This window comes from Paenibacillus mendelii, from assembly GCF_024498075.1.
Classification (GTDB): domain Bacteria; phylum Bacillota; class Bacilli; order Paenibacillales; family Paenibacillaceae; genus Paenibacillus_Z; species Paenibacillus_Z mendelii.
Map to the genome: position 1 here is coordinate 513725 of NZ_JANHOF010000002.1, position 57671 is coordinate 571395.

The window sequence follows — 57671 nt, forward strand, 5'->3', positions numbered from 1 at the left end:
ATATCCTTTCATGCAAAAACCCACCCTTGGAATTAATGCCCAAGGGTGGGTTTCATACATAAGCCTTCGTTCTCGTCATTCATCATGGTCCATGTCTTATGAAATGTCCGGCGGGATAAGAAGATCCTCGTTATTCCTGCATAAGCCTTCCTTAATCGGCGTAACGATAATAGTAATGATTCAAATAATGATGGGAAATCGGCATTTCACTCGCTTCTTCGCAATCCGGGCAAAGAATCGAGGAGGATTGGCCGGATGGAGCGGACTTCAGCCCCCCGCCGCATGAGAAACAGATTTCTTGAATGGGCTCTGTGTTTGATTTGCCTTGACTTGATTCCATACAATCCCCTCCGGTAATGTTATATAACAGTTTTGATATCGTTGAGGTTATTATATAGCAGATCCATAATCTGTTTCAATACTGTTTTACAAAAAAACTGTTGTTATATAACATATGCCCAGGAATAAAATGGACACCGTTGCTCCAGCTCCCAGCAGCCATAACAAGAACAGCAAGCCGACTCCCATCTCGGATGGAAATCGGCTTGCTGTAGAACAAGATCTATTGAAAAGGGCTAGCCCTTTCGATTTCAAGAAGAGGCAGCTACACGTTCTTTACCGAAGAACAACGCTATTTCTCTGCTGACGCTTTCCGTCGAATCCGAGCCATGGATAATATTGCTCGCCACATTCAACGCCATGTCGCCGCGGATCGAGCCTGGCAAGGCCTCAACCGGATTCGTAGCGCCGATTAACGCCCGCGCATTCTTGATGGCCTCATCGCCTTCCCAGATCATGGCGAAGACCTGTCCGGAAGTAATGTAATCGACCAGCTCACCGAAGAAGGGCTTATTCTTCAGATGGCCATAATGAAGCTCAGCCGTCTCATTGGATATCTGCATCAATTGGGCACTTGTCAGTCGTAGTCCTTTGCGCTCGAACCGAGCGACTATTTCACCAATAAGTCCTCTTTCCACGCCGTCTGGTTTAATCATGATAAACGTTTGCTCCAACGCATTCCACTCCTATTCCATGTGAGTAAGGGTTTCTGGTAAGGACGTGCTTAGCTGCTGCCCCCTCTCAAACTACGTGATTACATTTAATATACTACTTATTGAATAGGATGCAACGTATAGAAGTGTACATCCTATTAACGATTATATTTTCGTTCATTAGACTGCTTCATGAGGCCGGATATACAGCTATGCTTTACCAATAAAAAAAATATCCGGTTTGTTTATTTTTTTTAGAGGAATGTTTCATCAAATGGCGAAGTATACAGAGAACAGCTGTAAATTGTTAGAAACAAGGAGGATTCGACAATGACAAAAATGAAAGTAGCCATCATTGGATGCGGGACGATTGCCAAGAGCGCACACATTCCAGCATACCTGAAAAATCCAAATGCGGAAATCAAATATTTCTGCGACATCAATCCCGAAGCAGCCGATAAGGCCGTTCAGGAATTCGGCTGCGGCCAGGCGGTCGTCAATTACCGCGATATCTTAAACGATCCCGAGATTGAAGCCGTATCGATCTGCACGCCGAATGATGGTCACGCTTCCATAGCGATCGATTTTCTAAGAGCGGGCAAGAATGTCCTGTGCGAGAAGCCTGCGGCAAGAACCTATGCCGAGGCGTTAGAAATGCAGAAGGCGCAGAATGAAACCGGCAAGGTATTGAATATCGGCGTCGTCAACCGCTTCAATAAAGGCGTTAACATTATTAAAAGCATGATTGCAAACGGCGAGCTCGGCGAGCTGTATCATGTCTATGCCAGCTTCCGTGCCCAGCGGTCCATCCCAGGGCTAGGCGGCGCGTTCACCACGAAATCCATTGCCGGCGGCGGCGTTCTGATCGACTGGGGCGTCCACTTCCTGGATATCGTGATGTACTGCTCCGGTGACCCGACTCCGAAAACCGTGTCCGGCCAGGCTTATTGCAAGCTCGGCAAGGATATGGAGAACTACTCCTACTTGAATATGTGGGCGGGTCCGCCGAACTACGCCGGAACCTACGATGTCGACGATTTCGTAACCGCGATGATCCGTACCGAAGGACCGAGCATTACCTTAAACGGCGCATGGGCGCAGAACATCGGCGTCGATGAGATGTACATCGATTTCTTGGGCGATAAGGCCGGGATTCGCTTACAGTACGGTTCCGACTTCAAATTGTACAGTGCTCAGAACGGCGCTCTGCTGGAGACCATCCCGAAATTCAATATGGGCGAGCACTTTCAGAATGAAATTGACGGCTTCCTGGCATGTATCAAGAGCGGGGAGAAGCTGCCTTCTCACATCGATACGGTCATTGTCACGGCGAAGATTCTTCAAGGAATCTATGATTCGTCCGAGAATGGTAAAGAAATTACTTTCGAATAGGCTCCGGGAGCGTGAACAATATGAAGAAGATCGGTTTTATCGATTATTTTCTCGATGAATGGCATGCGGAGAAGTATCCCGAATGGATTGAGAGCGCATCTGGCGGTGCGATGAAAGTCGCCTATGCTTATGGCATGAAGGATTCGGACACGGGGCTGAGCAATGCGCAGTGGTGCGCCAATAAGGGGATTGAGCTGCTCTCGTCAATCGAGGAGGTCGTGGAGAAGAGCGATTACCTGATCGTCCTGTCGCCGGATTATCCCGAGTTTCACGAAGAGCTGGCCCTGCTGCCGCTGCAATCGGGGAAGCCAACCTATGTAGACAAAACATTCGCACCTGACCGTGCCACGGCGCTGCTGCTGTTCGATACGGCACAGAAGCACGGGACACCGATGTACTCGAGCTCCGCGCTTCGGTTCGCAGCTGAATATGCCGCTGCTCCGCGGCAGGGGATCGAAACGATCTGCAGTATAGGACCAGGAAGATTCGACAACTATTCGATTCATCAGATCGAACCGATCATTGCCTTGATGGGCAGTGACGTGCAGCGGGTGATGTATATCGGAACGCCGAATTCACCCGCACTGCTCATCGGGTTTGCCGATGGACGGCAGGCGACGATCAACCATTTTGGCGGCGGCTGTCCGTTTAGCCTGACCCTCAACTACGATTCGGGCGATTCGTCCATTCTACGGCCGGAGTCTGACTTCTTCGGACTCTTCATTAAACAGCTGGTCACCTTCTTCGAGACGGGTGAAGCAACTGTGGACCCTGCAGAGACCATTGCCATTATTACGATCATTGAGTACGGCTTCAAAGCCGCTCAATCGCCTTATCATTGGGTCGAGCTGCCATCCTAATCTAGATCACTCAAGCTGCTTACTAATAAGGGGACCCTCGGCGATTGCCGCCGGGGTCCTCCTCTTATTGTGCTATCTTGCTGCGCTGCCTCTCTACGCCTTCCTTGTAGGTTTCGACAAGGGCTCATTGCGTTATCTCACGGATATACGTTTCCGTAATATTGCGAGGCCTTGTAATTGCACTCCCGATCACGACGAATTGTGCGCCCAGCTTCAACGCCTCATTCACTTGGGAAGGGGCTGTAATCAATTGTCTCACTGCCCTTCACTCCCGCGATGACATTCTATTTCTCAATCACATGAAAATCGATGAATCTATCTTTTAATAGTCCCATCATAAGACCAGAAGTAATCTCCGCGACGGTCCATCCCGACTCAATCGCCCAAGGCCCCCAGCCCAGATCGGCCGGAGATCCATACACCTCCTGCAGCTCCACATCGAACGCCCTGGCCCAAGCGCCATCTATATACGGATTCCCGCTATGCAGCTGTGCCGCGACCATGAATGACGCCAGTTCTTCCCACAGCTTCAGGAAATAGTCGTCCCGGGTTACAAAATAAGCTTGAATAAAGCCCATTGGCAGCCAGTTATTCGAGTATAGCAGATCGATGACCGGGTCGCCGTTCTGCCCGATCAACGAGCTTTCCCCTTGCCCCATCTCATGTCTCATCTCGGCTTGATAGCCTTCATCCCATTCCAGATAAGCACCGGAAGCATGCTTATACCGTTGTAAATCCTTCGTGACACGGTACAGCCATTCCTTATGCTCCGCCGCGCCCGTTACTCCGTACAGCCAGCTTAAAGGCAAAATCAATCGGCAATACTCTTGTGTTTCACTTTGCTCCCTAGTGGTATGCGGATAGACCGACATCATCGTCTCCAAGCCTCGGAGACTCGTGTCGAGAAAGGATTCGATCCCCGTCAGCTTATACGCTAACAGGAGCGCGGCATAATAATAAGCGTTATAGTGAGCAGATGGCAGATTTCCGGGTTCATTACGCAGCTTATTCATTTGCTCGGGATTCAAATGAATATGATCCGTGCGGAATACTCTCGTTCCGTCGGTCCCTGTTGTACGAACCAAGAATTGCAAAGCGGCTATCACATCGTCCAAGCGATCCCGTGAATTCGTGTATAAGCATTGTAACAGCTGCGGGATGACTGCACGGGCAACATCATCCTGGTAACAGATGCCCCATGCTTCTTCCGTCCAACGCATCATTCCGTAGCATTCATCACGATCTTTATACATATAATTCTCGAATATATAATGATGCAGGTTATTGGAAACCGTTAGATTCCGTTCATCGCCGCTGAGCATATACTGCAAAAAATAAGATAGCGCAACTTCTCCGATGCAATCTACTCTTCGCACATGACTGATCCGTTGACTTCCGTCCGAATAGATTTCGGTTCCGATTCCTTCTAATACCCCTGTCTTGCCTTCATCATATACGATGCCCGAACGTTCAAACCAGTTCATTGCCCGGGCCGTGCAGCGCTGAATTTGCTGATTGAAGCCCTCCTCCTTATTCCACGTTCCGCTCGAGTAAGTGAATGGGATATCCTTCAATTCGACTTCCGCATCCCATAACCAGCCTATAATAAAGGAAACGATATGCACGATTCTAGCCTTCGGCGCAAATCTGGCTTGTATGAAGGGGGTCAATCGAAATGAACAGATCAATAGATTCTTCGGGTCATCAAACCATAGTGCACGATCGGATATCGATTGGTAGAATTCCTCCTTCACCTCGATATTGTCATGCGCATGGACTGCCGAATATTGCAAAATTGGTTTATTATGCGTACATGCAATCCCATGCGGCCGAAGACGCATGCCGCATTGGTCATCTATCAGCATGCCGGCCGATAACCCATTGATTTGATGGGGATCCGCACAATAAACAAGCCGCTGGAACCGGGTAGTAGCAGGGGGTTCAAAATAGACATGGCCTATACTGGCCACATATTCGGCAAATACCCTTTTCCCTTTTTTGATTTGCGCTTCTATGCGAAGACGCTCCGGTGCCAAGAACAGCATCGGTTTGTCCGCGGTCCCGCCAAGAATAGCAATGGCATCGAACGGATCCAGATCAACATGCACTAATTCTGCTTTCTTGATCACGAACGTATTCGGATCCCTAGCTAGCATGATCTGCAGCAAATCGCTATTGTCCTCTGTAACCACAACCACTTTCTTGTTCAACCTCAACGCCTCCATTCGGATATTGATCATTTTGCAGCCGCTGCCAGCTGGTTCTGCTTCGTGACAGATCAATCAACTCATATAAATTGAAATCTCATAGAGCGTGTAAATTCTAGTTGGATTGTCGAATGTAGGGTATGGGCAGGTAGACTTTCTCTTAAATGTTGTGTTTCATTACGTGGATGACAACTGAGGAGGGTATTATTTCTTAAATCTAATCTATCATTATTAGAGGATAAGTTCAATATTTACACTATAAATGGAGAATATATCTTTTATTGTATGGCGTAGAAAATCAGTTCTCTTTCTAACTTATAGAACCAGCTTTAGTTACACGCGCAAAGGTATTAGATCTATTTATTTGGGGGCTGGTCTGGATCGGTTAGAATAGAAGGCTTACATACGCGGATGGGGACCGCTAGCGTATTTGACGTTAGCGGTCCTTTTTTACGTTGGGGGATTAATATAAGCGTTTAACCAGTTGGTTTGCAGCCATAACATCCTTCATGCAATGAATAACCCTATCCTGATCCTCTTCTGTCAGACCGGATCCGGACGGGAGACATATGCCATATTGGAAGGCATACTCCGAGAAGCTTAAACTCACATGATGCGGATAATAACTTGCTTGTCCGAACAGCGGCTGAATATGGAGCGGCTTCCAAACCGGACGGGCTTCTATGTTTTCTTTGGCCAACGCAAGCAGTAGATCATTGACGCTGCTCCCCGCTTCCGCCGGATTAATCGTCATGACCGTGAGCCAACGATTTGAGCGTGTATCCGCTAGCTCAGGCATAAACTGAATGCCTGGCAGCTCCGACAAGTGCTCATAATAGCGGTTAAACACAGCTCTTCTTGCATTCACTCGATCATCCAGTACCTGAAGCTGGGCTCTTCCTACCCCCGCCAATAGATTGCTCATGCGATAATTATAGCCGAGCTCGCTGTGCTGGTAATGAGGTGCCGGGTCTCTGGCTTGTGTGGCGAGAAACTGTGCTTTGCGCAGCGCTTCGACGTCGTTGGATACAAGCATGCCTCCACCGGAGGTCGTAATAATTTTGTTGCCATTGAATGAATAAATGCCGAATCTGCCGAACGTCCCGCTCGCTTGCCCTTTATAGGTAGACCCAAGCGATTCCGCGGCATCCTCGATAACGGGAATATCATAACGGTCGCATACCGCCATAATTTCGTTCATCCGTGCGCTCTGCCCGTACAGGTTCACGACAATCACCGCTTTAGGCAGGGTCCGATCCCGATCCGCCTCTTCCAAGGCCCTTGTCAGCGCCTCAGGAGACATATTCCAGGATTCCGGTTCCGAATCAATAAACACAGGGGCAGCTCCTACATAAACAATCGGATTAGCGCTCGCAACGAAAGTCAGACTCGAACAAAATACACGATCTCCCGGCTTCACATCCAATAATCGCAAGGCCAAATGAATAGCAGCCGTCCCGGAAGATACGGCCGCAGCGCCTTTGACTCCGGCATAGGCCGCAAGCTCATGCTCGAATGCATCCACATTCGGACCGAGCGGAGCAATCCAGTTCGTGTCGAACGCATCACGAATATAGTCTTGTTCTCGTCCACTCATATGTGGAGGAGATAGGTATATTTTCTTTTTGCTATCGATTTCCATACAGGTCTCCCTCAGGCCAATTGATTTGGTTTATACTTGTCTCTATACATTCGAATGTAAGTATTCGGTTCTTGATCTCTTCAATTACTTCCTTCACTTCCAAATGAGCGGCATTCTCGCCCTTATTGTGAATCTCTAGTAATATCGTTAACAGCTGTGACTGGGTAAGTTCCTTAGGAGGATTCACCATCTTTCACACCCCCAAAGATGGCGCAACTAAAAAACCTCGCGGCCCATTGGCCTGCGAGGTCGTTACCATTTCTTTATACCCTTCTGGATTACGAAGCTGCCACTGCCAGGAATCTTCACACATCTCTTCGATATCCCGAACGGCCTTCCAGCCGAGTTCATGCTGTGCTTTAGAGGGATCCGCGTAGCAAGTTGCAATGTCACCCGGTCTCCTATCTACAACGGTATATGGAATTGTTCTCCCCGAGACTTTCTCGAATGCTCGAACAACATCCAGTACACTGTAGCCTTTACCCGTACCCAGATTGTAGATATCCAAGCCCGGTGCCGATAGGCACTTCTCCAGTGCCCGCAGATGACCCTGCGCAAGATCGGCAACATGAATATAATCTCTAACCCCGGTACCATCACTGGTCGGATAATCATTGCCGTAAACGGTCAGTTGATCTCTTCTTCCAATGGCTACTTGCGTAATAAACGGCATGAGATTATTAGGAATACCACTTGGATCCTCACCGATTCGTCCGCTCTTATGCGCACCGATCGGATTGAAATAACGAAGTATAGAAATCCCCCACGCAGGATTGGAAGCATACAGGTCCTGTAACACCTGCTCGATCATCTGCTTGGTCCGACCGTATGGGTTGGTTGCCCCAACCGGGAACTTCTCCGTAATGGGTACGCTCTCCGGCAAGCCGTAAACCGTGGCGGATGAGCTAAATACGAAGCGATGGACGCCATATTTGCTCATTGTCTCGCAGAGATGGAATGTACTTGTCATATTACTATAATAATAATGCATTGGTGAGCTGACCGATTCACCGACAGCCTTAAGTCCAGCCAGATGAATGACGGCCTGAATCGTATGATTCGAAAAAACGCGATCCAGTTCGTCAAGATTCAATAAATCGATGGCATACACCGGGAACTCCTTGCCTGTTATTTCACTCACTCTTCTTAGTGCTTCCGGTGAGCTGTTTGAGAAATTATCCAAGACGGCTATGTCATATCCCGCTTGAAGCAGTTCCACACAAGTATGACTTCCGATATATCCGGCACCACCAGTTACAAGAATGGTCATTGCTCCACCCCCTCCATCTTTCGGGATAATTTGGATCCGATCGGCAGCTTCTTGATGAGAGCTGCAATCAATCGGCTTATATATTTGAATTCATCTGATTTATAGAAAACCGCTATATATACGGCATTGATGACGAATAAACAAACGATGCTTTTCCATACGATAGAGAAAAACCCATCCATCCGAATAAATCCGGTCATATACTGAGCGGCGAAGTATGTCCCTATGCCTACTGCCGTATAAGCTCCGTAACGGAGGAAATAATGCCCTAAGGGCTGTTGAAAAACTTTACGATAAACTAGAAGCGGTGTCAGCCAGTAAGGAACAACTAGTGCGCTTATGAGAGATCCAACAAACACACCTGTGATACCCATATAATGGACTAATACAAGAGATAGCGTTACACTTACCGCCGCTTGACATAAAGGGGCGAATCGATCTTCATAAAAAATGCCCGCCGTCGTCTTAACCGTCGTAATTGAATTTCTCATCCCTCTCTCGTAAAACAGCAGCATTAATACGAATAGAACGCTGCCTTCCATCAGAAACTTCGAGCCTAGCCAAACCGTAATGAAGGGCTGGATGATGATAGCCAAGAAAATTGTAAATAAGGAGTACAACCAGAAATTCATCAGCATTGTAACTTTGTATACTTGATACACCTTAGCGCTGCTTTCCTTGGCAACCAAATTGCCAACACTGTGGTACATATTATTAAAAATTTGGTTCAGAAAGGTCCTGCTGATATCGATTAGCATCTTATAATTGGAATACAGTCCAACGGCCGCTAGACTGACGAAGGCTGAAATAATGAGACTATCTGCACCAAGAACGAAATAGGCACCGATATTTTGCAGTACGATCGCCTTTATATTCTTGAACAGGTTCGCCTTCGTTTCCGCATCCAGCTTGCCTGTCGGCTTGTTTTTCAAGAAAGGGTACATCCTGTTCACAATGGTATTCAGGATCATGGAGGTCGTAATCGTAATAATGCTGTCCATGACAAGGTATAGAATATAATTTTGTGTATAAGTCAGGACGGCGATTTTCAAGCTGGTGGATACAATCTGCGAAACGGAATACACACTCGTTACCACATAGCCCTTTTGACTTACATTCAAGAAAGACTGTTTATATTGAAAGAAATAGGGTATGACGGTATTGAATAAGAATATCAAATAGATCATGTAGACGTCTTTCACGCTGGTATCTTTTACAAAGTGGTCTAGAAACGGTAGAAGTGTCAGTCCTAGAAGGAGTACAACAAGAGCAATGCCAAGATAGGCATTACGGTACAGCTTCATCAGCCGATTTATTTTTTCTTGATCATTCTCTGCCACAGGCTTATACAGATTGTATATGATGCTTGACCCTATGCCCGCTTCAGCCAACGATAGCATGGCTAATAGGCTGGTAAAAAGTCCATTGACCCCCAAATATTCAATCCCCAAGGTACTTATGAACACACTTCTTGATATGAAGCTTAGTGCCGTAATGATGAGCTGATTGCCTAGACCTGCAGATATGTTGATGAGCGAGCTTTTTACTCTCATTGGATCCCTCTTTTGAAGCAAGATGCACTCATTTTCCTCGTGTGCCATTCTTCTTGCGCACGTTATATTGTTGAATCATCCTGACACTAAAGCCTTGTGTGAATGGAAGGATGCCAAACTGGTTGGAATACACGCCGATATCTTTAGTATCACCTTGGGAAAAGTCGACAGCCCCGTTCCTTCTGGTCACCCTCATCAAATAATGCACAGCATGCTCTGCGCTTGCCGAGCAGTCAACCGTTAATTCAGGAATGGATGCTGCTTGAAGCATGAACCAGCCTAACGTTGCCGTTGCGGATGAATCGGTAATCGACTCCTTGCGCGTAACGGTCCAGTTCCAATTACCGCTGGGCTGTTGAAACTGGATGGCAGCATGAGCAAACCTGCTCACGCAGTTATTAAGCTCCTCTTTATACTGATGTCCCGAAGGCAGTTCATTCCACGCATCAATGAGTCCAATCGCATACCATCCGAGCCCTCTGCCCCAGCCGTATAGGCCAAGCGGCACATCACTGTCGATCTGATAGGCATGGCAAGGAATACCGTAATTCGGCAGCATTCCGTGTTGTTCATACGTCTGAATTTGCTTAACAGATAGGTCTATACAAGCATCTACCTGATAACGAAGTCCATAGGTGATTAGGAAAGGGCAAATAAAACCAACCGTATCTACATATCGATAGTCTTTCATGGACTTGCGATATTCTACAGTTCCATCCTCGCCGATATGCTCCTTAATCATGGCCCATATATAATCAAGCGCTTCTTTGTAACGGTCTGTGTCCACAAAGGATAACTTCATGACAGCATAAGCAAGAATTGCCCCATCCACATGCTTGGGCTTCTCTCGCCATTGACCCTTACGATCGAACGTTGCTTCCAAGTATTTCGTGACCGCTAATTCGACGCCCTTATCTTCGTGTTGCTTCAAATATTCGGATATCCCCAGCAGCAATGCCGCTTCCTGCCAATGCTGAATGGAAGAACGCGAGTAATTGCCGCGCAGCATATCAATAACGATCAGTCTCGTTTGGTCAGTTAGCTTGATCGTCGGTGTATGATTCAACCACTTTACCGCCAATCCGGTTATCGATTCTCCCCATTCATCCGTATTACGCATGCGTCCGATATGGATTCTGCCGAACCAGTCTTTCCACATCGGGATCATATCAATGATTAAGATAACGGCGACAATTGCGAGAAGCGTCAGTAGTGCGATTTGGATCAGGATACAATCACGTCCTAGCTAATGAATTGATAGAGTTTGTCTATCTCGGATTCCGTCCCCAAATATTCCTTAGATAGATGGCGCTCGAACGAATCCCTTAATTCTTTGTCATTGATTAATCGTTTGATGCCTTCGTATATGGATGCTGGATCTTGCTGGACGATCAGCCCATTCTTCTCGTTGCGGATCTGTGCATGGATGACATTGAAGTCGGTCGACACGATCGGCCTCTGTAATATCTTCGCTTCCGTGATCGTTAAGCAATGACCCTCGAATAACGAGGTTTGCACATAGATATCACATTGCCTTATATACGGATATGGATTGTCTTTAACCCCCGTCAGAATAAAGGAAGCTTCCAGATTACGTGCTTGGATAAGACCCTCCAGCTTCCTCCGTTCATCGCCTTCCCCTACCACATACCACTTGATATCGTAGCCCTCTTCGATCAACATCGCACAAGCCTCTACGGCCATTTCGAACCCCTTCTGATAGTGCAGCCTTCCCACAGAAACGATTGAAATCCCTTTATGCCTTAAGTCTACCTTCTTTTGGGACAGCCTCTTAATGACGTCGGGAGATACGATGTTATACATCAATTGAATCTTTGTTTCGAACATCGGGAATCGATCCTTGAGTACTTTGACACACCCGTCAGAAACCGTCACAATATGATCCAGCCGCTCGAAATAGCTTCTATCGATGGCAGGGTCCATACCGAGCTGATCGTAATCGTTATGTATAAATCCGATTTTTTTAGCAGCAGTTACTTTTTCGATGCAATAATAGATCGGGTTTTTCTCCAAATAGCCGATTGCTGCGTCATACTGCTTCGGCAAACTTGGCAGCGCCCTGGACATATACTTCCAAACCCTTTGTTCACAGCGCACTCTGTTCTTCTCGCTTCTGAATATGAATGCCGCGCATGTCCGGGCGATGGCTATATCAATCCTGCCCTTGAGAATACAATCTTTGATCGCCGCCTTAATGGGCATATCAAAGTATCTGTAAGCTGGAGGTTCTTCCAAGACGTTAACTTGTTTCGGAATATCCGCGAGAAAGATGCCCTCCCGGCGGAATAATAATAAATCGACATTATAACCGGAATAATCAATTGTATTTAATAAAGCGATAAGCGCCTTTTCCGCGCCGCCGCAATTCAAATTATTCATTACAAATAGCAGATTTTTCTTCATACCATCCATCCACCTATGCAAATAGACTGTTCAGCTTCGTAATTTCTTCTTCCGTTCCGAGCTTCGAGCGCGATAAGTTTCCAACAAAGCGGCCTCTCAGCGTATCATCCGTTATCAGCTTCTCAATCCCGTCAGCAATCGCACACGGATCCATCCCGACAATCAACCCGTTCTCTTCGTGCTGGATCTGGTCCTTAGCTGTGCTGAAGTTGGTTACCACGATCGGCTTCTTCATAATTTTGGCTTCATCGATTGCAATGGATTTCCCTTCGTATCTAGAGGGTTGAACATACAAATCGGCTTGCTTGAGAAACGGATACGGGTTCGATTTCAAACCAAGCAAGTGGAATTGATGCTCCACCCCATATTTCCGTATAAGCTCCGTTAAGGCCTCTCTCAGTTCCCCCTCACCGATGACATACCACTTCACCTTGCATCCACGTTCTACGAGAATGCTGCAGGCTTCAATTGCCCATTCGAACCCCTTCTGATCATGCAGTCTGCCAATGGAAAGGATGACCTGTTCGCCGTTCTTGCGTGAATATAGGTCCTCATCCTCTTCCTCCGCCATCTTATAGATCATATCGGGTGACACAATGTTGTACACGACATGGATCTTCTTTCGTTGATCTGGAAATCGGGCCCGCAAGATTTCCGCACATTCATCGGATACGGTAACAATGTGGTTTAATTGCTCGAAATATAGGCGATCGATGGCTGGATCCATACCAAACTGATCATAATCAATATGAACCCAGCCGATTTTCTTAGCTGCATCCACCTTATCTACACACAGATAAGTGGAGGTGTTCTCTAGAAAGCCAATAGCAACATCGTAATGTGCGTCTAGTTTCTCCAGAGCGCGCGATAGATGCTTCCAGCTGTGCTGTTCATTAATCGGAATACTTCTTGCTCTTCGCACATTAAAGGCATACATGAGTCTGTTGAATACTAAAGATAATTTCCTCTCCCTCAACAGCTTCAGTACCGATGAAACGAATGGCAGGGTAAACCATTTATAGGTTTGCTGCGAAGGCAGTACTCGGACCTCAGGCGGCAAATATTCCATAAAAATCCCATCGTGATTAAACAAGAAGAGATCGACTTGATATTCGTTATAATCCAGTTGGGATAATAAATTAACCAAGCTCTTCTCTCCGCCTCCGGCAGATAAACTTGGCATAATAAACAGCAGTCGCTTTTTCATCACGCACCTCGAATTAATGGACAAGTTCTTGTAAATAATCAACGGCTTTATAAGATAGCTTCTTAATTCCGGGGATGGACTGCTGCATTTTTCGTTTTAAATCGTTCTCTTCCCGCACCATTTCATCGAATTTCTTCTTCAGTATCACCGAATCCGATATTTCACCGATATTCAGAACCAGCTTCTCTTCCCCGAAAATATCTTTGGCGATCCCTTTGGACTTTACGCTGTAACCGAGCACCATCGTAGGTACAAAGTTGGAATACGCTGCAATTGTCGCATGTGTCCGGGCTCCGATAAAAAACCGCATTCTGGCGATATAACCCTTATATTGAATGGCGTTCAAGTTGTCCGGAAGGAGGATGACTCTACCCGTATGACGAAATTCCTCATAATACTTATGCAGCACTTCGTAGTCGTTGTTTCCATCCTGGGTGACATGCGGCGTGAGCGCAATGGTCATATTCGTCGTTTGCAAAATGTGATGCAGCAGATCTCTTGCCGCTTCTTCGGACTGTTTGTTTCGCTTCCATATGAGGGGGCTGTAATTGAATCCAACCGTGTTGCCCTCCTGCCAGCCATCAGGCAGCGGCAGCTCCTCCTTTATCATTGTAAAAGCAGAATCTGCACACAATTTAACATTCGTTAATCCTTTACTCCGCAATAACTCGTAGGAGAGCGTCTCTCGCGTAAGTATAAGGTCGAAGAGCTTTAAATCGGCTAGCTTTCTCTCGGACAAATCCTCTTCTCCGATTGAGCATCCCCATAAGACAAGCTTCTTCCCTTGGGCCTTCACCCGTCTGTCAATCTCGTACCAACCCGGCTGTTCCCCGTAACAGTAATTATCTCCGCCAATGGACAGACAGACATCCATATCTTTAATGTGCTTGATCGTATTGTCTTCAATTTTTCCTAAAGCATAGGATTCATCACGGAACAACTTCACCTGCAGCGACGAAATGAACCAGTCATATGAATATTTGGCAATGTTTCTTTTGGACGCATCAAACACACCATCTAGCTTGGTGATAACTTTATCCGTTGCCGGTTTCTCCGAAGCTAAGTAAACTTTCGCTCCCGTAACCCGTTCCTTAATGATCTCAGTTGATGCACGAACGATGGCTTCACATCCCCGATTTAAGCTTCCTCCGTGCGCAAACATCAAAATTTTCATCTCTGCCATCCTCCTGTTTTACTTGCTTCTCAATCGACTATAGGCAGCCGCACAATACAGGCCTGGTGTAAACCGCCTTTTTATCATGAAGAACATAAATCGGTGGTAGTTCCCTAATGTTCCATAAACCTCTTTGTAGTAAATCGGTAATGCGTTCCTTACATGGGGATTGTTAATCATCCGCTTGACATACTTATATCTTTCGAAGAAACTGACGTCCGCAGTAGGTTTAAAGTACATATAACTAAAAGACATCACACTATTCATAAGCTTGATTGAACGCAGATTACTAATGTCAGAAGAGTCGATTTGCATCGCATCCATCTCAGGATTTTCTCGTTTATAGGCTTCGAGAGCCCGGCCAAAATAATCTTTCGACATGATATCTCTCGTCGCGCTGCCCGCTACTTCTCTATAATGGTAGCCGGTGTAGTTTATATACTTCATCGTATTTGCTAGACTAAATAACCTTATATTAAACCGTTCATCCTCGCCCAACGCTACCCCTTCAGGAAACTTCAGACCGCTGCTTTGAATAATGGCATTACGGAATAACTTATTGCAGACAGAATTCAAGCTTTCTTCCTTCATGAAATGGGCCATAATTTCTTGCTCAATAAATGCCCGATTCAATTGGATACCTGTCGGAAACGGATAGGAGACTGTAACCTTATGCCCTTCCATCTCACTCTCGTAATTCGAAACCACCACATCACAATCATCTTGCTTCGCCGCGCGATACAACACTTCGTACATGTCCGGCTCGACGGTATCGTCCGCATCGACAAAACCGACATATTCGCCAGACGCTTCTGCTAGCCCCGTGTTCCTTGCCGTACTGACACCTTGATTCGCTTGATTGATCAGCCTGATCCGAGCATCCGCCTGCATATAGGTCTCAATGATGGAATGGCTTTGATCCTTGGAACCATCGTTGATGAATATAAATTCACAGTCCTGCAGCGTTTGATTCAAAAGGGATTCGATGCAGGGTGCGAGGTACTTCTCCGCATTAAACACAGGGACGACGACACTCACTTTAAGACTCATACGCCATGTTCTCCTTATATCTAGCCTTGTACCTAGTAACCGTGTCTTCTCGTTTTTCTCCATGCCCACAGGAAAGGACGCAATGGGAAGTAAAGCACATGCAGCGATTTCGGCAAGGGGAGCGTCTGGGTATCCATCGGATACGGAAACAAACAGCTTAATAAGAACAACGCCTTTTGCTGCATGGACATAAGAGCAAACAAGTGCTTCTTGTGATAATTCGCTACCTCAACAGGCAGCGGTTCACTGTGTAAATTGATCATCTGTCCAATGTAGAACATCGCGTCATGGGCCAGCTTTCTTGAACGGCTTCCTTCTGTTAACTCCTTCATCGAATCGCTAAGCGGTGTGTGCAGCAGCTCTGAGGTTAAGTACAAGGCCTGACCGGCTGTATGGAGAAAGTGATTGTTCTGCAGCAGTCTCTTAAACAGATCCATGTCAAGTTCTTGCTGCGAAATCTGGTTAATATCCAGCAGCCAGCGCAGTCTGGACCAACCATGACGCGCCCCGTGAGAGACCAGGAACAGAAACAAGTCCTCGCGCCCCAGAAGATGAACGGGATCCGTCGATATTGTACTCAGCCTCCTGCGTTCCCATAATTCGTTGAACGCCGGTTCCTTCGAAGGACCGGGGTTCAAGCGCCAATGGATTTCCAGCTTAACCCGCTTGGCAGGATGGTAGTAGGCAACGTGATGATGCCTCCACTTCCAGTCATTCAAGACCGACAGCAAATTATCTTCCTTCACGTAACCTATTCCCTCGAGAACCATCTGGACTCGATCTAAGTCATCGAGATGGACAAGAACATCCAGATCAGAGGACGTGCGATGTGAAAGACTGCCGTAGAGATCTACCGCAACTACAGGACCCTTGAGCATAATGGAACGTATTCCTCTTCCATTCAATTGTTTACTAACATCCGTCATTTCGCCGCTTAGCTGCAGCATGTGCAACGTATTTTTCCGGTATTCATGAGTGATCGATTGCATGACATATGGCGGTATGCCTGTTAAGGAAAGCTGTTTGATTCTATGGTTTAGGAACGGGACGAGGCGGTGATGTCTCGATAGTTGAAGAAAATGATCCCAGTTCACATCGGCATGCTGCTCCAGATCAGCTTGAATTTCTTTCTCCGAATAATCGGATCTCATGAAGGAAAGCAGTAGCTTAAGCTCACTGGGAAGGAGCTCCAAATCTATACCATCGTGTCTCATCCAAATCTCCTTCATATTCGTTTTCTCTTATTTCAATGTGCTAGAATACTAGTATCCCAATCATCTTGGTTCAGAAAGGGCGTTTCCCATGGAAGAAATCGTCATTATTGGTTCTGGCGGTCATGCCAAAGTCGTAATCGATTGCGTAGAACAATCCAAACAGCATATGATCATCGGTTTAATCGACGAGCATAAACCGCCCGGAACGCATGTATACGGCTACGAAGTTCTTGGCGGTCTGGATACGCTGCGGGCAAGCAGCGGCATTGTCGCAATCGGAGATAACTGGATCCGTTCGTTAATGGTAGACCGTATTATGCAGCTCAACCCGCAGTTTCGGTTTATGACAAGCGTTCATCCTTCTGCGTCAATTGCACGAGGTGTCACCATAGGAGAGGGAACCGTCGTTATGGCTGGCGCTATTATTAATAGCGATACCGAGATTGGCAAGCATTGCATCTTGAACACGAAGTCATCCGTGGACCATGACAGCAGGATCGGAGATTTTGCCGCGCTTGCCCCGAATGCGACGACAGGCGGTCAAGTCCGCATGGGTCAGTATTCCGTCCTGTCACTGGGAGCACAAGTCATCCATGCCATCGAAATCGGTGAGCATTCGGTCATCGGAGCAGGTTCAACCGTACTCACATCCATTGCTTCCAATGCCGTGGCCTACGGAACGCCGGCCAAAGTCGTTCGAACACGCGAGCGCGGCGAACGTTACCTATAGCTCACTCATGCATCACGATGATGTTCGCTCCCCCGAAAGAGCGGCATCGTCGCATGGTTGGCATTGTTAATACCCACCGGTCGTATCACGCGCATGAACGTTAACATCATAATTTTGCAATCAAGCCAAAGGCTGTGATTCTCGACATACCAAACATCAAGCTGAAGCTTTTCTTCCCAAGTAATCGCATTTCTTCCGTTCACTTGCGACCAGCCGGTTATACCAGGCCGTACATCATGACGCTTGGCCTGCTCTTCCGAATACAGGGGAAGATAGTCCATTAATAGCGGTCTTGGACCGACCAAGCTTAGCTCGCCTTTGATGACGTTGAAAAGCTGCGGAAACTCATCCAGACTATATTTTCGCAGGAAAATTCCAAAGCCCGTCAATCGAAGATTATCCGATAACAGGACCCCGTTATTATCCTTGGCATCCGTCATGGTGCGAAACTTATACAAGACGAATGGTTTCCCGTTAAGTCCGGGACGCTGCTGCCTGAAGAATACGGGTTTACCGATTTTGATTCGAACTAGAATGGCCGTAAGCAGAATGAAGGGAGACAGCACGGTTAGCAGAAGGGTTGCGGCGCACAGATCAATTAGCCTTTTCATAGTACGCCTCTTCTCCTTCTATTAACTGATAGAATCTAGCCAGCTCATGTTGATATCGGCTGCCGGAGAGTTGAATACGTCTCGTTAAGCCTTCGCGGAGCTCCTTGCTTGCGATGAGCCGCATGATGCCTTCGGCAATCCCTTCAGCACTGACAGGTACGATAATTCCGGTTTCTCCGTCAATAACTTGGTGGCGAAACGAAGGTATATCGGTAACAACAAGCGGACGGCACAAGGCCAGTGCTTCTTCTACCGCAATGCAATGGGCTTCCGTCTTGGATGGCTGTATGTAGATGTCGCAGCCGTTCATATAGGGGTATGGATTCGCTTGTTCGCCAAGCAGAAGAAACCGCTCTTCCAGCTGAAGCTCTTTTGCACGCATCGTAAGTTCGCTTCGCAATGCGCCATCACCAACAATTTGCCAGCGGATATTGGCGCCCTGATTGACCAATAGGGCGCATGCCTCAAGGGCAAGCATGACCCCTTTCTCGTCTCCCAGGCGGGCAACCGTTGTCAATGTAATCCCCAAGAAACGATAATCTTCAACCTTCTCATTAGCCAAGCGGCGAATAGCGTCCACCGAAACCCGGTTTCGGATCACCCGCATCTTCGAGGCATACTCCGGAAAATAACTCTCCAGAGACAGCTTAGCCGAATCGGCCACCGTTACGATGTAATCGCACTTCGCGAAGCTCTTGCGTTCCATTCTCGGACATGGCCAGCCCTGCTGCTCACTATAGCCATAGTCCATATGATTATAGAGAATTTTCTTCCGGGCATTGACCTTCTCGGCCACATAATAATTGCAATGGAAGTCTAGATAGCTTATGGCCGCATCATACGGACTGCTGAGGGAGCGAAGTGCATGACGGTAGATCGCCCACCTGACTCCGACGCCTTTCCCCTCCGACAGAGCGGCGAGAGCCGAAGCCAATATTCTTCCCGCAAGCAGACGGAAACGGCCTTTTCTCAAGAGAATAGGAACCGCCTTTGACAATGGCACGGTAAAGGTATCGAATAATGGCGGAAGTATATTTACGCTCGGCGGCACTTGTTCGAACAACGCTCCACTATGATCGAACAAGAGCAGATCCACCTCGTATTTCTCATAGTCCAGCTCCGAGAGCAGGGTCAGAAGGCTTTTCTCAGCACCTCCTGTATGGAGGTATTGGGTGACAAATAACAACCGCTTCTTCAACGTCAACTTCCTTTCTTATCCTCTCATCCTAACTGCGTTCCGCAGTTTAGAGATCATCTTCGGACCTACGACCCGGCTCAGCATCCGCTTTACTTCACTACGATAACGAATATGAGCCGGCAGCCACGACTTTGCGAAGTGATGGATGGCATAGCTTTCATTCGTGATATAATTCGCACCGTTGATATAATCATAGGGACAGAAGGTTGTTCGCGGATAGAACACGACGCCGTTACTGAGCTCCTGGTATTGTCCGTTCGGGATTAAGCCGGTTGCTATGCAATGATTCGTAATGATACTCGTATTCGTTGTCATATCGAGCGATCCGTCTGCTCGGACGAAGTCAAGATCATCATAGTGCCGAAGCAGCTCCTCGATCCATATATGGCCCTTGGCAGATGCCATCAACCCAGTGGGCACATGCTTGTCGTCTTCAAAACCGGAGAATGCTTCATGATGAAGAAAGGCATCAAGCGGCTTTAGCACTTCCACATCCGTATCCATGTAAATCCCGCCATGATGATAGAGGGCATACAGTCGTACATAATCACTGACGAAAGCATATTTTCGCGATTCATAGGCCTGCTGCACATACCGGTTGGAATGAATGTCGAAATTATCCTCGTTCCACTCCATGAATTGATAGTCGCCCAAATAGCGCTGCCAGCTCTTCATACATTTCTTAATTTTGGGTGATTTCTCCCCACGGCCGAACCATACGAAATGGATGATTCGCGGAATTTTACTTGAATGATTCACTTAACCTCCCCTTTCTGTCTTGCTCCATGTTTCTACTTCTTCTCATTATCAGGTTATCTAACAATTTTTTGACCTTTATTCTCATTGGTTCTTCGTAAAAATGATACATCAAAACACTCAATAGAATTGTTACTGAAAAGCAGATCAGAATGAGCAGGTATGTATTAATATTTGGCTTCCACAAGAAGAAAATGTAACTTAAAACGAGATTATGAATCATATAAAATGAGAAGCTTACTTTCCCTAAATAAACTAAAATACGATTGGACAACAATGTTGAAATTGCCCCTCTTTGAAAAGAAAAAACATATATAAGAATACTCCAAATGGGAATAAAAAGTATTCCATATCTGATGTTCTGTGACATAGCCGGAGCGATTATGACTACTGCAACAAGTAAACCAACAGAACACAATTCAAATACACTAAACAGAAATGGTGAAATTCTTTTGACTATGGTCCTGGACTGCAGAAAAATAAACCCAAGTAGAACACCAGCCATAAATTCAAATAGTCTGGTTACGGGGAAGAAATAAGCAAACCACAACACAAAACTGCCTTTATCCGGTAATAGGGAGAAGGATATGACTAAGGTAAGCCAGACAACACACAAGACTACTACTTTGGTTTTTATTTTCTTAAAATATTTCAAAGCTATAAAAACAAGAATAGGAAACATGGCATAAAAAAAGAGCTCATCGGATAAGCTCCACGACACACCATTAAATGAAACATTACCAAATGGGATAAAGCTATGTATTAACAATAGATTTGTAGCTGCCTGAATTATATACAGAGCCGTATCGTGTTTGAGCGGAATAAAAAAGTAATAAGGTATAGCTAAAAAAAATGTAAATACATGTACTGGATATATTTTCGCAATTCTGGACGAATAGAATTTTTTCATTTCGATATTATTGAAGCTTCTCATCTTAACACTATAGGTGTACGTAAGAATAAAGCCTGAAAGGATAAAAAAGAAGCTTACTCCTACATATCCTAGTTGAAATGCTGATCCTATCTCTACATGATGAATAAATACCAGTAAAGCTGCTAAAAATCGAAAGGAGGTTAACGGATTCAGCATAGACTTCCATTCTCCAATACTAATTATTTTATAAAGTTGCTGCCGTATTGTGTGCCAAATATAATGACACATTCATAGAAGTAAAAAATGAAATAGCAAACCAAAATGCCATAATACATGAGCTTTTGATCTTTTTCCCTAAATACCTTGATAACCCATGAAAGCAAGATAAGCTGATATAGCCCAAAATAAATAGAGAATCTGGCAAAAATCCAGTTCTGAGTGGAGATAATCATGAATACGCAATTGATTAAGTTCAAGTTTACTATGTAGTCTATATTAGGGAATAGCACCCTAAGTTTATCCCGTCCCAGGAAAGCAATAACTAGCGGGATTAGAGCCACAACCACACGAAGGATATTTGCTCCGCCTTCCGAGAAGTTCTGATACTGGCCGTATTGGCTATCTCCTATAACAGAGAATAAAGCGCCCATAAATTGATTAAAACCAATAACAATTACTACTGCTACGGCCACCAATAGGACCGTTTGTTTGGTCCATGCCTTTTTTCTAACTACGAAATAGATCGGAAGTAAAATCAGAGCGCTCTTGTGTATCGTTGAGGCTAGCAGAACAATCAGAACGTATTTCTTCCAGTCGCCGTTAAGCAAATATTTCGTGCTCGTAAAAATAATGGCTGCTGCAAGATACTGCCTTATCCCGTTCATAGATGTTAGATACATACCGCTCGTTATATAAATGAATATACTAAGTTCCACAATCCTAGAGTACCTGTATATAACTGCGACAATTAATACGTTTGTTATCAGTGCAGTCACAAAGATCATGATCTGAGGGTCTCTACTAATGCTCTGTAAAATCATTTGAAGAATAATAAAGCCAAAATCACCGTTAAAATCGAGTGTCTCCCACGTATAAATACCCGTCACATAGGAATGAACGTAATATACCGTATCCCCGATGTTATTCCGAAGTCCAGCTACTAATGCTAATACAGCCATTGTAATGAAAGCTGGAAAAACACTGGGTTGTATATAAGTAGGACCTATGCTGACCGGTTTGGAGAAATACCTAGACAGAAGAGAAAATATATACGCGAGTGCCAAGGTGAACCAAAATACCGTCATTGCCATACCCCTTCATTACACTAGTTGGCTTTTAACGTCGTCGATCTCCGTGTATTCCGTATGTACAAATAGAGCAGTGCTCCCACAGGTGCAGCCAGAAACGTTGACAACTTGCACGGTGAATCCAACAAAAAACGACGATTTTCTATCATTAGACTACTCGCCACATAATGGATCGATTCCCGCAGCCGCTTCTTATAGGTGGGAGCGTACTTCATCGAAACCTTGCGAAAGAACGTAAACCCGCGCGGGTTGTTTCTATACTGCTTGATAATATTCATGCTGGAACCGTCGGCCAAGTATTCGACGATGCACAGCACCTCGTTCATGACGAGCAGCGGATGCTGCTGGTCGATTAGAATATATTTGTACGCAAGCGGACAATACTTCTCACCCGGGAATAAAGGGTAAGGCGGACATTGCCTGGTCAGCTCTGAACGGTAAACAAGCTTCTTGTCACCCTTCACGCCATGCAACTCGTAAAGGTCTGTTAGCTTGGAGGTCTTCAGCTGGTCTGGCATCCGCGTTCCAATAATTTCGCCGCTTGGGGATGCGTCTAAGCCGACGATTCCGGATACCTGCTTGCTGCCGTGCATCTCCCAGAAGGCAATGATTTTCTCAACGGCATCATCGGGCATATAATCATCTGAATCAATACATACGTTCAATTCGGTATCAATCAATTCATAGGCTGTGTTATGCGCGCCGTGCATGCCTTGATTTTCTTGATAATGGTATCTAATCGGAATGATCCCCTCATCAATCCAATCCTCGACCAGCTGTCTGGTATCATCGCTCGAGCCGTCATCGATAATAAGCCATATGAATTGCCGGCAGCTCTGGCGGACCAAGCTCGCGTAACATTGATGAAGGATATACGCCCTGTTGTATGTAGGTGTAAAAACAGTCAGTATCGGTGCCACCTTTTAATCCTCCATTATGAGAGTTAGGCATGCTTCAAATAATAATCCATCAGCCACTGCGATGCGCTCCTGGCATCGTAGCCACTCGAGGCAAGCTGCTCCGAAGTATTGGGACGATTAGGGGACGCAGCTATTATTCTACTCGCCCACTGTTCCGGACTTTCATTTAGTCCGATAAATTCAACCCGTCCAGTTACATCGGTTTCCTTCGTGATCGTGTCAGCAACTAAACAAGTTAATCCTGCAGCCTGAGCTTCTACGAGAACAACAGGCAATCCCTCGAACAATGAAGGAAATATAAAGAGATCGAAACTCTGCATTAACCTGGAAATGTCCTTCCGAATACCAAGGAACTTCACAGAATTCGTAATACCAAGTGCAGCTGCCCTTCTTTCTATTCCCGTTCTTAAATCGCCATCGCCTGCCAATATAAGCAAGGCATCCGGATTTTTCTTATGAACAGCTTGGAAAATATCAAGTAAATAACTATGGTTTTTTTCTTTGGAAAATCGTCCTACATGACCCAAAACAAGGGAATTCCCAACTCCGAGCTCGGCTCTCACTTCATCCCGTACTGCCTGGTTATATTGAAATTCTTCTACATTCACGGCATTATTAAGAACTATGACCGACCGGGAGCCTCCGAATAGCCACCGACCCGCATTCTTGGAGCAGGCAAAGTAATGGTTCGGATGGCCGGACATGCACATCCTTGCATACATTCGGAAAGGAAATTTGATATCGATGCTTTGCTTACTCATATGACTATGGACAATTCTGCAAGGAACTCCAGCCTTCTTCGCTGCGCGGAGTACAAAGCTGCTGTTCTCGTTAATGTGGGAATGGACGACCCGGTATCCGGGATTGTCGGCGAAGAACTGATCCAGCATACGGAAATAGGCGCGGTAATGACCTGGACGTATAGATGGCATACGGTAAATCTTCCCTCCAAGACGCTCGATTTCATCATCATAATGTCCGCGCTCTTCCCGATGGACCATGAAATCGAACTGGATCCGGCTCCGGTCCAACTTCCGATAATAATTCATTAACATCGTCTCAAGACCGCCCCGATTCATAATGGTCGCGACTTGAAGCACACGCATAGGTTCTGATTGACTAGCTGTAAGCACCATAGACCTTCCTTTCGATCTTCTCACCATCGCCCGCATAACGGGAATAGATCTCGCTTAATTGTGCTTTGACCTGGGTGAGTGAATAATTAGCCGCTCTCCTCACACTCTCTTGCCCCATACGTTCTCTCAGAAGCTCAGAATGATACAGCTGATCCATTCGGTCTGCGAACGCTTGAATATCTCCTGGAGCAACAATGAATCCGTTACCTTGATCCTCCACTAACTCGGAATGTCCTCTATTTGCTGTAGCTATGATCGGAAGTCCACAGGCCATCGCTTCCATGATATTAACTGGCAAGCCTTCACGGAGGCTTGAGGCGACTGCAACGTCGCACATCGGCAGCAATTCTTCGATGTCGTTCCGGTAGCCCAAGAAATCGACACGATCGCCAACCCCCAGGCTGGACGCAAGCAAGCGGCATTCAGCGACCTGCCCGCCTTCCCCCGCAAGCAGCAGCTTGCAGTGCGGAATCTTATCTTTATAGGAGGAGGCCAATGCCCGAATGAGCAGCTGTTGATTTTTGTTCTTATTAAATTCACCGGCGAAGAACAGCAAGAAATCATCCGAACCATAGCCAAGCTGATCTCTTCGCGCTAGCTTCTCTTTCGTTCCAATAGGCCGGTAGTGCTCCAGATTAACGCCGACTCCCCGCACCTGCTCAATACGTCCGGCTCTGAATCTGCGCTGCTGCGCCAACGAATAGTCTTCGGAATTAATCGTGATCAGGCAGTCAGTCAGATGAGCCAAGCTTTTTTCTATTGGATAATAGACAAGCCAGTTCAGCAGCGGCGCCCCTTTGCAGAAGTGGAACCCATGGGCGGTATAGATGACTTTCGTTCCCTGCTTCCTTGTTTTACGCGCCGCAAGCCTGGCAAGAACACCACCCATTGGAGTGTGACAGTGGATCAGATCAAAGCTGTGACCGTTCACGATCGCAGCCAACTGCCGGTAAGCGGTCATGTTGCTAAGCGTGAATGGCGAACGGTGAATGGAGATGTGGTGCTTGATATCCACATATGGAAGATCCATATCGCCGCTTGAAGCCACATGAACCTCCCAGCCTTGACTTTGAAACCATTGCAAGTAAGGGAGATGGAATTTCTTGAAATGAATATCCACCGTCGCGCAAAATAAGACTTTTGGCATTCTCCGCACTCCTATCCCGACATCATGACCAACTGTGCTTCTGGGGCCGCTATACGGTTGTTCGCAAGATCAATCAGCCATTCCCTCAGCTTCTCCTTCTCCATCGAGGAGAACGTTTGAAGAAGATCGTTAATTTGCTCGATACGCAGATCCGATGTTTTACCAATGTAGATCTTCGGATATACCTGCTTTTCATTTATCTCATCACCATTCAACAGCTCTTCGAACAATTTCTCGCCTGGCCGGATGCCTGTATATTCAATACCGATATCTTCTACCGAATTGCCGGACAGCAGGATAAGGTTCTTGGCCAGGTCGACGATCTTAACCGGCTCTCCCATATCGAGAACGAATATTTCTCCGCCTCTTGCCAATGCTCCAGCTTGTATGACTAGTCTTGATGCCTCAGGAATGGTCATAAAATAGCGGATCATGTCCGGATGCGTCACTTTGACCGGACCGCCTTGCTCGATTTGCCGCTTGAAGAGGGGGATCACACTCCCGCGGCTTCCTAATACGTTCCCGAATCGTACCGCAACGAACTTGGTCGAGCTTTTCTGATCCATGTCTTGAATAACCATCTCCGCGAGCCGCTTTGTCGCCCCCATAACGCTCGTCGGATTAACGGCCTTGTCGGAAGAAATCATGACGAAGGTGCCTACTCCTGACCGGCCGGCCGCTTGAGCAACGTTCATCGTTCCGATTACATTATTCTTGACGGCTTCCACCGGATTGCGCTCCATTAATGGAACATGTTTATGCGCAGCAGCGTGATAGACCACATCGGGCTGATACATGCTCATAACCGAGATCATCTTGTCTGGATCCTGCAATTCCGCTATTTCCGTTACAAAGTTAATCCCGGAATCGCCATAAAGCTCCTTCAATTCCATCTCAATGGAGTAAATGCTATTCTCGCCATGACCTAGCAGAATGATCGTCCTTGGATGAAATTGAGACACTTGCCTGCAGATTTCCGATCCAATCGATCCCCCCGCACCCGTAACCAAGACAACCTTCCCCGTGACATATTCGGAAATCCCCGCCACATCCAGGTCAACCTGCTCCCGGCCAAGCAAATCCTCCACTTGCACGTCGCGAACCTCATTGACAGATACCTTCCCAAGCACGATATCTTCAATCATGGGAAGTATTTGCGTCTTGGCGTCCGTCTTCGCACATTCCTGGTAGATGGCATGCAGCGCTTTACGCTTCAAAGAAGGGATTGCAATAATAATATTGCTTATGTTCAGCTCCCTCGTTGCTTTCTCGATCATATGCAGGCCGCCGACGACGGGGATCCCCATGATATCCAGATCCTTCTTCTTCACGTTGTCATCGATGAAGGCTACCGGCTGGAGCTCGACATCATTATTGTGAAGCAGCTGTCTGGCGATCATCGTGCCTGCCGCACCTGCACCGATAATTAAAGTTCGTTTCTTATTTGTCTTTTCTTTTACGTATGTATCTTTGTAGATTCGCAGACAGAAGCGCGAGCCTCCAATCGCGATCATATGCAGCATCCAAGTAATGGCGAGAAGCCTGAAATAAATGTCGTTATTCATCAGCTGCTGCAGAATAGCCGTCGTCACAATCGATAGCGTCACGCATTTCAAAATAATGATTAGCTCACCAATGCTTGCGTATTCCCATGCCTTTTTATACAGGTTGTATCGCAGGGAAAACAGATGGTGACTGAGAACTAACGTTAACGAGCTTATGACGATTGAAGCATTGCCTACATCCAAGCTAATACTTAACAAGAACCGTCCAAAGAAAATGGCGCTAATAATGATGAGCGAATCCGTAATCATCGATAAGGACAGCCTTTGAAAATAAGTCATGGACCTACCCCTTCCCAAACTAATTGACCTATGTTCAGATGTTTACTTCGTTTTTTACCGGCGTGATCGTCATCATGAACGATCCCTGCAGATAAAAAACCAAATAAAGCAAGGGCATCAAACCCCTCCTCACATCACACTTCCGACGACTGAGCGTCTAAGGTATCTTTCAACCCACAGCATGACCGAGTGCCTCCATCGATAACGGTAAGGAGACATCACCAAAGGCATTATCGTTCTTAATAACGAACAATAGAGCAAAATTAGATTTGATTCATAATAATACCGATTATTTTGGCGCCAGCGAACTCCAAAGTTTCCTTGGCATTCATCGCTGATTCGTTCTTCGTTCTGCCATTACGGATAACCATAACCACACCATCGCAATAATGGGCCAGTAATTTAACCTCTGATGCATGAAGAACAGGGGGGCCGTCGATTACAATCATGTCATACTGCTCTTTTCCGGCATCGATGATTTCTTGCATGGCTTGCGGATGAAGCAGCTCACTGATGTGATCCGTGCAGGTTCCGCTTGGGAGGACGTCCAGCCGGCCTATATCCGTCGGATGCACAGCATCCATCAACTCGGCTTTTCCGGATAAAACATTGGTTAACCCAATGTGGTCTGAGAGGTTAAACATGGAGCTAAGATCATCCTTCTTGACATGACCATCGATAATGAGTATTCGTTTGCCTTGCTGAGCCATAGAGACCGCCAGATTCATCGCCGTCAGCGTCTTTCCCTCCCTATAATCAGGAGATGTGACCATCAACAGCCTCAATTGCTCCTGAACAGGCAGAAGCTCAATATTCGTGCGAATACTGCGGTATTGTTCAGATGCAGCCGACTCCGGATCAATGTAACTAATGAGCCCTTTGCTCAGGTAAGCATCATTCAGCTTTTGTTTTTTAAGAGCCAACCGTTTCACCCCTAACCGAAATGCCTGCAGTCAACTGCTTCGCTTTCTTCGTCAACCGTTTCGGTTTAATTCTTGTAACCGATCCTAGTACTGGAATGCCAGCGAAATCCTTGAGATGACTCTCCTTTCGGATCGTATCATCCAGAGAATGACGAAGAAACGCCGCACCGATTCCCAGCACAAGACCGATCATAATGCTTAGGATGTTATTCCGTGTTTGTTGAGGCGGATTTATCGGCTCGTAGTATCCACTGCCATCCGCGTCCGATAAGACCGTAACTCCGGTGAAATTCAACAATTCCTTAGCAGTCTCCCTAAATTGCTTGACCGTTGCGTTAGCGATTGCAGCAGCAACCATCGGATCAGGATCAACAACGGAAACCAGAATAACCTGTGTCCCATCTACACTATTTGTTAATACTTGCCCTCTCAACTGATTGGCAGATCGATTAAGCTTCAGTTCGGCAGCTACCTTCTGTAGAACCACAGGTTCTTTTAACAAAACTCTAAACGTATTAAAAGCATCAATTTGCGAATGGATAATAATTCTTGCAGATACTTGATAGAGCGGTGTTGCAGGACGAGAGCTGTATAACATGCCTGCTGCCGCGATTAATACCGCTACGATAAGGATCGTGATCCACCGCTGCTTCAGAACTAGAAGCCATTCCTTAATATTTATTTCTTTTGCCGTGCGCAGATTATTCATAATAATCTCCCGTTTCTTAATACGAACTTTTTTGTTTTTTATAACGAACATAAGAAAAGTATAGTTCATTATAACGAACGTGTCAAGTTCGATTGCTGTTATTGCATCCGAATCCGTTCACTTAAGCGAACAAAGTCTTCCTTGCTCATTCCATCCTCAATGGCTTTATGCAGCAGGGCCATCCACTCTTCATCGAATACGTCCTCTTTTGGTGCTTGCTGGTCGGTTAGTAGATATTGAACCTTCGTTTCAAGCGGCACGGATATCTTGGACAGCATTTGAAGAGAAGGATTGTTTTGAAGCTTGCGTTCAATATGGCTTAAATAGGATTTGGAAACACCCGCCAAGTCTGCAAGTTCTGTTAGGGTGAGGCCTTTCTTCTCCCTCAGCTCTTTAATTCGATCTCCAATCATAGAGTTCTCCTTCATAGGGTGGATTGTTATCAAAGTCTCTGCGAGTACCCAGCAGCTTCCGGAATAAACCCTTTTGTTCAAGCGCCAGCTGCTTGTAATCCCCATTCTGCACGATCCGTCCTTGATCCAGCACAATGACTTGATCGGCATTGCGAATGGTAGAGAAGCGGTGAGCAATGACAAGAATAGTCGTTTTCCCTCTTAATTGATCCAGCACCTCTTGAATCTTCGTCTCATTCTCATTATCTAACGCACTGGTCGCTTCATCCAACACCAGAATGGAAGGCTTGCGGAGCAATGCACGTCCGAGAACCAGCCTCTGACGTTCGCCGCCCGACAGCTTCATTCCTCGGTCGCCTATTAGCGTATCCAACCCCAGTGGAAGCTGTTTAACAAAGTTCGCAGCAGAAGAGAACGCAAGCGCCTCCCAGATCTGCTCATCCGTGGCATTCGGCTCCACGAGCAGCAGATTGTCCCGAATACTCCCGTGAAATAAGAACGGATCCTGCGGCACATAGCTGATCGATCGTCTGAACTGCTCTAGCGTTTCTCCCGTTAAAGGCTTGCCATCTATGAGAACTTCACCTTCCTCAGGCTGAATAAGTCCCATAATCAAATCAATCAACGTACTTTTGCCTGCGCCGGAACGTCCTACAATAGCCGTCATCTGATTGGCTGGAATTTGCAAAGTAACGTTATCAAGCGCATAGCCTTGTTCTTCGGAGCGGTATCGGAAGTATACCCCGCTGCATGCAATCCCTTGACTCATTCGAAGCGGCTCTGTATAACGTGCTTCATCTAGGCCAGATTGCGTGCCTTGAACTTCCGCGTCCTCCTTGCTGTGCTTCTGGAGCTCGTATAGAGAGCGAAAGGCAGGAATAAATGACGACACTTGCTCGAAATTGGCTTGAATATTAATAAATCTCGGCCATAACCGAGAAAAAATGACAATAATGACGATCATCTGTTCAGGCCGTGAGTGGAAGAAGATGACGGAAGTATACATAAAGGCTGCAATCAAGACAGCGGATGATATTCTGTACAGGAGTTGCGAGGCTGTTCTTATTCTCGTGAACTCTTGTTGTTCGTGGCGGAGTTTTCCCGATAGCTTCTGAACCCATGTCATCCTGGAGTGCTCTAAACGATTGCTCTTCACTTCCTTAATACCATTGAAAAGATCGGTAATTCCCGCCATATATTGCTGCGAGAGTTCCACCGTAACCCGGCCGAGTGCCATCGACCTTTTGGAGAACCTTCGTGAAAAAAGGGCCAGCAGCACGCCGCTAATGACGACTAATAGCGTGATTGGCGCGGATATCCATAGAGCAAGCCCAATCTGTATCACCGTAAAGATAATTGAGGTCGTCGTCTGCATGCATAGATGAACGCCCGTGTTAACGCGCGTCATCTCCGTCGTTAACGTATTAATGATATCCGACTTTCTTCGGTTCAAATAGAACTCCCACTTGGCCGACAATAGCTCCCGATAGCTTCGGAGCCTTAGCTCATGGATGAAGCTTTGATGAATGTCCACATTCTGAATGTTCAGCTTCCGCTGCATGATATATTGAATAATAGAGATAAACAGATAGGCTCCCAGGACGATTAATAAACCGATTGAGGTTGGGAACTCGCGCAGGAAGGAAAGTGCCTCATTGATCGACGGAATGCCGATATTCACATCCACGATTCCGCTAATGCTCAGCATCGGAATAAGAAGAAGAATTCCGATTCCGTCCAATAAACTGCTCACAACCATTCCGGCAAGATTGACATACAATCGTCTACCCGAGAAAGACGTCAGCTGCTTCACATAATGCAGCACAATGTTCATTGTTATCCTCCTAGGAAACAAGCAGCTTCAGCACCATTAATACTTGGCAATCTGCGTTTACCCCACTACTGTTTGGTCACTAATCCTTCTTCTAGCAGCTGCTCTAGAAAAGCAAGCACATGCTCTTCGCATTCTTCTTGATCTACCGCATATTTGGTCATTAAATTAGCAATCAATTGACGAACCGGAATCGGAGACTGAATCTCGCTCCAGATCGAGCCGCCAATATCACCAAGGTTGTAATACTTGCCAATTTCAACACTAAGCATAACGGTTTCTCCATCCATGTCACTTACAATATGACCGGGCTGTTGAACGACAACATCGTCGAGTTGAATCAACTTATTCTTAATCATTCGTTGTAATCTCCTTTCCAATCGCTTTTAATATAATAGTAGCTAGTTGATGTGCCGTAAATTGCTGTACGGGTCGACATAACTGATAGAAATCAATCTTGCCTGCGAAGCTTGCCGTGGTCTGCAGATGCCATTCCGACAACCCGCTGTCAGCTAGAAGTATATTACGGTATGTATGGCGATATAACAGCTGCAAGCGTTCCAGCTTCTCAACCCTTCTAAGCCGCGCTTGGCTGGATTCCGTCTTCACGAGCTCGAAGACTCCCGCTAGCTGAAGCGCCTCTTCTGCGAATTGAGACTGGACAGGTATCGCATATTTGGTTTCCCGGTCATACAACGGGCGATATTGACGCGTTTCCATGCCGAAGGCCTGCAAGCTCTCTTCCCACAGCTTCTGCTGCGGATAGGCCGGTGTCACATACGGCATGTTGTTCTCCCCTAGTGTGACGGCGATGATATCGTCGCTGAGCAGCTGATAGCCTCTTTGGAGAAAAGCAGATGCCAGCGTCGATTTGCCGTTCCCAGAGTGACCGATGATCGCATACGCCTTGCCATCGATCGCTACCGCACTCCCGTGCATCGGAAGAATTCTTCTTTGCAGCAGCAAAGCGCCCATGCAGGTACCCAGAATGTACAGACGGAGTCGATCCTCGTCCGCTCCTTCCATGGGTGAAACCTCTATCGCCCGGCCCTTGCGTATAGCGAAAATGGCCGTATCCGCAATCTCGAACATAACCAGATTCTCTGTCACGACAAGCTTCTGGGGCGGGGTAGAGTGCGCGGACCATGCCTCCGTCAAATCCATTGTTCCAATGACAACATCAATGCCTGCCTCGTCATCTCCGCAAAGCTGCAATTCAGGCAACGGAATGCTGCTTTGAATATGATATCCGAAGGCTTTATATACCGTTAAATTAACTGTTTCGAGCATCCTTCTCACTCCAACTGAAGTCATAATAATAGACGGTGGGGAAAAAGCCCTTATACCTTACTCACGCATATAAGGGCAACACCGACCGCCTAATTAGCTCTTTATAATGCCGGTATTAGCTCTCGAAGTGAATGACTTCCGTTGGATCCGGTTGGTCGGCATCCGGAATGATTTCACCGGGACCAGCCATCGTCATGCTGACGTTAAGTACTTCCAGATTAGGTTTTTTCCACTCTTTTTTCATAGATTCACCTCCCCTCAGAAGTTTTTCTGTAGAAAACGATAAATAATCAGACTCCTCATAAGGATTTTGATTTTGGGATTATAGGCTGTCTCCGATTTGGGTCCTTGCTCTACTAATGCAATGCCATCATGAATTGCAGGCATATGTATGATCTGCTGCATGCGCGGATCTTGGCTCATACACCGCAGCTCATCAACGAATGCGGGCCATGCAGGAATCATGCGGTGGATCAAATCAGCTGCCTGAATGCCTCTGACACGCTGGTTCAGTCTGATCTGATCGGGTAAATATCCTTCCGTCGATCTTCTGATTAATGAACGGTCAACCCCCTTCTGGACGAATTGCTCCATCGGAAGCGATAGACAATATCGGACCACACGCAGATCATTCGTAGGATCATGCCCTCTTACACCATAACGCAAGGACAGCTTCGCCCCTCTGGCTCCCGATATATTCCATACATGGACGCGCTCGAAATGCTCTTTTCTAGCTTCCATCGGATCCGAGGGCAAGTCTGCGGTCGTTCCGATTCCCGTAAATTTCCGGTCATGAAGTCTTTCGAAGATGCCGGTCTGCTTCGCAAATTCCGGATTGACCAATTGAGGAAACTCGTACGGTTCACTCACGGGTCTCCAGCGGTTCAGTATCGGGAATGCCTTGCGGCTGACAACGCGATAAATACGCGCTCGGTCTACGCCAATTTTCTCGCTGTACTGATTAACTTCCCGAATGAGCCGAAACCACTTCATCCCTCTCATTAAGGTCATATAATAATCCAGCGCTGGTCCCCAGGAGATGCCGTAGTTTCCTCGCTGTCCATTGAGCAGAATGCCGATCCCTTGCTGCTGAGCTTTCTCGTAGATGCCCTTCAGCCAGAAGGAATTCTCAAAGGACTTGTATGGGGTCTCCATAATCTCAAGCCAATCGTCCATCTCCGAGAACGGGCTTCGTCCCTGGAAGCTCAGATAGTTAGGCTCAATGTTCCCGACATGCTGCACAGTAGCTTGGATGTTCGGTCTCTCATTCGCCAACTTGTACTTCGGTGTCCAATCGACGAAATCTTCCTCCGGGACATAACTATACGTATGAAGCACACGACTATCCTTCTGCAGAGCCTTGGCAGCGAAGCTTACGACGGAGCCTGAATCCAGTCCTCCGCTCAGGTAAGCACCTACCTGACGGCTTGTGCGCAGCCGTGATGTAACTGCGCGTTGAAACACGTCACGAAATGCTTCTTCATAATCTGCATTCGATTTCAGCTTTAGCGGCGACACGTTCGCAAAGCTGTTATATCGGGTTACCTTCACTTGATCACGGGATATTGTGATGGCATGGGCTGGCGGAAGCTGTTCGATTTGTTTATAAATCGTTATTCCGCAGTTTGGCGGTTCAAACATGCCGGTTATGGCAATATATTCAGCGAGCCACGCTTCATTTAACTGCTTCGTCACATGAGGCAGGGAAAATAGAGGTTTCATGACTGTACAGAATGCTAGCTGTTCATTATTCCGATGATAGTAAAGTGTTCTGGCGCCGGAGAAGTCCCTTGCGCCAAAGAGGAGCTGCTGGCGCTCATCCCAGATCATGAAGGCAAAATCGCCGACCAAGTATTTGGGCGATTGATCTCCCCATGCCTGGTAGGCAAGTAGAATAATCTCGCTATCTGACGTCTCTTGCCGACGGCTATGTTCCACGTGCAGCCGTTCCAATAATTCATCCCGATTATCGATAATCGCATCTGCAGTAATGGCAAGCCGTCTGTCGGAATCGTAATACGGCAGCTTCTCTTGCACCGATTCATTCGTAATCCATTGGGCATGGCAACCAAAGAAAATATTGTCCCTATGCCATGTATCTATACGATCAGCCGGGAAGTGATGAAGAGCATCCATTAGTTGTCTGCCCAGCTGGGCATCCACCTGTTCTCCGTTGAAATGGTATATTCCCGCGATTGCACTCATCTTTGAGTTCCCCCGTATTTCCTTACTATATAATTCACTTCGTTGTTCTTAATAACGAACGCAAACTTAGTTTATCAGCCATTCAATTCATTGTCAATGACCATTTTGACCGTAATAAAGAACGAAGACACTGGATCGCGCCAGTGTCTTCGTTCTTTATTGTAACGTATTCTTTGCAGTGAGATCATTTTTCTTTAATTCCAGCTTTGCTTTCTTCAATACGTTATTCGTCACCGTGTATGGCGGTGCCCCGACACCTGCATATGAAGTCGAAATGCCGATGGCAGCAATATTTGTCGTTATTTGATTATCTTTAATCGTAGCTGCGAATACGTCATAGGGATCCGTCCGCTTCCAATAATCGTTGATTTTAATCATCGGAATCGAAGGCTGCGTAAGTTGGTTTGCGTTAATGGTATTGTTCAGCAGCTCGACTTTCTTAGCCGCTTGCACGGATATGGCCGGAGCATTGCCGGTTATATTGAACGTACTGTCTTTAACGGTAAAGCTGCTCGCTTTATTATCCAGATAAAGACCTGTTGACGCTGACTTGATCTTGCAGCCATTGAATACGTAACTACCTGCAGTAGTGACTGCCAGGTCTCTCTTATTGCCTGCAGCCGATTCGAAGACACAGTTATTATACGTCCCTCTTGGCAGGTTAGCCCCGCTATGGCCAAGCAGCTGCAAATTATCGAAGATACTTCCTTCCTCGGAACCGCCTACGACGGTATTTAAGAGGGTTTCGCCATGAATCGTCACGTTTGTCAAACGGACAGGCTTCTTCCATATGCTTAGCGCATATTCCTGTTTTTTATTGTTGTACATTGTAATATCGGTAGCCGTTACTCCAAATGGTTTACTGCTCGTCATGGCCAGTATGGAGTCAATAAACGTCATTTTCTCAATCGTGATGTTCGGGCCTTCGAAGAAGGTATATGAATCATTCATAAGGTTACCAATGAAGGTTGCATCATGATAGGCAACGATCCTTGTTCCATCAAAGTGATTGTTCTTCACCGCAGCACCGGTAAACGGCGTACTCACGGCTAGACCGATGACTCCCTTTGAGGCAAAGTGATTTCCTTCGACAATGGCATTCCACCCATCATACAAGATGAGATCATAAGCAGTATTGTTGTAGAACTCATTGTCTCTGATTGTAATATTCGTGTTTCGATACCCGTTCTCACCGAAGCCGCCTTCCACATCGATGCCCGATTGAGGGGCTGTGCCTTTCATATCATGAAACACACTATTTAATATCTGTATCTGGTCCCCTCCGCCTACTGTAATTCCTTGACGGCGGTTAAAGGCAAATTCAGAATCTTTCACCACGACGTTTTTCGACACCGCTTTATTCCAGACCTCTACATATGCGCCTGTCGCGGCAGATTTTTTGAACACTAGCTGGAACTTTGCCGCACCTGCAGGAATTTGAATGATATTCTGTACCGTTGTATTTTTGATGCTCGTTAGAAACGTGTTGTCATTCCTGTAAAAATAAATATCGAAAGTTCTGGGCAGATTGATATTGTTGGTCAATTCGAAGGTTTGTTCCTTGAGAAGAATCGGGTTTGAGAAGATGACCGGAGCTTTCGTCCGAATCGAATTTTTATCCGCAACCGGCAAGCCGCGCGCATCGAAAGATCCTGCTACAAAATTCGCCGCATAGAGATCTTTAATTAGCGTTCCTTTGCCTCCTATAATCATTCCGTCACCCGTGAAATTTTCAGCTTTGATTCCTTCGACCGTAAAATTGACGGCTCCCTCCGACTTAATCCCTACTCCGCTCTCATGAGTACCCGCCGTATACTTATTGTCCTTCTTGGAGAAATCATGCGTTGCTTTGTCGCCTCGGTATATCCCTCCCTGCAGCTTAACATTCGTTATTCCGTAGCCAACATACAGCGTCTCATAACTTTCTTTCCCGTTGGTCTCTTTCTGAATGACCGTTTTATTATCCAGCTTGAACGTCATGTTGCTGACCATCGTGATCCGGCTGTTCTTATCGATCAAATAAGTTCCCGTAGGCAGACTCACCGTTGTTATCCCTTGTGAGCTCGCCCACATTAATGCGTTGTTGATCCCGCGTGTCGTTTCCACTGCATGTGTGCCATCCTTACGGATGCCCCACCGCGCCAAATCGACAACATACTCCCTTTGACCTGCAATTGTACTTGCTACTGCCCCTGTCTCATGAGTTGTATTGCTTTGTTCAGGGGCTTCTGCGTATGATGTGCTTATGGCGATGGGCAGAACCAATGCGATCACCAGAAGCAGCTTCCATAATCTGTTCATTTTTCCCTCCTGTAACCTTTTTTTGTTTCTAGTATACCTGAGAAGATGATAGTTTAGTATCAGAAATATACATTTTGTAACAAAATAGGCTTTTGCACGCGGATTATGCAGCATCTACAAAACAAGGACTGTCCCTTCAAGCCTTGCTTGACCAGAGACAGTCCTCTTCGATTCCCTTAGCTCGTACCAGCCTCTAACTACACCTGCTTAAACTCGGCAACGACCATCGCATATCCGTCCACGATCGGCAGGGGAATACGGATATAACCGTCCTTGAGCTCATAGGCAAGCGGTTCCTGAGTAGGAGCCAGGTAGACCCGCTCCACATGCTCGCCGCCCTTCAAATAAACAACGCCTCCGTGCAGCGTCTGCCGGTCTTCAATCACATTGTACTTCCCTCTCGGCTCCGGATGTGTCAGCTTGATATGAATCATGCGCAACTGGTCCTTCTCGGTAACGGTGACGCGCGCGGTTGTCGGAATGCCTTCGCACTTCAGAACCGGTTCCGGCAGCAGCTGCTGCAGGCAATACTTAACCATGTACTTGTGCGCATTGACGGCATACTCCATATAAGAGGTGAAGATCGCGAAGCAGAACTGAACAATATTACCCGATCTCGCCACAGCCGGACGGCCTGCGTAACGATCCGGCGGGGTATAGAACGTCCCGTGGAAGCCATCCCATTGCCGGTTAAAATACGGCTGATAGTAATCGGCTATCGATCGCGAGCCTTCTCCCGTTTGGAGCAGGATCGACTGATTATATATTCCGCACAGCATATCCGGCACTTCTCCGTCCGTATCCTCCAGCATGCGGAAATACGAGCTGTTCCACGTATCCTCACCCTCATAGGCCATGTTCCACGCATCAAGCGCGAACGCCGTCCCTTCGGGATTCAAGCCGGAATGTCCCGAGCTGATGATCCCGCCGCCTGCCGCAGCGAAGGCCTCGAGCTTCAGCTTCAATGCAGGCGTTACCCGGACGTCGTCCGGCAGCAGAATGACCTTGTACTTCGATAGATCATGCCGCTCATCGATAATATCATACGTATAATCCAGCTCGCCCAGCATCCGCACCGCACCGTTATGGCATACGTCCAGCTTCCCGCCGGCAAGCGTCAATATGCCAATATCCGCGACTGCCTTGGCATAGTCGGTCCATGGTTCATATCGTTCGAGCTCTTCATAAATTTCGCCGATCACCTGATAGACTGCCGGATCCAGACCGTCGCGGGGGTGCATATGATCGCCGATCGAGGTGGGTACGGCGTTGCCGAGCGCATCCCAGCAGTCGTTAAGCAGCGAGGCTTTGCTCTTTAACCCGCCGAAGTCTCCCCAGTTAACGTTGAAGCGTCCAGTCATATAGAACGTTTGCTGCCCCAGATTACGCGCATAGGCGACCTGGGCGGGGAAGAAATCATAGCTCCATCCGCTCGGCAGGCATTCGATTTCATTGTGCGTTCGCAGCCCTTCCGTGTCTGCAGGCTCCAAGCCGTTCAAGTAAAGAAACTTATCCGGACCGACAATGGCCTTCACTTCCCGGCAGAAATCGAGAATGCTATCTTTGGCGAACGCCAAGACGTCCTCATCGTTCAACGGGTCCATTCCGCGTTCCCGCATGCCTTCGCAGCATTCATTCCCGTAACAAGGACGGACAACGATGCAATCGAGAAAGACGCCCTCGATAGAAGGATATTTCTCCACAACCTCGCGAATCATGCCCAGCATGTAGCCGCGGTATTCGGAATGAAAGCACATGTTACGGAAAAAGTTTGCCGACCGGTCGTCGTAGATGACTTGGCCTTCTTTGTTGAGAACGGTCCAGTCGCGATGCTTTCTGGCCATCTCGTGATCGAGTCCAACATTAAAGTAAGCGGTTACGCCAATTCCCTCGTTATTGCATTCCTCGAGGATCTCCCCGAACATATCGAATTTCAGATGCGGATGCTGGACGCCGATTTCCGTCGGATAATACGCGAAACCGATATTGCATTTGGCGAACGCATTAATGTATTCGACGCGTGCATCCTTCAGTGTCTGCGCAAATGCCTTCGCATCAAAATGTGCCCCGAAATCGGGAATGTCCGGCATCGTATGAAAGTCGATATGAACAGCTCGTTTGATCAGCCTCATGAAATTGCCTCCTCTGAACTCTTCGGAATAATTATATATAATTAATTTTAAATATATATAATTATTCTTTTGAGAGCAATACTTTTTTCGAAAGTAAACAAAGAAAAAACGAGTGCTAAGAGTCACTCCGCGGCGACAATGATTCGCGGACTCTTCCACACTCGTTCCCGGTTCGTACATACGAAAATGATATAAATCGAGATAATGCTTGCTAACAATACTATTTGGCATCATGAGCCTCAGCGATAAACATAGCCTTCCTGGATCCCATGAACGACCTGACGATCTTGATTATCCCCCTGCCACAAGAACGAACGTATTTCTTCGACTGACAATCCTTGCTCGCGAGCCATCCATATGAGTTCCCGCCATTCAGGATCTAGTCCACGCGCTACATCGATTGTGTTTTCCATTAGTTCGCAGCCTCCGTAATTGGGGGTGGGTGCACCACTCGCTCCATATGTCCAAGGTGCCCAGTTATAGAACATATCTCATAGCTTCCCGTTTTGTATCATTCTATAGCTATAGTATACAGTTTGTATCATAGCAAAATTTGTCATATTATGCGCATTTCCGAAATTATTTTATGTCGCTTCATGCATAATAAAAAAACGCCTCCTTCGACAGAGGCGTTTCTTAACAATAGGGTTCCCTTATTCATGCGTTTTTTTCCATTTCTGAAACTCCAAAAACTCCTTGAATTGATTCTTACTGATGCCGGATGCCATCGCATCGAGCACAAGCTGGGCCCATTCCGAATCCAATTCTTGTTGCTCGGTCTCCTCGAACAGCAGCGCATTCGGCGTTATATTCAGCGTAGCCGCAATCTTCTCGATAAATTGAATGGAGGGGTTGCTTTGAATGCCCCTCTCAACGTTGCTTAAATAGGATTTCGCGACTTCAGCGGATTCCGCTAACTCGGAAAGCGATTTACCTTTGCTTAAACGAATTCTCTTAATACGTTCCCCGATCGTCTCCGTCATCTGATCTCGCCCTTCGCTAATGGTTCTAATTCCTCCATTATACCAAAGTTTCGTACGACGTAAAAACTTACCTTCTAAGAGATTTTAACGATAACGATTAACAGCCCGTATGCCTTAATGGCTTACGGGCTGTTAAGCATCGCTTGGGGCCGCCTGATTCTTCTGTATCTAGCTGATTCGTCTGCCGTTCGAGAGTGCTTGCTTATAGGTCTCGTAGTACTTGGGATCAACCTGCTGCGGACTCACATAATGATTAAAGCTGAAGCAAGTGAAGTTGCTGATGAACGGCGCCACCAGCTCCATGCACGCATGCACGGGGGCAAACTCCACTGGAGCGAATTTCCCGTTCACGGTCCGAAACGTTTCCGTATCGCTCCACAATGCAACAGGCCGATCCAACCGTTCAAGAGCTTCCTTCGTTGCCGAGAACCAGGCCGGCAGGTGCTCAGGCAGCGAATGTGCCGCGCCAACGCCATCCTGCAGGTTCACGATATCGATTGGACTGCGGGCAAGGATATACGACCACATCGTTCCCCATTGCTTCGGCGTTTGACCGACGCCGTCTACGAAGAAAGGGGCGACCATGATCGGTTTATCCGGTGTGAGGGACTTTATGACGCCACCGACCTTGCGGTAGAAGGAAATGGACTGATCCCAGTCGCTTTCCTGCGGCTGGTTCACATTGTCGGGCTCGAAGCTTAAGTACCATCCGGTAAATGAGGCATAGTGCCCGTATTTGTCCCAGAGGTCGCGGGCTAATGCGCTAGCCAGATCCGCCTCGTGATCCAGCCACGCCGGATCGCTCGTATATTTGCCAAACCAGTCATGGTTAAGATGCAGTCCGACATAAATCTCGAATCCGAAGCGATCGCCGCGCAGCAGCGCCTGCTCGACAACGTCAACCTTCGTCTGATGCTTAAAACCCGGGAGAGAAGTCGGATACGCGGCAGTGTAATGCTGACTGTCCGCTGACCATTGCAGAATCAGCTGATGCATCCCAATATCTTTCATGTACATGTATTCATCATCCCATTGCTTCTCTGACCAATTCCCACCCAAGTAAGGCTGCAAGAACGTTCCGGAAAGGGATAACGGGGGAATCAACGCCACTCAAGCTCACCTCCATCATTTACAGGTTTAGTCTCATACCGTCATACGCTACCACGATTTGTTCAGGGTCGAATATGCCCTTCAGATCATCATACAGAAGCCCGATATTGTGGGAGAAATGAGTTACGATGACCCTCCCGTCCTTCGCCAGTGTTCCGTTATTCCGCAGTCTGTTGCGGATTTCCAGTACAGCCTCGATATTGAGGTGGCCCCCGGTAAACGGTAAATGACCGTTCGTGCAGTCCAATATAGCCGCATCCAAGGAGGTGCGTTCCAGCCATGCCCATGTCTCATCGGGAAGCAGGCCCGTATCATGTCCGTAAAATAACCGTTGGCCGTCTTTTTCGATCAAGAAGAGCAGACAGGTCTCATCCGGGTCATGGTTAGCGGGCAGCGCCGTCACTTTTGCCGTGCCTGTATCAATGGTTTGAAAAGGAACGATTCGGCTTAACTGGAGACGCGATGCATCCGGTCTGCCAACAGCCTCCCGGCATTTGCGCACCACGGCATCATGTCCATAAATACGCAGCGGATGCTCCAGCCCGTGAGCGTAGACGGGCAGCCTCATGGCAAGGTCCTCGGCTCGAAGGTGATCCAAATGGGTGTGCGTAATAAACAAATCCTCGACAAGCCCGAGATCTATTCCGTCACGCAGCACATGATGAAGGGTATCCGGCGGAAAGTCCACCTTCAATATATCGTCAATAATGACCGAGCTCCGCGTCCGGATATTTCGTCCGCCTGCCTGGCGCGCCCTCGCGCAGTGCTCGCAGCGGCAGAACATGGCGGGAAAACCTTCTGCCGCGGCCGTCCCTAGAAAATGCAGCTTCACCCTTTCTCCTCCTTCATGGACATTCAAGTCATCCCTGATTAAAGTCTCAATGAACTCGCATAACGGCTTTGCTATTTAAGTTGAACTAGGTCGGAATACAAACCGCTGCGCAGGCAGAATGTTCTTCCGATCGCTGTTGTTACCGAATTCCTTTGAATTAACGAGAATAGGTTGAAATCCGGTAACAAAGGCGACCGCTGGCGCTTCTCCAGAATCATTCTTCCTGCTCCGCTCAGGAAGGCAGCTGCACCGAAGTTCAGCCGCCTCACCAACATAGGTCCTTACAATCCCCGAAGCTGCTATATATCCGTTCGGACATAGGTACCTTTAACAAACCGGTGGGTCATATCGTAAATCGCTCTCTTCACCGGATCTTCGTTATACGCTGCAGAGGCAAGCAGCTTCACATCCTGGTAATACCCCCGGAAGACGTCGCCGGCATACCCGTATTCAATGCCGCCGTTCAAGTAATTGAGGTATTTAGCGCGGAATGCTCCGTCTTCTCCGAATGCCCGATAGTCAACCTCAATCTCTAAGCCCATGCCAGCCTTAGCGGCCATATCGGCCGTGACCCTAATCCGGTCAGCGCCCGTATCCGTGAAGAAGTGGTTCGGCTGCAGGACAGCCGCATCGAAGCCGAGCTCCTTCCACTTCCCATAATTCTCGGCACTAAAGTAAGGAATCCAGAAAAACTTCAGCCCTGCGTCATGGATAAGATCTCTGGTCCATCCAATCAGCTCTTCCTCCAATGGCACGGACTGGTGAACCGCCTCGTTCATCCAATACAGAGCGCTGAGCTCCAGGCAGGCCAAGTCGGCCGCCTTCCAACGCTCCAACAGCTGCCTGATATACCATTCCAAGACCATCTGCTTGTTGCGGTGCGCTTCATCAGGTGCAACCCGCCTGTAATCGAAACTCAGCGGACCGCTTCCCGCAAGCTCGCCAAACTCATTCTGACTGGGATCGGGATACGGGATCATGAGAACGACCTTCATCTTATAGCCGGGATCGTTCAGCTGAGCGGAAACCTCTTCCACGGCCTTATTCAATTCCGCCAAGTCACCGGCTTCGCCAAACGTCTTATCCAAATACCACTGCCAGTCCTCCAGGTTGTTCGAGCGTCCATCTCCAACTTCATATCCTTCATAGCCGCGGAATGCGATGGACCACTTCGCCAGAAACAGCGCTCCATCGAAAAACCATTCCTGGGGCTGGCCGCTCTCATCGACATAGCTAATATAGGGTACGAAATCTTCCTTCTTCCAAATACCCGCGTTGCTTTCATAATGCCCATTATAAAAGAGCATCAGATTGCGTATCCCGGCGGTATGCTCACCGGGCTGCAAATAACGGTTTTCTTGGCTCCCGTTCACCCTTGCACCTCCTGCTAAGACTCCTGCATTTTCGCTTGAATACTCGTGACGAATCTCCGGACGATTTCCTGAGGTCTCGTGATGGCTGTTCCGACCACAACCGCATGGGCGCCCATTTGATAGCATCGGATACATTCCTCGAGCGACCATATCCGTCCCTCAGCAAAAACAGGCACACGCGCAAGCGCGGCTAGCTTTCCGACCAGATCATAGTCGGGTGTGGCGAGCTGGGGGCTGTAGGGCGTATAGCCCGACATGGTCGTCGACACGATATCCACCCCAAGCTGCATCGCCAGCACGCCCTCCTCGAATGTAGAAACATCCGCCATAATTAACGTTTGCGGAAAGCTCTTCCGAATTTCAGCGATCAGCTGCTCCAGCTTTTCATTCCGGGGTCTCGACATAAAGGTGCTGTCAACGGCCACGATATCCGCTCCCGCAAGCACGACATCGCTGACCTCCCGGATCGTTGGCGTAATATAGACATCACTGTCCGGATAATGCTTCTTATACAGACCGATGACCGGCAGGGAGCACTTGCTCTTGATTGCCGAAATATCAGCCGGACTGTTGGCTCTGATTCCTGCCGCGCCGCCTTCTTCCGCAGCCCGCGCCATGGCGGCCATGATCGATGCCCCATGCAGTGGCTCGTTCTCCAGTGCCTGGCAGGATACGACGAATCCATTCTTCAACCTTGCGATGACATCATCCATGTATTAGCCCACCAGCCCCGTACGCTCCACACTCTCGACAAAATATCTTTGTGCGAATAGATAAAGAACGAAGATCGGTAATATGCCCATCAGCGTGCCCGTGTTCAAGTATAACGAGGTATGCGAGATGCCTCCGACATACTCTGGCCGTATGATGCCCGGCAGAAGATCGAGCATGCGGGATAACAGCGTATAGTTCGGCGCAAATAAGTTAACAAAGTAGCTGTCATTCCACTGCCAGATGAAGGAGAACAGCATGACCGTTGCGATAGCCGGCACCGCATTGGGCAGCATAACCCTCGCGAAGGTCTTCAGAATGCCCGCTCCATCCACGTAGGCAGCCTCCTCCAAATCCTTCGGGAGTGAACGGAAAAATTGACGAAAGATGAAGATGTAGAGCCCGTTCTTGAGTCCCATCGCCAGGGCGGAGGAAATGAAGAACGGCCAAAAGCTTTCGAGCAGGTTCACGCCATGCTTACCTGTGAATAATCCGATCAGACCAAACACATCGAAGAACCGGTAATGCAGGTATGTCGGAACCATAATGGTTTGCGGCGGAACGACGATCGTGAAGATCACGACCCCGAACAGAAAGCCGCTGCCGCGGAACTTCAATCTTGCAAAGCCGTAGCCGGCCAGCGCACATGAGACCAATTGAAGGATCGAGGTCGTCAGACTTAAGATGAAGGTATTCGTGACCGCCTCGGTATAGTTGAGATAGCCGAAGATGAGCTTAATATTATCCAATGTGAAATTTCGCGGAAGCCATACGACCGTTGAATCAAACATATCTTGTTTATCCCGGAACGCAAGGGAGACCTTCGTTATGATCGGATACAGAATAATAAAGCAGATACCGATCAGGAGGACGGCACGGACAATAATCCACAGCCAATGCTTTGCCTTCTCAACGGGATTATAGCTGTCATACCACCTCGTGACCGCTTGAAGAGCAGCGGAAGCAGAAATGCGGCCATTTGTCTTGAGGAATCCTTTCATTTCTTCTCCCCCTTAGTCGTAGTAGAAGACCCGTTTCGAGATTAGATACGTAGAGATGACCAGAATGATCGATATGACCAGAAAGTAAACCCAGGACATCGCCGCGCTGACGCCAAAATTCAAGTTGACGAAAGCCGTACTTTGAATCATCTGCGTGACATTGTTGTTGTAGAAGGAATCGATGATGGTATAGACCACATTCGTTAAGATGAGCGGTGAAATCATCGGAAACGTAATTTTCCAGAAGGCTTCATAGCCCGTCGCCCCTTCGATCTTGGCCGCCTCGTACAGGGACGGAGAAACCGACTGCAGCCCCGCCAGGAAGATCAAGATTTGCACACCCGACGAACTAATAATCTGATAGATTCGATCCACCGCACCCGTCAAATAGAAGACGATCTCCCTGCTGAGCCCCGCTTCAAACAGAAGCGGTTCAAGCTCGATGCTTCGCAAGCCAGAGTAATTGCTCTCCAAGTCCGTTGAAGCTGCGCCCATTAAGCTTGCCAGAAAATTACCGCTATCCAGCTTTGCAATGACTCCGGATGCCAATACGACCGGCAGGAAGATGATGGCGCGGGCCAGCATCCTCCCCCTGAATTTCTGCGCAAGCAGCGTAGCTGTAAATAGACTGAAGAAGATTATGAGCGGCACATTCAGCGCCATATTCGTCACGGCTTCCGTTAAATTGCGGACATACCAGGCATCCACGAAGAACACATGGTGGAAATTGTCCAGACCCACGAATTTCAAGGAATATCCATCTGGCGTAAGCGTTAGCTTGCTAAAGCTGAATTGCAGCGACTGAATAAATGGAACGGCCATGAGTAAGATGAAGCCCAGCAACCAGGGGGTTACGAACAACACGCCAAACATCGCTTTTTTACGTTCTATGCTAATCGTTCGTCTCTTTGCCATGTTTATCCCCCCTCAACGATATAATCAAGCGCCTTAATCGTGTTGCCGCCAACCTGCACATCTTGGCCGCCGTAATTGACCGTGATGCTCAAACCATTCTCATACGTGGTCTTAAATACGCGATCGGATAATTTGTCATGCCTTGCGATCGTTTGACCCCGGACATTCTTCAAGACGCCGTTGACTTCTTCGTAAGCTTGAACCGCATCATCCAGCCAGCGCTCATAATGCGTCGAGAACAAATAGCTGTAAGAGGTCTCCTTCAGCACGGCCGGATCTTCATATATCCAGCTGAAATAGACGTTGGAGCCCGTTTCCAGCGATCGAAGCATATTTACCCGAACATTCTGGTCATCGGAAAGGTTGTAGGGCGAGCCTGCGTAATCCACGTAGCCGTGCAGCACCATCTGGTTGAAAGGAACCGATTCGCCAGCCAACTGGTATTCATTGCTCTTCTCCGGCACACGGACAACATGTGACGCATAAGGAAGGGTATACGCATTACCGCCGGCGACCATAATATCCGGCACCTCTTCATGAATACGCTGCACTTGCTGCGTGACGATCTGCTTGGCGTCTTCCCGGGTCACTTCGCCCTTACGGCGAAAATCGGAATACAGATCCGAGCCGAGATCGCGCAGGGAGATTGAGCCTGGATTCAAATTTTTGTAATCCGACATAAATCCGTTGATTTCGGCCTTCAGCTTATTCGGAGACAGCAGGTAGTACTGCAGATTGTCGCTTCTGAAATAAGCTGCCCGGTCAAACTCGTAAATCTTGGCATACCGCCTTGAAATATACTGCGCGGCGTCCGCGGTGGGACTGAAGCCGCTGGAATCCTGATAGACTTGGAGGAACGCCACGTCCGGATAGAAGCCGCCGCCGCTTTGGGTGAGCTTCTCACTTAACTGCTTCCATTCCTTCTTCGTTCCGATGATGCCTTCCATGTCGATATCGGAAGGGAAATCGTGGTTGAGCCCATTGTTGAACCATCCCTTGTAGTTCAGGCGGATGTTTGCAATCTGTTTGGCATTCAGTTGATTGACCAGATCGGTCGCTTGCTCAAGATTCGTTAGTCCGACTAAGGCTTCATACGGGAAGCCCAGCATGTTCTTCTTCTTCGGAATGGAACCGGTAAGCTCGAGATAGAATGGCGTATCCCCGCCTTCCTTCATCTTGACCATATCCGTCGTATTCTCCAAATAGGACCGATACGCAGCTGCCATTCCGGAATAATTGGCTTGCTCGCCGTTCATAAAGGCATAACGGATCTGCAGCTTGCCGCGGTACGTATTCTTTGGCGTTTTGTACATAATCTCGTTGTTGCTAAGACGGACCTCGTCTTTGGGCAATATGATGAATTGACTGGAGACGGTATTGAACTCATGCTGTCTTCCCGCAATATCGGCGGACAGCCAGGCAAGTCCGTCCCCTTCCTCGATAATTGCAAGGAATGCCGCATCATTCTTCTTCATGCCGAATACGGGGAGACGATTCGGTTGCATCGTATTGTACTTTTCCTTGACGTACTTCGCCTTGTCTTCCCCGTAAACCGGCATAAAGACCGGCTGGGCCAGCTTCTTGCCGTTATTCAAGGGAATAAGCGTGCCTGAGCCGTCCGGAAGAAAGATATAGCCTTCATCTTGTTTGCTGGCGGCTCCGAAGTTCTCCAGCACGTTCATCGAATGGATTCGGTAAGGTGGGGAATCTTCCGTTATCGAGTTCGTGTCGACGGATACGACTAGATCCGCGCCGCTAAGCGTATACCGGATCGAAGCGGAGAATTTAGGATTCGCCCCCTCCTCCTCCGTCGCTCCCTCGCTGCCATTACCGTTATCGATCGCCAAATCCTCTTCGGTGTACTCAACCTTCTCGAACAGGGCCAGCAGCTTCTTCACCACGGCCTTCGGAATTTCGCGGCGTTCGTAGACTCCTTGCTCTTCCATGAACTTATACCGCACCTTCAGCTGTTCCTGATCGGCCGGGTCCTCCAGACGCTTCAGCAATCTCTCCTCGAAGCGTTCCTTGCTGACCACCCTCGGTATGGCTTCGATTCCCTTCTCCGGATTGCCGAACCGGTACGTGACGGTTACGTCCTTGTCGGTTGGCACAATATCGAATTGCTTATACTTGATGCTGTTGTTATAGCTGTCATAATCTTTGTTCTGCCCGTTCTTCGTTAAGTAGACGAACGAAATTTGGGAGGACAGCTTTCCTTTCAAATACGGGGTGGCCAGCTTATCCTCGGAGCTGTCCGGATTCGAACGCCATATTTGCCCGCTTTGTTTATCCAGGACGGCGATCTCCGTTGTAGCCTTGCTGATGTAGAGGCGCAGCGAATCATTCTCCAGCACAGCGTCCATTCCTTCGATCCGTGGCTCTACGCGTGCTGAGGCATTCAATGCTTTCAAGGATGGATCCGGCTGCTCATTAGCCGCCTTGGTCGAAGGCAGCACCGATGCAGGCTGATCATTATTCGATCCCGACGAGCAAGCGGATACAACGGTTATGGACATGATCAGGGATAACACCGCCAAATACCTGAAACCTCGATTTTTCACGACATTATCCCTCCCCAATTCTGAATATAGCTTCTTTATATACGGTTGTACCGAATGAGAGCATCTGCTGTACGAGGCTGAAGAATAGCAAGCCCAGGAATATGATGATACCGATAACGATGAGCGTAAGAACCATGGTGACAATGGTTTTGGTTACACTGTATTGATGGACGGTCAGCATGCCGACGAGCAGCAATCCGAAGAACCACAGGAATCCGATGGATTCAAACAGGCGGTAGAAGGAGCCTTCCTGGATCGTAATGATGTTCGACAGCAGAATTAACGGAATTTGCATCAGAATGAGCGGTACAAGCGCATAAGCTGTTGCGATGACAATTTCCTTGAACTTGCCTTCCCCGTCCATGAGCGTGGTAAGCGACCAGTTGGCAACACAGTACATAAAGAACGGGAGCACGATAAACTTGATTTCGTCGATCGTATTCACGCTTTCCGGATCGTTGATGCCCGGGTTGAATATGAATCCTGTATACTGCCGCTTCAATACATACAGCAGCGATAAGAGCAGCAGAAGCAGCAGCGCGAACCAGACTCGGCCTTTCTTCTCGAACTTCAGCTCCCAGAATCCGTTGAACGGATGGAAGATGGTGTACCAGGCCATTCCTACTACCCCTGGCTCGGTTTCTTTCCGCTTGATAAAGATCCTCGCCGCGATGAGCAGAACTGCGGCAGCAAGCACGCCAACCATGATTTTGCCGAAGTGCTCCCACATGAATTCCTTCCGGTAACGCTCGAACGCCCGGGAATAGTATTCGCGGTGCATGCCTAACTCGAAGTTTCTCATGGCCTCGTAATTATGTCCTTGTCTGAGCTCGGCCTTGCCAATACCCAGGTAAGCGATCTCCAGATTGTTATTCAAGCTCAGCACTTCATGCCATTTGGCGACCGACATCTCTTCCTGGCCGGTGTCGTTCATAATGACGGCATCGCGGATCGCGCTTCCATACCGAGTCGGCTCGAAGATGACGAGCTGATTAAGCCCTTTGTCCAAGACGACCATCTTGTCGCCCAGCATATCGATATCGACCGGCGTCTTGAACGTCCCGACTTGTTCGCCAAGCAGTCCGTATATATACATCAGCTTGCCTTCCCGGTCGTAGGTGAAAATACGGCCGCGAGTCGTGTCCAGAATGCTATAGATGCCGTTCTGGTCAATCGCGACGCTCGCGATAGCGGATGTTCCCGATCTCAATCCGCCTGTTCTAAACCGGATATCTCCCTTGGGCGGATGGTAGCCTGTTCGCTTCAGAACATCGCTTCCCGACGGATTAAGACGTTTAACGGGCGCATCCGAGAAAGCTTCTCTGGTCGTCGCATAGATGAACCCTTCACCGTCAATATCGACGTTGTTGAATTCGACCGGAATGAACAGCACCATCTTCGAGCGCTGCTCTTCCGTGCTGACGCGCTTCCAGAACAGATCGACCGCGCTGTATTTGACCTTATTGACACCCATGAACCCCGTAAATTTGCCTCCGGAATCAAACTGCATAATTCCGTTGAAGACCCCTTTACCGACCACATACAAGCGCCCGGCTGAATCGCCGACAAGCTTGATCGGTTCATAGACGAAGCCTGTTCCCAGCACATCACTCTCCGGAGCTCCGATAATGCGTATTAAATCACCTTCTTTGGACAACTCGACTACCCGCTTATTGCCTGAGTCCGCCACGAACAGATGACCGTTCGAGTGGACATAGATCCCTTGCGGCGCCGCAAACTTATCTTCTTTCCCACTGTTTGTAAAGGTGCTGATGATCTGTGTCACATTCGCATTCTCGTCCAGACGGACGATCCGGCTGTTACCTGTATCTACCACATAGATTTCCTTATCGGCCGTGATATAGATATCTTCCGGAGAATTGAACGGACCGGACGGCAGCTGATCGCCGACTACCTGCTTTACAGGCAAATACGGAACCGGCGCAGGCTCAGGCTCTCCCCACCAGGAATAATTGTATCCTTCGTACGGAGCGGCATGCGCCGGGACTGAGACGCCAACCATGACCAACAAAAGTGGGAAAAGCAGCAGAACTTTTCGAAATCGATTCACCGTGGCTTCCCCTTTCCCCTCAATCTTTCATGCCGGAGGTTGACATGGTTTGGATGACGCTGCTCTGCGACAGAACAAAGATGAGAATCGGAACCGTGAGCATCAGCAGCGTTGCCGCCATAGAAGGACCGGTCCGTATAATGCCGCCCTGCAGAATTTGACCTAGTGCGTAGTCGATGGTTTTCAACTGCTCACTGTAGATATACATGGCGCCGGCTGCACCGCCAGCTCCCCATAGTCCTTGAAACGAGAAGATAATGAGCGTCAGCCATGCAGGCTTGACCACTGGCATGACGATCGTCCAGAAGATGCGGAATTCGCCGCATCCGTCTATTTCAGCGGCCTCGAGAAGCGCGTCTGGAATCTGCTCCATATATTGCTTCATTAGATAGAGTCCAAGCGAGGAGCCGATAGCCGGAATGATGACCGCCCAATGCGTGTCAAGAAACCCGAGCCAGGACAGCGTCATATAGTTCGTAATTTGCGTTACCGTCGCGGAGAACATGAGCGACATCACGACGATCGTAAAGAGGATGGCCTTCCCCGGAAAATGACGCTTGGCAAGCGGATAGGCCGCCATCGAGGCGATGATAACATGACCCGCTGTGCCAACGATAGCGATAAAGAAGGTGTTGAATACATATCGCGTAACCGGAACCCATGAACCGGACAGCAGATGGTACAGATCGAAGAAATTGTTCATCGTCGGGTTCTGGACGAAGAAATCCGGCGGGAATTTTAAGATTTCATTAATCGGCTTAAACGCATTGCTGATGACGAAGACCAGCGGCATCGCCATAAAGTATCCGACGAGGGCCAGCAGCGCGAACAGCACGACATCGCCTTTCCAGGATCGGCTTACTCTCTTCTTGGGCAGACTGATTCGAATCACGGTCATTCACCGACCTTCGCAAGCAGTTTTCGGACGATTAGATTGGACCCCAGCATCATCGCGAACAATACGGTCGCAATTGCCGAAGCATAGCCCATCTCGAAGCGAATGGAGCCATAGTCCATCAAGTGCGTGACGATCGTATGGCCCGCATACTTCACGCTTGGGAACCCGGCTAAGGCTGTAGCCACTTCCGCAACGGCAAAGGAAGCCGTAATCTGTATGACCGCTCCGAACATGAGCATCGGTCTCATGGAAGGCAGCGTAATGAACCAAAGCTCCTGCCAGCGGTTGCGGATGCCATCGATAGCTCCGGCCTCCAGCAATGTCTTATCCATGCTTTGCAGCCCTGCAATAAAAGCGAGGAAGCTGGTACCCAAGCTAAGCCAGAGCTGAACGATGATGATGATCGGCATAATATATTTTGGCGTCTTAAGCCACAGGATAGGCTCCATGATCAGATGCCACTTCAATAGGAACGCATTGATGTATCCGTAAGAATCGCTGCTGAACAATAGTGTCCAGACGATGAACGCGCTGCCTGACAAGGCGGGCGCATAGAACACCAGGGTCGCAATCGCCCTTAGCTTGGGTGGAAATTCATTGATGACCCACGCCAGTACGAAGCATGCGATATAACTAACGGGACCGGTGATGGCGGCGAATATGAGCGTGTTCTTAAGCGCAATTAAGAAGACGTCGTCGCGTACGAACAATTGCGCATAATTCCGCCATCCAACCCATTTCGGAAATTCCAGCATATTAAAGTTCGTAAAGCTGACAAGAAGCGATAAACAGACGGGAAGAACGGTAAACGCGAAGAATATGAGGAAGTATGGCGCAATCATCGCATAGATGACTTTTTTCCGCTTCATTTCCTTCAACGTGAGATTCATCTTCAGCCTCGGCTTACCGCTCCCAAGCGCTGTTCGTGTTTTTCTGACAAGCTGTATCATGCGGACCCTCCTCTCTACTCCGTTGGTAAACCGAACTCCTGCCGTTTAATCGTAATTTCCTGATTAATGGTCCGAACGTAATTTTCTAATGTCTCGCGAGGCTCTGTACCATCGGTGTAAACCTCGTAGAACGCGTTGTTCAGATGGCGGTCAAGCGAATACCCGCCCGGAACAGCCGGTCGTCCGACGACCCATTCCAGCTCGCCCGTCAGTTGATTCAGCTCTCTTGCAGACCAAGGCAGCTGCCCAAGCGCATCCAGATTCGCCGCTGCATAGCGGGCTGACTCCCCGAGAATCGCTTCCATCTCACGTCCGAACGTCACCTGCGCCTCGGCATCTGTCCACCACTTCATAAACTCCCAGCCAGCTTCCTTATTCTTCGCATTCTTGAACATGACGGTACCGGTCGAGGTGCTTAACGTCTCATGATGAACCGTGCCATCGGCAGCGCGCGTACCCGGAAGCGCCACGAAGTTCCATTGGCCTCTAATCTCGGGGGCGAATACTGTCAGGAAGTTGAAGGTTGTATAATCCGCGATGCCAAGAGGCATCTCGCCTGTACGGAAGCGGTTTATGAAATCGAATTCGATCGGTAGCTTGTAGTTGGTGTACAGCTCCGTCCACTTCTGGAACGTATTGATCCCAATATCGGAATCCAAGTCGGTAGCAATGCCGTCTTCTTTGTAGTACTGCCCCTTGTTCTGATAGAGCATGGTCTCGAAGACGATGTTAGTCGGCAGTGCAAGATCCATGTTATGCTTCTGGAGCTCAGGGATGATCTTGTACATATCGTCCCAGGTTTGCGGAACCTCGAGCTTTAATTCGTCCAAAATATCCTTCCGGTAGAACAGCATAGGGAAGGTCTGCGTTTCAGGGACCGCGAAGACACCATCCTTGTAATTGAAGCTCGTAAAGGCGCTGTCCTTGAACCGGTTCTTGACGGAATCGAAATCCTTGAATTCCGTTAAATCCTGCAGGGCGTTACGCATGGCGAAGTTAATGACATCCCCTTGGGTTAAGGCGATGTCCGGCCCCTTCCCAGCCAGTGTGGCCGGCAGGACGACAGCCGCATTAACGAGCTGCAGATTGACCGTAATACCCGTTTGCGGTGTAAAGGAATTATCGATCATCGACCGGAGCAGCTGAGCTTGGTCCCGTCCTGCAGCAATCCATACCGTAACTTCCTTCTTGCCATCTTTCTTGCTGCTGCTAACCGAGTTGTAATTCTCCGAGAATGATTTGGCAAAGGACATCACCTCGTGCACGGACTTGCGAACAAATCCGGTGCTGACAGGCGGTGTCTTGATATCCGGAGATTTGAAATATAAATAATCGATTTCCAATGGCTGTTGATTGACGGTAAGCAGCCATGTCCCCAGCGCGGTAACGTTGTCTTTGAAGTTCTTCAGCCTCGTTGCCAGCGTCTCGGGTCTGCTGCCCAAATCGTCAAGCTGATAGGAAGTCGTCCGTAGAATCGTGGTGCTGTCGCTTGTTCCACCGACCATTTCGTCCATTCGGTCGGCCGCTTTCTCCAGAATTTCACTCTGCTTCTGGAAGACGGATTGAAGCTCCGGAATCTTCTTCACGAGCTCATAGTCGCGGAACGGATCCGGTACGGTTGACGTAATCATGATTATTTTGAGATACAGGGCATTCAGCTGTTGAATGCTGGAGCGGACCGTACGAATAATTTCGGTCAACTCGCCCATGCTGAGCTCGAGCTTGATTTGATGCTTGCCTTCGGTTAAATAAAATAAATATGGTTTTCCGTCTTCGCCGGGAGTGCCGATCTGCCAGGCACCGTCATAGTTGAATGGAATCGCTTCGGCCTCTTTGAACGGGATATTGCCGTCAATGGTAAGCTTCCGGACGACATTGACGCCCCGGACCGTATTCTGCTTATACCGAAGACCAAATTCATAGAGACCGTCCTTGGGAACCTCGATGTCCCACGCGATCCACTGGCCGGGAATTTTCCAATTCACCCCGCCGATCGTATTCATCCGTATCTTAGACACATGATAGGGCTCCGTACCTGGGCTTGATCGGTCGTTAAGGGGGTACAGCGAAGGATTCGATTTCAAGGATGCGCTTTCGCCTTGAAATTTGATGAATTGTCCCTTTGTGATATCGTAGCCTTGGTCCTCATAGGATTTGGCCACAGTCTTATAATCGGGGATCGTCTCTTCTTGATACAGCTTCAACGAGTCAATAACCATAGGTTCTCTAAGCGAGCTTAGTGTGATACGATGCTGCCCTTTCGATAGATAGAAAGAGAACGGCTCCTTGTAATAGCCTTCCGCATCCCGAAATATCGCTTCCTGCCATTGCGGGCTTTCGACCTGTCTGGGGCGCAGCTCATTCCCGTTCAGATCCGACTCTATCTTAGGAAGCTCATTGCGCCATACCCGGGAGAATAGGAGCCTGGTCGCCTCATCGAATGGAGCGATTCCATCAATGAGCAGTTCGCGCTCGATCGGCGAGCTGTTGCCGGCTACGGGATAATAGCGTAAACCCATATGATATAAGCCATCCTCAGGCACCTGAACATCCCAGTGAATAGCGCCGGTGTCTTCCGTGCTGATCACAGGAGTCGAGGAACCTTCATAGGAGTCTATTATAGTCGCATTCATTCCGTCAGCAGCTGCGAAGGTTTCCGCTTCGATGACCTGCGTAACGGAGGGCCGTCCTTTATCCGCGTATTGTGCTATGTACGATTCGTACCGATTGCCAGCCGAGGTTTGAATGGCCTCAGGGTCCGCCGTAAGATCGAGCCCTCCCTTGACGGGTTCCAGAACACTGCCTGACGATTGATTCACAGGAACAACGGTGACGATTATGATGACTATGACCAGGGCCAGCAGGGCAGTAGCAATCGCCTTAGTTTTCCTAGTTACCTTCCGCATGCGAAACCCTCATTCCTCTTCAAATGGTAATCCATATAAAAGGACGGGAATCCCGAGAGGGATTCCCATTTTCACCTGTTATGAGTGCTGCTTTATTTCGCCGCCGGCGTCGGTGCTTCCTTAATGGTGTTAAGCTGAGCATCGATCGCGGCTTGCGCCTTCAGCTTATTCCGCTCCATTACGGTTTCAGGCGACTCGCCGCGATTCGCGATGGAGTAAGCCGTATCACCGAGTGCACCGTCAACAGGAAGGAAGATCGGCTGTGAATATTTCACGATTTCCAGCATGGCTTCAATGTCTTTCTCGTCTGCCAGCAGCTGCTTCTCCGCTTCTTCACGCAGCTTCGGCTGTACACGGTCCCATGTTTGGATGTAATCCCAAATGTACGCTTTTTCTTCGGCTCTCTTGACGTTAGCCGGGATATAGTTCTGAACATAGTTCTCAATGCTTCCTTGCCATACGGTTGCTTTAGGACCTTTAGGAAAGAATACGAAGCCTTGCTCATCCGTCATGGTTGTGCGTGTCGCACCTTCCCACACCTCGCCGGTTACCATAGCCGCTTTACCTGCAGCGAACACGGTTTGGGAATCATTGTAATCGTCGAAGTTCTCGTTCTTGCTCGGCTTCACGACCTTATGAACATTGTACAGGTCACTGTAGTAGTGAAGCGCTTCCAGCAGGTTTGGATTGTCGTAGGCAAACACGCTCTTTCCGTCCTTCTGCTCGATGAAAGCGGCATCATTGGAGTGAATGAGAATCCGGACCAAGTTCGGCGCCGTATTGGTTACGCCCCATTGATCGATTACGCCGTCGCCGTCCGTATCCTTCGTCGCCTTCTTCGCGATATCAAGGAAGGTTTCCCAGTTCCAATTGTCCTGTGCCACCAGATCATGCGGATCCGGCAAGCCTTCACGCTCGAACAACGTTTTGTTATAATAAATACCCGATGCATTGCTGATGCTCGTCGTGAAGCCGTACATCTTGCCGTTGACCATGCCGTGCTTCTTCATGCCTGCAGGCCACTTCGGATCCTCGAAGTCGAAGAAATCATCAACCGGCATGAATAGACCTTGATTAATGGCCGGAATGGCAAAGTACAGATCAAGCGGTACGATGTCCGCTACGGATTCGCCGGAAAGCGCTGCGTTGGTTACCATGTTGATGCTTTCGCCCCAAGGCACCTTTTCGTAGACGATCTTCACGTTGAATTTCTCTTCTGCTTCTTTCCACTTCGCAAGCTCTAGAGCGCCTTCAGGCGTCTCTTCGGACGGACCATCAACCCAGTTAATAATTTTGAGCGTTTCCCCGTTCATGTCGATCTGCCGTTCCTGTACGACAGGAGGCTCTTCTTCCTTGACCGGCTCATTAGTCTGATTGCCTTGGTTATTTCCTTTGGTTTCGTTCGTGCCGTTGTTTGTCTTACCTGAATTGTTAGAGTTGCCACATGCAGCTACAAAAATGAGTGTAAACGCAAACAAAATGGTGATGACCAGTTTCATTCTCGGCATACTTTTTAACCCTCCCCATTAATGTGCAAGCTTAAGCTTTCTGTTCCTTCAAACAAACACGCCCGACTTTCTAGTCATCATCCCTCCTAATATTAGTATTCGAAGCATAAATGGGTGCTGCTGGAAGTATTCATAACTATGGTCATTCTCTCATAATTCCATAAATTCAATATATCACCGTTGGAGGAATCATTCAATATTAATTATTATAATAAAAAAAAATTCTTTTTTTAAACACAGCAGCGACCCGCGACAAGCAGCTGCAAACCAATAAAGCATTTTAAGCAGCGCCCGCTTCCGCTGATAGTACATATGTATTTCACAATCTGATCCTAGCATATAGTGAAAGAATATTCCACTATTTTCTTGTAAATAAAAACAAAATACCTTTACGACTAGGTTTTACTCCGCCGTCTATCATTTCTATCGATCTCGAACAGGCTTAACAAGACTCTCTCATTGAAGTATCTCTACAAAATAGAGAAGAGCCGGACATGGACTCCATGTTCGGCTCTTCTCTATTTAGTCTACGATCTCTAG

General features: G+C 48.0%; 51 protein-coding genes and 1 riboswitch (1 of these 52 cut by a window edge). Of the genes, 3 read left to right on the forward strand and 48 right to left on the reverse strand.

Going from position 1 to position 57671, the window contains the following annotated elements; translation table 11 throughout:
• Positions 1 to 151: 151 nt before the first annotated feature.
• A complete protein-coding gene (locus NNL21_RS09615; protein ID WP_204817294.1) occupies positions 152 to 340 on the reverse strand; it encodes a hypothetical protein in 189 nt (62 codons plus the stop codon).
• Between the two features lie 250 nt (positions 341 to 590).
• Positions 591 to 1013 (reverse strand): nucleoside-diphosphate kinase, encoded by a 423-nt coding sequence (gene ndk / locus NNL21_RS09620; RefSeq protein ID WP_204817292.1) that lies wholly within the window; start codon positions 1011 to 1013, stop codon positions 591 to 593.
• Positions 1014 to 1322: 309 nt separating this feature from the next.
• Here ndk and NNL21_RS09625 point away from each other — a divergent pair, with 309 nt between their 5' ends.
• Positions 1323 to 2384: a Gfo/Idh/MocA family protein gene (locus NNL21_RS09625; RefSeq protein WP_204817290.1), complete on the forward strand. Its 1062-nt coding sequence runs from the start codon at positions 1323 to 1325 to the stop codon at positions 2382 to 2384.
• A 20-nt stretch (positions 2385 to 2404) separates the two neighbouring features.
• Positions 2405 to 3244, forward strand: a complete 840-nt coding sequence (locus NNL21_RS09630) for a Gfo/Idh/MocA family oxidoreductase (protein ID WP_204817289.1) — start codon at positions 2405 to 2407, stop codon at positions 3242 to 3244.
• Between the two features lie 124 nt (positions 3245 to 3368).
• Here NNL21_RS09630 and NNL21_RS09635 read toward each other — a convergent pair whose 3' ends face one another.
• The 12 genes from NNL21_RS09635 to NNL21_RS09690 all read right to left on the reverse strand — a co-directional run bounded on the left by NNL21_RS09635 (position 3369) and on the right by NNL21_RS09690 (position 16985).
• Entirely contained in the window at positions 3369 to 3503 is a 135-nt protein-coding gene (locus NNL21_RS09635; protein ID WP_204817286.1) for a hypothetical protein, read from the reverse strand.
• A gap of 25 nt (positions 3504 to 3528) precedes the next feature.
• Complete coding sequence (locus NNL21_RS09640; RefSeq protein WP_256555139.1) at positions 3529 to 5454, reverse strand: hypothetical protein; 1926 nt, start codon at positions 5452 to 5454, stop codon at positions 3529 to 3531.
• A 460-nt stretch (positions 5455 to 5914) separates the two neighbouring features.
• Positions 5915 to 7093, reverse strand: coding sequence for a DegT/DnrJ/EryC1/StrS family aminotransferase (locus NNL21_RS09645; RefSeq protein WP_204817284.1), 1179 nt, complete (start codon positions 7091 to 7093; stop codon positions 5915 to 5917).
• Positions 7080 to 7283: a YwzD family small protein gene (locus NNL21_RS09650; protein ID WP_256555140.1), complete on the reverse strand. Its 204-nt coding sequence runs from the start codon at positions 7281 to 7283 to the stop codon at positions 7080 to 7082. Before NNL21_RS09650 ends, NNL21_RS09645 begins: the two co-directional genes overlap by 14 nt.
• A gap of 3 nt (positions 7284 to 7286) precedes the next feature.
• Entirely contained in the window at positions 7287 to 8363 is a 1077-nt protein-coding gene (gene galE, locus NNL21_RS09655; protein WP_204817282.1) for a UDP-glucose 4-epimerase GalE, read from the reverse strand.
• Entirely contained in the window at positions 8360 to 9916 is a 1557-nt protein-coding gene (locus NNL21_RS09660; protein WP_204817280.1) for a lipopolysaccharide biosynthesis protein, read from the reverse strand. The genes galE and NNL21_RS09660 overlap by 4 nt, the downstream gene beginning before the upstream one ends.
• A 28-nt stretch (positions 9917 to 9944) precedes the next feature.
• Entirely contained in the window at positions 9945 to 11147 is a 1203-nt protein-coding gene (locus NNL21_RS09665) for a glycoside hydrolase family 88 protein (RefSeq protein ID WP_204817933.1), read from the reverse strand.
• Positions 11148 to 11158: 11 nt separating this feature from the next.
• Positions 11159 to 12340, reverse strand: coding sequence for a glycosyltransferase (locus NNL21_RS09670; RefSeq protein ID WP_204817278.1), 1182 nt, complete (start codon positions 12338 to 12340; stop codon positions 11159 to 11161).
• Between the two features lie 13 nt (positions 12341 to 12353).
• On the reverse strand, positions 12354 to 13547 hold the full coding sequence (locus tag NNL21_RS09675) for a glycosyltransferase (protein ID WP_204817275.1): 1194 nt from the start codon (positions 13545 to 13547) through the stop codon (positions 12354 to 12356).
• Positions 13548 to 13560: 13 nt separating this feature from the next.
• Positions 13561 to 14721 (reverse strand): polysaccharide pyruvyl transferase family protein, encoded by a 1161-nt coding sequence (locus tag NNL21_RS09680; RefSeq protein ID WP_204817273.1) that lies wholly within the window; start codon positions 14719 to 14721, stop codon positions 13561 to 13563.
• A gap of 18 nt (positions 14722 to 14739) precedes the next feature.
• The gene (locus tag NNL21_RS09685) at positions 14740 to 15771 is read right to left on the reverse strand and encodes a glycosyltransferase (protein ID WP_204817272.1); all 1032 of its coding nucleotides are present in this window, start codon (positions 15769 to 15771) and stop codon (positions 14740 to 14742) included.
• 32 nt (positions 15772 to 15803) lie between these two features.
• A complete protein-coding gene (locus NNL21_RS09690; protein ID WP_204817271.1) occupies positions 15804 to 16985 on the reverse strand; it encodes a nucleotidyltransferase domain-containing protein in 1182 nt (393 codons plus the stop codon).
• Between the two features lie 88 nt (positions 16986 to 17073).
• On the opposite strand from NNL21_RS09690, the gene NNL21_RS09695 reads away from it, so the two are divergent.
• Entirely contained in the window at positions 17074 to 17715 is a 642-nt protein-coding gene (locus NNL21_RS09695; RefSeq protein ID WP_204817270.1) for an acetyltransferase, read from the forward strand.
• A gap of 5 nt (positions 17716 to 17720) precedes the next feature.
• Here the strand turns inward: NNL21_RS09695 and NNL21_RS09700 are convergent, their stop codons facing one another.
• From NNL21_RS09700 to NNL21_RS09865, 34 genes are all read right to left on the reverse strand, one after another.
• A complete protein-coding gene (locus tag NNL21_RS09700; protein ID WP_204817269.1) occupies positions 17721 to 18326 on the reverse strand; it encodes a sugar transferase in 606 nt (201 codons plus the stop codon).
• A complete protein-coding gene (locus tag NNL21_RS09705) occupies positions 18310 to 19524 on the reverse strand; it encodes a glycosyltransferase (RefSeq protein ID WP_204817268.1) in 1215 nt (404 codons plus the stop codon). Before NNL21_RS09705 ends, NNL21_RS09700 begins: the two co-directional genes overlap by 17 nt.
• A gap of 15 nt (positions 19525 to 19539) precedes the next feature.
• Positions 19540 to 20283, reverse strand: coding sequence for a glycosyltransferase family 32 protein (locus tag NNL21_RS09710; RefSeq protein WP_204817267.1), 744 nt, complete (start codon positions 20281 to 20283; stop codon positions 19540 to 19542).
• Positions 20267 to 21370, reverse strand: coding sequence for an acyltransferase family protein (locus NNL21_RS09715; protein ID WP_204817266.1), 1104 nt, complete (start codon positions 21368 to 21370; stop codon positions 20267 to 20269). The genes NNL21_RS09710 and NNL21_RS09715 overlap by 17 nt, the downstream gene beginning before the upstream one ends.
• A gap of 23 nt (positions 21371 to 21393) precedes the next feature.
• Positions 21394 to 22458 carry an EpsG family protein gene (locus tag NNL21_RS09720; protein ID WP_204817264.1) on the reverse strand — a complete coding sequence of 355 codons (1065 nt, stop codon included), beginning with the start codon at positions 22456 to 22458 and terminating at the stop codon, positions 21394 to 21396.
• Positions 22459 to 22478: 20 nt separating this feature from the next.
• Complete coding sequence (locus NNL21_RS09725; RefSeq protein WP_204817261.1) at positions 22479 to 23381, reverse strand: glycosyltransferase family A protein; 903 nt, start codon at positions 23379 to 23381, stop codon at positions 22479 to 22481.
• A gap of 23 nt (positions 23382 to 23404) precedes the next feature.
• The gene (locus tag NNL21_RS09730) at positions 23405 to 24517 is read right to left on the reverse strand and encodes a glycosyltransferase family 1 protein (RefSeq protein WP_204817259.1); all 1113 of its coding nucleotides are present in this window, start codon (positions 24515 to 24517) and stop codon (positions 23405 to 23407) included.
• Positions 24501 to 25664, reverse strand: coding sequence for a glycosyltransferase family 4 protein (locus tag NNL21_RS09735; RefSeq protein ID WP_204817258.1), 1164 nt, complete (start codon positions 25662 to 25664; stop codon positions 24501 to 24503). Before NNL21_RS09735 ends, NNL21_RS09730 begins: the two co-directional genes overlap by 17 nt.
• 11 nt (positions 25665 to 25675) lie before the next feature.
• Positions 25676 to 27508, reverse strand: coding sequence for a polysaccharide biosynthesis protein (locus NNL21_RS09740; protein ID WP_204817255.1), 1833 nt, complete (start codon positions 27506 to 27508; stop codon positions 25676 to 25678).
• A gap of 263 nt (positions 27509 to 27771) precedes the next feature.
• The gene (locus NNL21_RS09745; protein WP_204817254.1) at positions 27772 to 28431 is read right to left on the reverse strand and encodes a CpsD/CapB family tyrosine-protein kinase; all 660 of its coding nucleotides are present in this window, start codon (positions 28429 to 28431) and stop codon (positions 27772 to 27774) included.
• Complete coding sequence (locus NNL21_RS09750; protein ID WP_204817252.1) at positions 28421 to 29140, reverse strand: YveK family protein; 720 nt, start codon at positions 29138 to 29140, stop codon at positions 28421 to 28423. Before NNL21_RS09750 ends, NNL21_RS09745 begins: the two co-directional genes overlap by 11 nt.
• A gap of 98 nt (positions 29141 to 29238) precedes the next feature.
• Positions 29239 to 29553, reverse strand: a complete 315-nt coding sequence (locus NNL21_RS09755; protein WP_204817250.1) for an XRE family transcriptional regulator — start codon at positions 29551 to 29553, stop codon at positions 29239 to 29241.
• Positions 29534 to 31387, reverse strand: a complete 1854-nt coding sequence (locus tag NNL21_RS09760; RefSeq protein ID WP_204817248.1) for an ABC transporter ATP-binding protein — start codon at positions 31385 to 31387, stop codon at positions 29534 to 29536. Before NNL21_RS09760 ends, NNL21_RS09755 begins: the two co-directional genes overlap by 20 nt.
• Positions 31388 to 31452: 65 nt before the next feature.
• Positions 31453 to 31743 carry a lasso peptide biosynthesis PqqD family chaperone gene (locus NNL21_RS09765; RefSeq protein ID WP_204817247.1) on the reverse strand — a complete coding sequence of 97 codons (291 nt, stop codon included), beginning with the start codon at positions 31741 to 31743 and terminating at the stop codon, positions 31453 to 31455.
• The gene (locus NNL21_RS09770) at positions 31736 to 32674 is read right to left on the reverse strand and encodes a phosphoenolpyruvate carboxykinase (ATP) (protein ID WP_204817246.1); all 939 of its coding nucleotides are present in this window, start codon (positions 32672 to 32674) and stop codon (positions 31736 to 31738) included. The genes NNL21_RS09765 and NNL21_RS09770 overlap by 8 nt, the downstream gene beginning before the upstream one ends.
• A gap of 115 nt (positions 32675 to 32789) precedes the next feature.
• Entirely contained in the window at positions 32790 to 32918 is a 129-nt protein-coding gene (locus NNL21_RS09775; protein ID WP_204817245.1) for a paeninodin family lasso peptide, read from the reverse strand.
• A 14-nt stretch (positions 32919 to 32932) separates the two neighbouring features.
• Positions 32933 to 34879 carry an asparagine synthase-related protein gene (locus NNL21_RS09780; RefSeq protein WP_204817244.1) on the reverse strand — a complete coding sequence of 649 codons (1947 nt, stop codon included), beginning with the start codon at positions 34877 to 34879 and terminating at the stop codon, positions 32933 to 32935.
• Positions 34880 to 35035: 156 nt separating this feature from the next.
• Entirely contained in the window at positions 35036 to 37180 is a 2145-nt protein-coding gene (locus NNL21_RS09785; protein ID WP_204817243.1) for a right-handed parallel beta-helix repeat-containing protein, read from the reverse strand.
• A gap of 197 nt (positions 37181 to 37377) precedes the next feature.
• The gene (locus NNL21_RS09790; protein ID WP_204817242.1) at positions 37378 to 39312 is read right to left on the reverse strand and encodes an alpha-amylase family protein; all 1935 of its coding nucleotides are present in this window, start codon (positions 39310 to 39312) and stop codon (positions 37378 to 37380) included.
• Positions 39313 to 39551: 239 nt separating this feature from the next.
• Positions 39552 to 39725 (reverse strand): anti-repressor SinI family protein, encoded by a 174-nt coding sequence (locus tag NNL21_RS09795; protein WP_204817241.1) that lies wholly within the window; start codon positions 39723 to 39725, stop codon positions 39552 to 39554.
• A gap of 14 nt (positions 39726 to 39739) precedes the next feature.
• A riboswitch (cyclic di-GMP riboswitch) is annotated at positions 39740 to 39823 on the reverse strand.
• 142 nt (positions 39824 to 39965) lie between these two features.
• A complete protein-coding gene (locus NNL21_RS09800) occupies positions 39966 to 40295 on the reverse strand; it encodes a helix-turn-helix domain-containing protein (protein ID WP_204817239.1) in 330 nt (109 codons plus the stop codon).
• A gap of 168 nt (positions 40296 to 40463) precedes the next feature.
• A complete protein-coding gene (locus tag NNL21_RS09805; protein WP_204817236.1) occupies positions 40464 to 41405 on the reverse strand; it encodes a DUF4434 domain-containing protein in 942 nt (313 codons plus the stop codon).
• A gap of 19 nt (positions 41406 to 41424) precedes the next feature.
• Complete coding sequence (locus NNL21_RS09810) at positions 41425 to 42237, reverse strand: MBL fold metallo-hydrolase (RefSeq protein ID WP_204817234.1); 813 nt, start codon at positions 42235 to 42237, stop codon at positions 41425 to 41427.
• Between the two features lie 299 nt (positions 42238 to 42536).
• Positions 42537 to 43610: a DUF4855 domain-containing protein gene (locus NNL21_RS09815; RefSeq protein WP_204817231.1), complete on the reverse strand. Its 1074-nt coding sequence runs from the start codon at positions 43608 to 43610 to the stop codon at positions 42537 to 42539.
• Positions 43611 to 43624: 14 nt separating this feature from the next.
• On the reverse strand, positions 43625 to 44323 hold the full coding sequence (locus tag NNL21_RS09820) for an N-acetylmannosamine-6-phosphate 2-epimerase (RefSeq protein ID WP_204817228.1): 699 nt from the start codon (positions 44321 to 44323) through the stop codon (positions 43625 to 43627).
• A gap of 3 nt (positions 44324 to 44326) precedes the next feature.
• Positions 44327 to 45322, reverse strand: a complete 996-nt coding sequence (locus NNL21_RS09825; protein ID WP_204817225.1) for a carbohydrate ABC transporter permease — start codon at positions 45320 to 45322, stop codon at positions 44327 to 44329.
• 12 nt (positions 45323 to 45334) lie between these two features.
• Positions 45335 to 46237 carry a carbohydrate ABC transporter permease gene (locus NNL21_RS09830; protein ID WP_204817222.1) on the reverse strand — a complete coding sequence of 301 codons (903 nt, stop codon included), beginning with the start codon at positions 46235 to 46237 and terminating at the stop codon, positions 45335 to 45337.
• Positions 46238 to 46239: 2 nt separating this feature from the next.
• Positions 46240 to 48798 carry a DUF5696 domain-containing protein gene (locus tag NNL21_RS09835; protein ID WP_204817219.1) on the reverse strand — a complete coding sequence of 853 codons (2559 nt, stop codon included), beginning with the start codon at positions 48796 to 48798 and terminating at the stop codon, positions 46240 to 46242.
• Positions 48799 to 48802: 4 nt separating this feature from the next.
• Positions 48803 to 50869, reverse strand: coding sequence for a YIP1 family protein (locus NNL21_RS09840; protein WP_256555141.1), 2067 nt, complete (start codon positions 50867 to 50869; stop codon positions 48803 to 48805).
• A 19-nt stretch (positions 50870 to 50888) separates the two neighbouring features.
• Complete coding sequence (locus NNL21_RS09845; protein ID WP_204817218.1) at positions 50889 to 51767, reverse strand: carbohydrate ABC transporter permease; 879 nt, start codon at positions 51765 to 51767, stop codon at positions 50889 to 50891.
• Entirely contained in the window at positions 51764 to 52657 is an 894-nt protein-coding gene (locus NNL21_RS09850; RefSeq protein WP_204817931.1) for a carbohydrate ABC transporter permease, read from the reverse strand. Before NNL21_RS09850 ends, NNL21_RS09845 begins: the two co-directional genes overlap by 4 nt.
• A gap of 74 nt (positions 52658 to 52731) precedes the next feature.
• Positions 52732 to 55623, reverse strand: coding sequence for an extracellular solute-binding protein (locus tag NNL21_RS09855; RefSeq protein ID WP_204817215.1), 2892 nt, complete (start codon positions 55621 to 55623; stop codon positions 52732 to 52734).
• A gap of 92 nt (positions 55624 to 55715) precedes the next feature.
• Positions 55716 to 57131: an ABC transporter substrate-binding protein gene (locus tag NNL21_RS09860; RefSeq protein ID WP_204817213.1), complete on the reverse strand. Its 1416-nt coding sequence runs from the start codon at positions 57129 to 57131 to the stop codon at positions 55716 to 55718.
• A 536-nt stretch (positions 57132 to 57667) separates the two neighbouring features.
• A protein-coding gene (locus NNL21_RS09865) for an MFS transporter (protein ID WP_204817212.1) crosses the window boundary here: on the reverse strand, positions 57668 to 57671 show its end. The gene runs 1277 nt beyond the window's last position; the window shows 4 of its 1281 coding nt (coding positions 1278–1281); its start codon lies beyond the right edge, outside the window; it ends in the stop codon at positions 57668 to 57670.

Bases quoted from the DNA above. Each gene is read 5' to 3' on its own strand.
- NNL21_RS09615 (WP_204817294.1), bottom strand. From the start codon at position 340: ATGGAATCAAGTCAAGGCAAATCAAACACAGAGCCCATTCAAGAAATC.
- NNL21_RS09625 (WP_204817290.1), top strand. From the start codon at position 1,323: ATGACAAAAATGAAAGTAGCCATCATTGGATGCGGGACGATTGCCAAG.
- NNL21_RS09630 (WP_204817289.1), top strand. From the start codon at position 2,405: ATGAAGAAGATCGGTTTTATCGATTATTTTCTCGATGAATGGCATGCG.
- NNL21_RS09645 (WP_204817284.1), bottom strand. From the start codon at position 7,093: ATGGAAATCGATAGCAAAAAGAAAATATACCTATCTCCTCCACATATG.
- NNL21_RS09650 (WP_256555140.1), bottom strand. From the start codon at position 7,283: ATGGTGAATCCTCCTAAGGAACTTACCCAGTCACAGCTGTTAACGATA.
- galE (WP_204817282.1), bottom strand. From the start codon at position 8,363: ATGACCATTCTTGTAACTGGTGGTGCCGGATATATCGGAAGTCATACT.
- NNL21_RS09660 (WP_204817280.1), bottom strand. From the start codon at position 9,916: ATGAGAGTAAAAAGCTCGCTCATCAACATATCTGCAGGTCTAGGCAAT.
- NNL21_RS09670 (WP_204817278.1), bottom strand. From the start codon at position 12,340: ATGAAGAAAAATCTGCTATTTGTAATGAATAATTTGAATTGCGGCGGC.
- NNL21_RS09675 (WP_204817275.1), bottom strand. From the start codon at position 13,547: ATGAAAAAGCGACTGCTGTTTATTATGCCAAGTTTATCTGCCGGAGGC.
- NNL21_RS09680 (WP_204817273.1), bottom strand. From the start codon at position 14,721: ATGAAAATTTTGATGTTTGCGCACGGAGGAAGCTTAAATCGGGGATGT.
- NNL21_RS09685 (WP_204817272.1), bottom strand. From the start codon at position 15,771: ATGAGTCTTAAAGTGAGTGTCGTCGTCCCTGTGTTTAATGCGGAGAAG.
- NNL21_RS09690 (WP_204817271.1), bottom strand. From the start codon at position 16,985: ATGAGACACGATGGTATAGATTTGGAGCTCCTTCCCAGTGAGCTTAAG.
- NNL21_RS09695 (WP_204817270.1), top strand. From the start codon at position 17,074: ATGGAAGAAATCGTCATTATTGGTTCTGGCGGTCATGCCAAAGTCGTA.
- NNL21_RS09700 (WP_204817269.1), bottom strand. From the start codon at position 18,326: ATGAAAAGGCTAATTGATCTGTGCGCCGCAACCCTTCTGCTAACCGTG.
- NNL21_RS09715 (WP_204817266.1), bottom strand. From the start codon at position 21,370: ATGCTGAATCCGTTAACCTCCTTTCGATTTTTAGCAGCTTTACTGGTA.
- NNL21_RS09720 (WP_204817264.1), bottom strand. From the start codon at position 22,458: ATGACGGTATTTTGGTTCACCTTGGCACTCGCGTATATATTTTCTCTT.
- NNL21_RS09730 (WP_204817259.1), bottom strand. From the start codon at position 24,517: ATGGTGCTTACAGCTAGTCAATCAGAACCTATGCGTGTGCTTCAAGTC.
- NNL21_RS09735 (WP_204817258.1), bottom strand. From the start codon at position 25,664: ATGCCAAAAGTCTTATTTTGCGCGACGGTGGATATTCATTTCAAGAAA.
- NNL21_RS09740 (WP_204817255.1), bottom strand. From the start codon at position 27,508: ATGACTTATTTTCAAAGGCTGTCCTTATCGATGATTACGGATTCGCTC.
- NNL21_RS09750 (WP_204817252.1), bottom strand. From the start codon at position 29,140: ATGAATAATCTGCGCACGGCAAAAGAAATAAATATTAAGGAATGGCTT.
- NNL21_RS09755 (WP_204817250.1), bottom strand. From the start codon at position 29,553: ATGATTGGAGATCGAATTAAAGAGCTGAGGGAGAAGAAAGGCCTCACC.
- NNL21_RS09760 (WP_204817248.1), bottom strand. From the start codon at position 31,387: ATGAACATTGTGCTGCATTATGTGAAGCAGCTGACGTCTTTCTCGGGT.
- NNL21_RS09765 (WP_204817247.1), bottom strand. From the start codon at position 31,743: ATGATTAAGAATAAGTTGATTCAACTCGACGATGTTGTCGTTCAACAG.
- NNL21_RS09770 (WP_204817246.1), bottom strand. From the start codon at position 32,674: ATGCTCGAAACAGTTAATTTAACGGTATATAAAGCCTTCGGATATCAT.
- NNL21_RS09775 (WP_204817245.1), bottom strand. From the start codon at position 32,918: ATGAAAAAAGAGTGGAAAAAACCTAATCTGGAAGTACTTAACGTCAGC.
- NNL21_RS09780 (WP_204817244.1), bottom strand. From the start codon at position 34,879: ATGAGTGCAATCGCGGGAATATACCATTTCAACGGAGAACAGGTGGAT.
- NNL21_RS09785 (WP_204817243.1), bottom strand. From the start codon at position 37,180: ATGAACAGATTATGGAAGCTGCTTCTGGTGATCGCATTGGTTCTGCCC.
- NNL21_RS09790 (WP_204817242.1), bottom strand. From the start codon at position 39,312: ATGAGGCTGATCAAACGAGCTGTTCATATCGACTTTCATACGATGCCG.
- NNL21_RS09795 (WP_204817241.1), bottom strand. From the start codon at position 39,725: ATGGAAAACACAATCGATGTAGCGCGTGGACTAGATCCTGAATGGCGG.
- NNL21_RS09800 (WP_204817239.1), bottom strand. From the start codon at position 40,295: ATGACGGAGACGATCGGGGAACGTATTAAGAGAATTCGTTTAAGCAAA.
- NNL21_RS09820 (WP_204817228.1), bottom strand. From the start codon at position 44,323: ATGGATGATGTCATCGCAAGGTTGAAGAATGGATTCGTCGTATCCTGC.
- NNL21_RS09825 (WP_204817225.1), bottom strand. From the start codon at position 45,322: ATGAAAGGATTCCTCAAGACAAATGGCCGCATTTCTGCTTCCGCTGCT.
- NNL21_RS09830 (WP_204817222.1), bottom strand. From the start codon at position 46,237: ATGGCAAAGAGACGAACGATTAGCATAGAACGTAAAAAAGCGATGTTT.
- NNL21_RS09845 (WP_204817218.1), bottom strand. From the start codon at position 51,767: ATGACCGTGATTCGAATCAGTCTGCCCAAGAAGAGAGTAAGCCGATCC.
- NNL21_RS09850 (WP_204817931.1), bottom strand. From the start codon at position 52,657: ATGAATCTCACGTTGAAGGAAATGAAGCGGAAAAAAGTCATCTATGCG.
- NNL21_RS09855 (WP_204817215.1), bottom strand. From the start codon at position 55,623: ATGCGGAAGGTAACTAGGAAAACTAAGGCGATTGCTACTGCCCTGCTG.
- NNL21_RS09860 (WP_204817213.1), bottom strand. From the start codon at position 57,131: ATGCCGAGAATGAAACTGGTCATCACCATTTTGTTTGCGTTTACACTC.